The sequence below is a fragment of the Pseudomonas sp. H3_D04 genome (assembly GCF_054669175.1).
This window is the reverse complement of record NZ_CP162801.1, coordinates 2,177,672-2,235,342: the sequence shown is the minus strand read 5'-3', so window position 1 is coordinate 2,235,342 and position 57,671 is coordinate 2,177,672. Positions and strand designations below refer to the sequence as shown.

43 protein-coding genes, 1 pseudogene and 2 riboswitches (1 of these 46 cut by a window edge) are annotated in these 57,671 nt (G+C 60.5%); of the genes and pseudogenes, 21 read left to right on the top strand and 23 right to left on the bottom strand.

All coding sequences use genetic code 11. The features are described from left to right. The 8 genes from AB4N91_RS10505 to AB4N91_RS10470 all read right to left on the bottom strand — a co-directional run. On the bottom strand, positions 1-226 hold the 5' end (the start) of the coding sequence (locus AB4N91_RS10505; protein ID WP_083376588.1) for a sugar kinase. Its footprint begins 710 nt before the window's first position; 226 of the gene's 936 nt are visible here — the first part of the coding sequence; the start codon lies at positions 224-226; the stop codon falls past the left edge of the window. 141 nt (positions 227-367) lie between these two features. Beyond that, positions 368-1,585, bottom strand: coding sequence for an amino acid deaminase (locus AB4N91_RS10500; RefSeq protein WP_102594997.1), 1,218 nt, complete (start codon positions 1,583-1,585; stop codon positions 368-370). A 39-nt stretch (positions 1,586-1,624) separates the two neighbouring features. Next, the gene (locus AB4N91_RS10495; RefSeq protein ID WP_010460880.1) at positions 1,625-2,389 is read right to left on the bottom strand and encodes an IclR family transcriptional regulator; all 765 of its coding nucleotides are present in this window, start codon (positions 2,387-2,389) and stop codon (positions 1,625-1,627) included. Positions 2,390-2,546: 157 nt separating this feature from the next. Then, positions 2,547-2,936 carry a RidA family protein gene (locus tag AB4N91_RS10490; RefSeq protein ID WP_010460883.1) on the bottom strand — a complete coding sequence of 130 codons (390 nt, stop codon included), beginning with the start codon at positions 2,934-2,936 and terminating at the stop codon, positions 2,547-2,549. 32 nt (positions 2,937-2,968) lie between these two features. Then, complete coding sequence (locus AB4N91_RS10485; RefSeq protein WP_010460885.1) at positions 2,969-3,760, bottom strand: amino acid ABC transporter ATP-binding protein; 792 nt, start codon at positions 3,758-3,760, stop codon at positions 2,969-2,971. After that, positions 3,757-4,407, bottom strand: a complete 651-nt coding sequence (locus AB4N91_RS10480; protein WP_460112400.1) for an amino acid ABC transporter permease — start codon at positions 4,405-4,407, stop codon at positions 3,757-3,759. Before AB4N91_RS10480 ends, AB4N91_RS10485 begins: the two co-directional genes overlap by 4 nt. A gap of 9 nt (positions 4,408-4,416) precedes the next feature. Beyond that, positions 4,417-5,079, bottom strand: a complete 663-nt coding sequence (locus AB4N91_RS10475; RefSeq protein ID WP_008015908.1) for an amino acid ABC transporter permease — start codon at positions 5,077-5,079, stop codon at positions 4,417-4,419. A gap of 52 nt (positions 5,080-5,131) precedes the next feature. After that, positions 5,132-5,980: a transporter substrate-binding domain-containing protein gene (locus AB4N91_RS10470; protein WP_010460890.1), complete on the bottom strand. Its 849-nt coding sequence runs from the start codon at positions 5,978-5,980 to the stop codon at positions 5,132-5,134. Between the two features lie 344 nt (positions 5,981-6,324). On the opposite strand from AB4N91_RS10470, the gene AB4N91_RS10465 reads away from it, so the two are divergent. Continuing rightward, the gene (locus tag AB4N91_RS10465) at positions 6,325-6,765 is read left to right on the top strand and encodes a thioredoxin family protein (RefSeq protein ID WP_460112399.1); all 441 of its coding nucleotides are present in this window, start codon (positions 6,325-6,327) and stop codon (positions 6,763-6,765) included. Positions 6,766-6,869: 104 nt separating this feature from the next. Here AB4N91_RS10465 and AB4N91_RS10460 read toward each other — a convergent pair whose 3' ends face one another. Continuing rightward, entirely contained in the window at positions 6,870-7,736 is an 867-nt protein-coding gene (locus AB4N91_RS10460; protein ID WP_460112398.1) for a LysR family transcriptional regulator, read from the bottom strand. Between the two features lie 164 nt (positions 7,737-7,900). On the opposite strand from AB4N91_RS10460, the gene AB4N91_RS10455 reads away from it, so the two are divergent. Together AB4N91_RS10455 and AB4N91_RS10450 are read left to right on the top strand one after the other, a co-directional pair. Beyond that, complete coding sequence (locus tag AB4N91_RS10455; protein WP_460112397.1) at positions 7,901-9,439, top strand: MFS transporter; 1,539 nt, start codon at positions 7,901-7,903, stop codon at positions 9,437-9,439. Positions 9,440-9,502: 63 nt separating this feature from the next. Further along, entirely contained in the window at positions 9,503-9,760 is a 258-nt protein-coding gene (locus AB4N91_RS10450) for a DUF2790 domain-containing protein (RefSeq protein ID WP_145310523.1), read from the top strand. Here the strand turns inward: AB4N91_RS10450 and AB4N91_RS10445 are convergent. Further along, entirely contained in the window at positions 9,757-10,161 is a 405-nt protein-coding gene (locus AB4N91_RS10445; RefSeq protein ID WP_010460898.1) for a MerR family transcriptional regulator, read from the bottom strand. The genes AB4N91_RS10450 and AB4N91_RS10445 overlap by 4 nt on opposite strands. 77 nt (positions 10,162-10,238) lie before the next feature. Between AB4N91_RS10445 and AB4N91_RS10440 the strand changes: the two genes are divergently transcribed. The 3 genes and pseudogenes from AB4N91_RS10440 to poxB all read left to right on the top strand — a co-directional run. After that, positions 10,239-11,462, top strand: a complete 1,224-nt coding sequence (locus AB4N91_RS10440; RefSeq protein WP_083376583.1) for an NADH:flavin oxidoreductase/NADH oxidase family protein — start codon at positions 10,239-10,241, stop codon at positions 11,460-11,462. A gap of 83 nt (positions 11,463-11,545) precedes the next feature. Beyond that, the gene (locus AB4N91_RS10435) at positions 11,546-11,674 is read left to right on the top strand and encodes a hypothetical protein (RefSeq protein ID WP_255311953.1); all 129 of its coding nucleotides are present in this window, start codon (positions 11,546-11,548) and stop codon (positions 11,672-11,674) included. A gap of 71 nt (positions 11,675-11,745) precedes the next feature. After that, positions 11,746-13,389 (top strand): annotated as a pseudogene (poxB, locus tag AB4N91_RS10430) (ubiquinone-dependent pyruvate dehydrogenase); the annotation flags it as partial. A gap of 117 nt (positions 13,390-13,506) precedes the next feature. Here the strand turns inward: poxB and AB4N91_RS10425 are convergent. The 5 genes from AB4N91_RS10425 to cobW form a co-directional block, all read right to left on the bottom strand. Further along, on the bottom strand, positions 13,507-15,153 hold the full coding sequence (locus tag AB4N91_RS10425) for a phospholipase D-like domain-containing protein (protein ID WP_460112396.1): 1,647 nt from the start codon (positions 15,151-15,153) through the stop codon (positions 13,507-13,509). 166 nt (positions 15,154-15,319) lie between these two features. Continuing rightward, a complete protein-coding gene (locus AB4N91_RS10420) occupies positions 15,320-15,931 on the bottom strand; it encodes a vWA domain-containing protein (protein WP_083376582.1) in 612 nt (203 codons plus the stop codon). Between the two features lie 53 nt (positions 15,932-15,984). After that, on the bottom strand, positions 15,985-16,983 hold the full coding sequence (locus tag AB4N91_RS10415; protein WP_460112395.1) for an ATP-binding protein: 999 nt from the start codon (positions 16,981-16,983) through the stop codon (positions 15,985-15,987). Positions 16,984-17,132: 149 nt separating this feature from the next. Continuing rightward, positions 17,133-21,041 carry a cobaltochelatase subunit CobN gene (cobN, locus tag AB4N91_RS10410; protein ID WP_010460905.1) on the bottom strand — a complete coding sequence of 1,303 codons (3,909 nt, stop codon included), beginning with the start codon at positions 21,039-21,041 and terminating at the stop codon, positions 17,133-17,135. 3 nt (positions 21,042-21,044) lie between these two features. Then, the gene (gene cobW, locus AB4N91_RS10405) at positions 21,045-22,106 is read right to left on the bottom strand and encodes a cobalamin biosynthesis protein CobW (RefSeq protein WP_460112394.1); all 1,062 of its coding nucleotides are present in this window, start codon (positions 22,104-22,106) and stop codon (positions 21,045-21,047) included. Between the two features lie 100 nt (positions 22,107-22,206). Beyond that, a riboswitch (cobalamin riboswitch) is annotated at positions 22,207-22,420 on the bottom strand. Positions 22,421-22,596: 176 nt separating this feature from the next. Beyond that, positions 22,597-22,824: riboswitch (cobalamin riboswitch) on the top strand. 119 nt (positions 22,825-22,943) lie between these two features. On the opposite strand from cobW, the gene AB4N91_RS10400 reads away from it, so the two are divergent. The 4 genes from AB4N91_RS10400 (at position 22,944) to cobM (ending at position 25,106) form a co-directional block, all read left to right on the top strand. Continuing rightward, positions 22,944-23,135: a CbtB domain-containing protein gene (locus tag AB4N91_RS10400; protein ID WP_010460909.1), complete on the top strand. Its 192-nt coding sequence runs from the start codon at positions 22,944-22,946 to the stop codon at positions 23,133-23,135. An 11-nt stretch (positions 23,136-23,146) separates the two neighbouring features. Beyond that, entirely contained in the window at positions 23,147-23,851 is a 705-nt protein-coding gene (locus tag AB4N91_RS10395; RefSeq protein ID WP_083376577.1) for a CbtA family protein, read from the top strand. Next, a complete protein-coding gene (locus AB4N91_RS10390; RefSeq protein ID WP_010460913.1) occupies positions 23,848-24,261 on the top strand; it encodes a cobalamin biosynthesis protein in 414 nt (137 codons plus the stop codon). Before AB4N91_RS10395 ends, AB4N91_RS10390 begins: the two co-directional genes overlap by 4 nt. Positions 24,262-24,359: 98 nt before the next feature. After that, positions 24,360-25,106: a precorrin-4 C(11)-methyltransferase gene (cobM, locus tag AB4N91_RS10385; protein ID WP_077747683.1), complete on the top strand. Its 747-nt coding sequence runs from the start codon at positions 24,360-24,362 to the stop codon at positions 25,104-25,106. A 68-nt stretch (positions 25,107-25,174) separates the two neighbouring features. Here cobM and AB4N91_RS10380 read toward each other — a convergent pair whose 3' ends face one another. From AB4N91_RS10380 to AB4N91_RS10365, 4 genes are all read right to left on the bottom strand, one after another. Then, on the bottom strand, positions 25,175-26,137 hold the full coding sequence (locus tag AB4N91_RS10380) for an IS110 family transposase (RefSeq protein ID WP_017341458.1): 963 nt from the start codon (positions 26,135-26,137) through the stop codon (positions 25,175-25,177). A gap of 292 nt (positions 26,138-26,429) precedes the next feature. Continuing rightward, complete coding sequence (gene nfuA / locus AB4N91_RS10375; protein WP_007898222.1) at positions 26,430-27,014, bottom strand: Fe-S biogenesis protein NfuA; 585 nt, start codon at positions 27,012-27,014, stop codon at positions 26,430-26,432. A 57-nt stretch (positions 27,015-27,071) separates the two neighbouring features. Next, positions 27,072-28,106 (bottom strand): acyltransferase family protein, encoded by a 1,035-nt coding sequence (locus tag AB4N91_RS10370; RefSeq protein ID WP_154504931.1) that lies wholly within the window; start codon positions 28,104-28,106, stop codon positions 27,072-27,074. Between the two features lie 186 nt (positions 28,107-28,292). Further along, complete coding sequence (locus tag AB4N91_RS10365; RefSeq protein WP_460112393.1) at positions 28,293-30,578, bottom strand: fatty acid cis/trans isomerase; 2,286 nt, start codon at positions 30,576-30,578, stop codon at positions 28,293-28,295. 155 nt (positions 30,579-30,733) lie between these two features. Here AB4N91_RS10365 and metH point away from each other — a divergent pair, with 155 nt between their 5' ends. Further along, complete coding sequence (gene metH, locus AB4N91_RS10360; RefSeq protein WP_083376574.1) at positions 30,734-34,444, top strand: methionine synthase; 3,711 nt, start codon at positions 30,734-30,736, stop codon at positions 34,442-34,444. A 596-nt stretch (positions 34,445-35,040) separates the two neighbouring features. Continuing rightward, positions 35,041-35,259 (top strand): DUF2970 domain-containing protein, encoded by a 219-nt coding sequence (locus AB4N91_RS10355; RefSeq protein ID WP_010460924.1) that lies wholly within the window; start codon positions 35,041-35,043, stop codon positions 35,257-35,259. Here AB4N91_RS10355 and AB4N91_RS10350 read toward each other — a convergent pair. Further along, positions 35,256-36,329, bottom strand: coding sequence for an ABC transporter substrate-binding protein (locus AB4N91_RS10350; RefSeq protein WP_460112392.1), 1,074 nt, complete (start codon positions 36,327-36,329; stop codon positions 35,256-35,258). The two genes, AB4N91_RS10355 and AB4N91_RS10350, sit on opposite strands and share 4 nt — an antisense overlap. A 524-nt stretch (positions 36,330-36,853) precedes the next feature. Here AB4N91_RS10350 and AB4N91_RS10345 point away from each other — a divergent pair. Together AB4N91_RS10345 and AB4N91_RS10340 are read left to right on the top strand one after the other, a co-directional pair. Then, on the top strand, positions 36,854-38,512 hold the full coding sequence (locus tag AB4N91_RS10345) for a nitrite/sulfite reductase (protein ID WP_145310434.1): 1,659 nt from the start codon (positions 36,854-36,856) through the stop codon (positions 38,510-38,512). Continuing rightward, positions 38,496-38,990, top strand: coding sequence for a DUF934 domain-containing protein (locus AB4N91_RS10340; RefSeq protein ID WP_010460931.1), 495 nt, complete (start codon positions 38,496-38,498; stop codon positions 38,988-38,990). Before AB4N91_RS10345 ends, AB4N91_RS10340 begins: the two co-directional genes overlap by 17 nt. A 50-nt stretch (positions 38,991-39,040) precedes the next feature. Here the strand turns inward: AB4N91_RS10340 and AB4N91_RS10335 are convergent, their stop codons facing one another. The 3 genes from AB4N91_RS10335 to sohB all read right to left on the bottom strand — a co-directional run bounded on the left by AB4N91_RS10335 (position 39,041) and on the right by sohB (position 48,864). Then, complete coding sequence (locus AB4N91_RS10335) at positions 39,041-42,850, bottom strand: dermonecrotic toxin domain-containing protein (protein ID WP_460112391.1); 3,810 nt, start codon at positions 42,848-42,850, stop codon at positions 39,041-39,043. Next, positions 42,847-47,709, bottom strand: a complete 4,863-nt coding sequence (locus AB4N91_RS10330) for an NEL-type E3 ubiquitin ligase domain-containing protein (RefSeq protein WP_460112390.1) — start codon at positions 47,707-47,709, stop codon at positions 42,847-42,849. Before AB4N91_RS10330 ends, AB4N91_RS10335 begins: the two co-directional genes overlap by 4 nt. A gap of 132 nt (positions 47,710-47,841) precedes the next feature. Further along, positions 47,842-48,864, bottom strand: a complete 1,023-nt coding sequence (sohB, locus tag AB4N91_RS10325; RefSeq protein WP_010460936.1) for a protease SohB — start codon at positions 48,862-48,864, stop codon at positions 47,842-47,844. A 204-nt stretch (positions 48,865-49,068) separates the two neighbouring features. On the opposite strand from sohB, the gene AB4N91_RS10320 reads away from it, so the two are divergent. From AB4N91_RS10320 to AB4N91_RS10290, 7 genes are all read left to right on the top strand, one after another. Then, complete coding sequence (locus AB4N91_RS10320; protein ID WP_172791129.1) at positions 49,069-49,779, top strand: histidine phosphatase family protein; 711 nt, start codon at positions 49,069-49,071, stop codon at positions 49,777-49,779. Positions 49,780-49,843: 64 nt separating this feature from the next. Continuing rightward, positions 49,844-50,158 (top strand): SCP2 sterol-binding domain-containing protein, encoded by a 315-nt coding sequence (locus tag AB4N91_RS10315; protein WP_010460940.1) that lies wholly within the window; start codon positions 49,844-49,846, stop codon positions 50,156-50,158. A gap of 294 nt (positions 50,159-50,452) precedes the next feature. Beyond that, positions 50,453-52,300: an amidohydrolase gene (locus AB4N91_RS10310; protein WP_010460943.1), complete on the top strand. Its 1,848-nt coding sequence runs from the start codon at positions 50,453-50,455 to the stop codon at positions 52,298-52,300. Positions 52,301-52,602: 302 nt separating this feature from the next. Then, positions 52,603-54,327: a hydrogenase maturation protein gene (locus AB4N91_RS10305; protein WP_460112389.1), complete on the top strand. Its 1,725-nt coding sequence runs from the start codon at positions 52,603-52,605 to the stop codon at positions 54,325-54,327. Positions 54,328-54,381: 54 nt separating this feature from the next. Next, a complete protein-coding gene (locus AB4N91_RS10300) occupies positions 54,382-55,245 on the top strand; it encodes a LysR family transcriptional regulator (RefSeq protein ID WP_010460947.1) in 864 nt (287 codons plus the stop codon). A gap of 100 nt (positions 55,246-55,345) precedes the next feature. Beyond that, a complete protein-coding gene (locus tag AB4N91_RS10295; RefSeq protein ID WP_169857638.1) occupies positions 55,346-56,485 on the top strand; it encodes an SRPBCC family protein in 1,140 nt (379 codons plus the stop codon). Beyond that, positions 56,482-57,573 carry an SMP-30/gluconolactonase/LRE family protein gene (locus tag AB4N91_RS10290; protein WP_010460951.1) on the top strand — a complete coding sequence of 364 codons (1,092 nt, stop codon included), beginning with the start codon at positions 56,482-56,484 and terminating at the stop codon, positions 57,571-57,573. Before AB4N91_RS10295 ends, AB4N91_RS10290 begins: the two co-directional genes overlap by 4 nt. Positions 57,574-57,671: the final 98 nt, after the last annotated feature.

Sequence of the window (57,671 nt, the reverse complement as noted above, 5' to 3'; positions counted from 1 at the left end):
AGGTCTGGCACATGGCATCGCTGAAACTGTCGTCGCCCAGTGCAGTGACGTAATCGACGATGCCGCGGGTGCCGAGTTCCCGGGACAGGTAGACCGCAGTGTTCAAGGTATCGCCGCCGAAGCTCTGTTGCAGCGTGCCATCGGCGCGTTGTTGCAGCTCGATCATGCATTCGCCGATCAAGGCGATGCGCGGGGTGTTGGGGCCGAGGGTGTTGATGGTGTTCATTGTTGTGGGGTCTCTGGTATTGCGGTGTTGTCTGGGAGGATGCCATCGCGAGCAGGCTCACTCCCACATTGGATCTTCAGTGTTCACAAGATCCCTGTAGGAGCCGGCTTGCTGGCGAAGGCCGCGCCTCGGTCCGAAGCCTTAGAAACAGGTTTCCATGGTTTCGATGACGTTCAGCTGCTCATCCACCAGACACCCCGTGCGCCACTTGTCGAACGTCAGGCACGGGTGCGAAGTGCCGAACGAAATGATGTCGCCCACCCGCAGCTCAACCCCCGGCGCCACGGTCATGAACGCGTGCTGGTCCATCACCGCCGTCACTTTGCAGGCGCTGACATCGTCGCCGGTGGCAGGCACCACGCCGGCCTTGTAACGCAGCAGCGGCACGGGCAACCCCGCGTCGTAGGCGACGTCGCGTTTGCCCAGGGCGATCACCGCAAAACCCGGTTCCGGCAACGACTGCACATGCGCCCAGACTTCCAGCGCCGGGCGCAGGCCCTCGTGCAGATCGCTGCGGCGGTCGAGCACGCAGCATTGCGCTTCCTTGTAGATGCCATGGTCGTGAGCCACGTAGCTGCCGGGGCGCAACACACTGAGGAAACGTCCACCCGCGTTCTGCGTTTCGAAGGATTCGGCGATCAAGTCGTACCAGGCCGAACCCGACGCGGTGATGATCGGCTTGGGAATCGCAAAGGCGCCGCTGTCCTGCAACTGCACGGCCAGGCGCACCAGGGAGGCGGCGAATTCACGAATGCCTGTGACCGCATGATCACCGTGGATCACGCCCTCGTAGCCTTCGATGCCGGTCAGCGCCAGCGCCGGTTGGGCGTTGATGGCTTTGGCCAGCGCGATCACTTCCGTTTCACTGCGGCAACCGCAACGACCACCGACCACGCCGTACTCGATCATCACGTTCAGGCGCACACCGCGCGAGGCGAAGTACGCGCCCAGGTCAGCGACGTTGTCCGGGTGATCGACCATGCAATGGAAGTCGAACGTCGGGTCCGCCAGCAAATCGGCGATCAGCGCCATGTTCGGCGTACCGACCAATTGGTTGGCCATCAGCACCCGACGCACACCGTGGGCATAGGCCGCGCGGGTTTGCGTGGCGCTGGCCAGGGTGATGCCCCAGGCGCCGGCGTCCAGTTGGCGCCGGAACAGCGCGGGCGTCATGCTGGTTTTGCCGTGGGGCGCGAGTTCCGCGCCGCTGTTGCTGACAAACGCCTGCATCCAGCGAATGTTGTGTTCCAGCGCTTCGCGGTGCAGCACCAGCGCAGGCAGGCTGACGTCGCGCACGAGATTGGCGCCAGTCTGGGCAAAGCCCTTTTCCACAGCGGCAGTGTTTTGGGCAGAAGACATGGTCGAACTCCTCACATTCGCGGCTGCAGACAGCCGCTTTTATTCGTTGATACGCCGGGCCAGGCTATTGGCGCTGTCGATCAGCACCCGGCGATAGTCGTTGTAATTGTTCTTGGCGTCGTCCCGTGGGGCGACGATGCACAGGGTCGCAATGGCCACGCCGCTCGGGTCTTTGACCGGGGCGGCGAAGCAATGGGTGAAGGTGTCGGCGACGCTATCGAAAGAGAAGAAGCCATCGATACCGGCCTGACGGATTTCCTTGAGAAACTGCTCCAGCGGCAGGCGTTCGCCGTCGGGCAGGATGAAGTCGTCGTGGTCGATCAGGTCAATGATCTCCTGATCACTCAGGTGCGCCAGCAGCAGGCGCCCGGACGCAGTCCAGGGGATTGGCGCGTTCTCGCCGATGTCCGAGGAAATACGGAAATGGCGCTCGCCCTCTTTCATCAGCGCGACGGTGTATTTGCGCCCGTTAAGCAGGCACATCTGCGCGGTTTCATGGGTCTGGCTGACGATGTCCTGCAAAGCGTGATCGGCTTCGCGGGTCAGGTCGAAATGGCGCAAATGCGCTTGCCCGAGAAAGTACAACTGACGGCCGAGGTAGACGTGACCGTCCTTGCCCACGGGTTCGAGAATGCGTCGTTCCAGCAGGGAAGCGACCAGTTCGTAGATCGTGGATTTCGGGCTATCGATGCCGCTGGCGATTTCATTCGGGCGCAGCGGTTTGCCGACTTCCTTGAGGAAATCGAGGATATCGAACGCCCGGTCCAGACCGCGAGCCCGGCGCTTGATGGTGTCTTCGGTCATGTCAGTGGTTCCCATACAAATTCGCCGGGGAGTTTACCGCTAATGATCGTTCCCACGCTTGGCGTGGGAATGCCTCAATGGACGCTCTGCGTCCGCTTTGGGACGCGGAGCGCCCCGGGCTGCATTCCCCCGCAGAGCGTGGGATCGATCATTAGGCTCAGGCCTTTTTCTTGTACGCGATGCAGTCGATCTCGACCTTGCAATCGACCATCATGTTCGCCTGCACACAGGCCCGGGCTGGTGCGTGCTCGCTTTTGAAGTACTCGGAGAAGACCTTGTTGAAACTGGTGAAATCCCGCGGATCCTCCAGCCACACGCCAGCACGCACCACGTCTTCCAGGCCATAACCGGCCTCTTCGAGAATCGCGATCAGGTTCTTCATGGCCTGGTGGGTCTGCTCGACGATGCCACCGGTAATGATCTCGCCGTCCACCGCCGGCACCTGCCCGGAAACGTGCAGCCAGCCATCGGCTTCAACGGCTCGGGCGAATGGGCGAGGCTGACCGCCAGCGGCGGTGCTGCCGGTGCCGTAACGAGTAATACTCATGAGTGTTTCTCCTGATCGAAAAAATATAAAAGTTAAAACCGCGTGTTCTTGAGAAATTCGGCAAGACGCGGCGATTGCGGGCGTTCGAACAGCTCCTTGGGAGGCCCCTGCTCTTCGATCCGCCCCTGGTTCATGAAGACGATCTTGTCCGAGACCTCGAAGGCAAAACGCATCTCGTGGGTGACCAGCAACATGGTCATGCCTTCGTCGGCCAGGCCCTTGATCACGTTCAGCACTTCGCCGACCAGTTCCGGGTCCAGGGCCGAGGTCACTTCATCGAACAGCATCAGGCTCGGGTTCATCGCAATCGCCCGGGCAATCGCCACGCGCTGTTGCTGACCGCCGGACAACTGGCCGGGATAGTGGTCACGACGCTCCAGCAGGCCAACCCGCTCCAGCCATTTCTCCGCCAGCGCCACCGCTTCTTCCTTGTGCAGTTTCTTGACCTTGAGCAAGCCAAGGGTGACGTTCTGCAGCGCGGTCAGGTGCGGGAACAGGTTGAACTGCTGGAACGCCATGCCGGTCATTGCCCGGTGCCGGGCGATGACTTTTTCCGGGTGACGCACGCGCTTGCCGTTGACCTCGTCATAGCCGATGGACTCGCCATCGAGCACGATCTGCCCGCCCTGGAATTCTTCGAGCATGTTCACGCAACGCAGCAGCGTGGTCTTGCCCGAGCCGCTGGAGCCGATCAGCGTGACCACGTTGCCGCGCTGCATGGTCAGGTCGACGCCCTTGAGCACTTCAAGCTTGCCGTACTGTTTGTGCAGGCCGCGAATGTCCAGCAGGGCCTGGTTCTGTGTCGAAACTTGAGGTTGAGTCATGGCAAGGCCACCCGCTTTTCAATGTGCCGGCCGAGTAATTCGATGGCGTAGTTGATGACGAAAAACAGAAATCCGGCGAACAGGTAAAACTCCAGCGTCATGAAGGTGCGCGCGATGATCTGCTGCGTGCTGAGCAACAATTCCGCCACACCGATGACCGACGCCTTGACGATTTCGGTCGACGAGTTGACCCAGGTCGGCAGGATCTGCCGCAACGCCTGGGGCAACAACACGTAGCCGAGCGCCTGATAAAACGTCAGGCCGATGGCCTTGCTTGCCTCCATCTGGCCACTGGGCAACGCTTGCAACGCGCCGCGCACAATCTCCGCGACGTGGGAGCCGCAGAACAGCGTCAGCCCCAAGGCACCGGCCTGAAACGCGCTGATTTGCCAGCCCAATGCGGGCGCCATGTAGAAGCAGGCCAGCACCAGTACAAACACTGGCGTGCCGCGAATAATGTCCACGTAAAACCGGAACGGTGCGCGCATCCAGAACTTGCCGTAGGTCAGCACCAGACCGGTAACAATACCGACCATCGTACCCAGCAAAATCGCCAGGGCCGAGACCTGCACACTGGTCAAAAAGCCCTGCCACAGAACTTCCCGCGCCACCCATAACTCATGCAACCAACTGGGGGATTCGTACATGGTGGCCTCCTATCGGCGGATCGCCAGACGCTGCTCGAGGTAACGCAGCATCATGGCAATGAGGTAACAGGCCGCAACATAGAGCGCTGTGGTCACCAGCCAGGTTTCGATCACCCGGTAGCTCTCGACATTGATCTTGCGCGCGTAGTAAGTCAGCTCCGGCACCGCAATCGCGGCGGCCAGCGAGGTGTCCTTGAACAGCGAAATGAAGTTGTTCGACAAGGCCGGCAACACATTGCGCAGCATCACCGGCACGGTGACGTAGGCCTTGACCTGCCACTCGCCCAACCCGATCGCCAGGCCCGCTTCACGCTGCCCCTTGGGAATGCTCAACAAGCCACCACGGAACACTTCAGTCAGGTACGCCCCGGCGTACAGCGACAGGGTGATGATGAAGGACGGGATCTTGTCCAGCCGGATCCCCAGGCTCGGCAAAGCGAAGTAGATCAACAGAATCAACACCAGAATCGGCGTATTACGGATCACCGTCACATACACCGACGCCAGCACCCGCAATGCACGGTGCTTTGACAGCAAAGCAAACGCCATCATCAGGCCGATCACGCAACCGATGGCGATCGACACCAGCGCCAGCTCAAGGCCCAGACCGAGCCCCGCCAGCAAGGTGTCGAAATCGCGCCACACGGCGGCAAAGTTCAACTGATAGTTCATGGTCAGCAGTACCTTGAACGGGGCGCGTCATCGGCGCCCCGCTCTCACGGGATCATTTGAATTCGACAGGGAAACCGATGGCCGGGGTCGGCAGATCTACACCGAACCACTGTTTGAAGGACGCCGCGTAAGTCGGGAACTCAACGCCGGTCATGGCTTCATGCAAGGTGGTGTTGACGAAGTTCAGCCAGTCCTGATCGCCGCGCTTGACCGCGCAGGCGTAGGTCTGCGGGCTCCAAGCGTAGGCCGGGCTGCGATAGCGGCCAGGGTTCTGCACCATCAGGTATTTCACCGACGATTGATCGGTGGCGGCGGCGTCGGCACGGCCGGAGTTCACGGCCTGATACATCAGATCAACACTGTCGTACTGATCGACCTTGGCCTTGGGCAAGGCTTGATGCACCAGCTCTTCGGCGTACACGTTCTGCAGCACCGCCACGGTCACGCTGTCGTTGGCGGCCTTGAGGTCTTCGATTTCCTTGTACTTGCTGTTGGCCGGCAGCAGCAGTCCGACACCTTCGCGGTAGTACGGCAGGGTGAACGCCACTTGCTGGGCACGGCTGGCGGTCACGGTGATGAACTGGCAACTGATGTCGACCTTGTCCGTCAGCAGGTTGGGAATCCGCGCATCGGACGACTGCACCACGAATTCAACCTTGGTCGGGTCATTGAACAACCCCTTGGCAATCATTTTCCCGATATCAATATCAAACCCCTGCAACTTGCCATCCGCTCCCTGGAAGTGCCACGGCGCATTGGTACTGCCCGTGCCCACGATCAGTTTCCCGCGGGCCAGCACGCTATCGAGCTTGCTGTCCGCCGCCTGGGCCACGCCCATGGCAGCAGCCGAAGCAGCGACAAGAAAAATACACGCTTTAAATAAGGAAGGTCGGCGTTGCATGGCAAGCACTCCAGGGTGATGTTTATTCCGCTATACCGGACATAGGTGTGTAACAACGGAATAGACAGCAGAAAGTGTGCCACAGGTTGTGAGGGGAATGTCGGGGAGATTGGAAAGTGTTGTGAATCAAATGGATGGGTGAACGTTAAAAATGCACGTTACGAAACGCACAGGGGAACGAGCGCTACCGTTGGCTACACGGTTCGGGTACTTGCACCACATTCGTCTTGAGGCGGTTCAAATTGGGGCAGCGTGTTACCTGTAATTTCTGACAGTAGACCCACCCGTCTCCGCTCCTTTACCGTCGGCAGACACTCAATGCACAGTGAAAAAAGGAGTTCACCATGCGCTCGGCTGCCCACAACACGCTGGCCCCGACTTACCGTAAAGCCCTGAAAACCTGGCGTCCGGTGATCTTGTACTTCGGCAGCCAGCACTGTCCGGCCTGCGAAATGGCCGGGCCGGTCTTTCGTGGGATCGCCGAGACTTATCGGCACCAAGCGCACATCTACATGCTGAACACGGTTGACTCGCCTCGACACCCGAACGTTACCGGTACGCCGACTGTGCTGTTTTATAAGGACGGGAAACTGCTGCAGAAGCTCAAGGGGATCGGCACTGAGGAAGCGTTGAGGGCGGATTTCGCCAGGCACATTGGCAGGGTGAAACCGGCGAGGGAGAAGCGTAAGCCGACGCACGATCTGACATGGTTGCGACGGACCTTGCGCCGGCTGTGCACGGTGCCTCGTGCCACTGAGCGGTTGAATCGTCGGGTTTGCTGTTAGGTTGGGGCATTGGTGGCGTTGGGTAGATTGCTTTCGCGAGCAGGCTCGCTCCTACATTGGATCTTCAGTGTTCACAAGATCCCTGCTCGCGAAAGCTTTTGGCCTTAGCGATTTTTGACCTGCTCGATGTACCTGGACACCGCCGCCGATTTCTCGAACCGTCGATGAATCAACGACAACCACGACGTCGCCTCGCAGCCCTTGATCGTGCGGTACAACACACCGGGCAACCCGACATGCCCGACCACCGACGCCGGCACAACTGTCACGCCCTGCCCCAGCGAAACCAGCGCGATCACCGCCACCAGCCCGCCCGGCTGCGCGCCCAGTTTCGGTGCAAACCTGCCCTCGGCGGCGACTTGCAAAGTGCCGCTGATTTGTTCCGGCAGGATGAACGTCTCGTTTTGCAGATGCTCCGGAGCAATCTCTGGCAGTCGGCACAACCAGGACTCGGAGGACAGCGCCAGCACAAAGCCTTCTGAGTCCAGACGAATAGCCTCCAGTCCGTCGGGCAGGGTCATCGGTGAGCGGACATAGCCCACATCAAATCGCCCCTCGACCACCATGGCTGGCAATGACGCCATAGGGCTTTCCCGAACATTCAAGCTGACGTCCGGGCATTCACGACCAAAAGCCTGCACCTGTTTTTGCAGCACCCCCGAGTACACCGCCGACGCCACGTAACCGAGTTCGATATGGCCAATATCCCCGCGTCCGGCCCGCTGGGCATTGTGCTGGGCGTACTCGAATTGCCGCACCGTCGCCTCGGCTTCGATCATTAACGCCGCGCCGGCCTCGGTCAGGCTGACTTCACGTGTCTGGCGCACGAACAGTCGCGTGCCGAGTTCGTTCTCCATGTCCTGGATCTGCCGGGTCAAGGTCGGCGGCGCGATACCGAGTTGTTCGGCGGCGCGGGTAAAGTTGCCTTGCCGGGCAACGGCCAGAAAGTAGCGGAAATGCCGTATGTCCATGGGTGCATTAGCTCAAAGGTAATGAAGTCCCGGTGCCGGGCTAACAGAGCCGACAATCGACCGCGATAAGCTCAATGGCAATCACAGTAGAGAGCCAACGCCATGTACGTCAAACACCTTTGCGCCGCCACGATCAACGACCTTGCCCAAAAGGCAATCACGTCATGACCCGGGTCAGTCCGCGCCTGACGCTGCTGACGGCCTCCGGCGTGTGCTCGCTGATCGTGCTCGACACCAACATCGTCGCCGTCACTCTGCCGACCATCGCACGGGACCTGGGCGCGAACTTTGCCGACATTGAATGGGTGGTCAGCGCCTACATGCTGGCGTTCGCAGCGTTGTTGCTGCCCGCCGGGAGCATCGCCGACCGCTTTGGCCGGCAGAAAATCCTGCTCTGGGGCCTGGGGATTTTCATCCTTGCCTCCATCGGTTGCGGCGCGGCGCCCACGGCGTTGTTCCTTGACATTGCGCGGGCGGTCAAGGGTGTCGGCGCGGCACTGTTGCTGACCTCGGCCCTGGCCTCCATCGGCCACACCTTTCACGATGAAGTCGAACGGGCCAAGGCCTGGGCGTTCTGGGGCGCGTGCATGGGCGTGGCGATGACCGCCGCGCCGACGGTCGGCGGGCTGATCACCGAATATGTTGGCTGGCGCTGGATCTTCTACCTCAACCTGCCGGTGGGCGCGTTCTTGATGTTCATGGTATGGCGCGCCGTGCCGGAATCCAGGGACCCCCAATCGGCGCGACTCGATCCCTGGGGCAGCCTGGCGTTCAGTGCGAGTTTGCTGTGCCTGATCTGGGGCTTGATCGAAGCCAACCGAATCGGTTGGAGCAACCCGCTCACCTACGCCCGGATCATCGGGGGCGCGCTGCTATTGGGGCTGTTTGTGCTGATTGAGCGGATGCAACAACGGCCGATGGTCGACCTGAAATTGTTCAGGCATCCGCGTTTCATCGGCGCCCTCCTTGGCATGTTTGCCTACGCCGGTTGCGCTCAGGTGATGATGACGTTGCTGCCGTTCTACCTGCAAAACGGCCTGGGCTTCTCGGCCATCGCGTCGGGGCTGGGGATGTTGCCGTTTGCCGTGACCATGTTGATTTGCCCGCGCATCGGCGCTCGGCTGGCCAATCGACTTGCCCCAGCCACGCTGATGGCGGCGGGTTTGACCCTGGTCGGCAGCGGCAACCTGCTCAGCGCCTGGGCCGTCAGCAGCGGCGGCTACCTGCCCTTCGCACTGGCCATCGCCGTGACGGGCGCCGGTGCCGGCCTGCTCAATGGCGACACGCAAAAGAACATCATGGCCTGCGTCCCTCGCGAGCGCACCGGCATGGCCTCAGGCATGAGCACCACCATGCGTTTCAGCGCGATCGTGCTGGCCATCGGTGTCTTTGGCGCGCTGCTGTCCAGCCACACCGAATTGCTGTTGCGCACCAGCCTGTCGACACAGGGTCCGCAATGGCTCGGCCAGACCCAGGGCATTGCCTCACGGGTGGTCGCCGGAGACATGACGGCGGCGATGAACCTGCTGCCGGATACCGCGCGTGCGTTGGTCGAGCCACTGGCGCGTCAGGCCTTCGTCGGCGGCTTCAGCCTGCTGCTTCTGGTCGCTGGTTTGCTGGCCCTGCTGGGGGCACTGGTGGTCGGCACGCTGATGCGCAATCCGCTCCCTGCGCCGAAAAGTTTTTCCCTGAGCCTGGAATAAACCCCAACGGGGCTCGTCGTACTGCCACTGAAATCGTTCAGTAGTCACTACGAGAGCCCCATCATGAAACGCATTCTGTCCGCCCTGTTTCTCATCAGCCTGAGCGGTGTTGCAGCGGCCGCCTCCGTCGACAACTCCAGCACGCCGAAAGTCGAGGACTACAAGTACTCGACGCCGCTCCATATCGCCAAAGTGCTTAACATGACCCGCGACGATGGTTGCGGCCCCCTGCCGCGGGAGATGACTTACATTGATACCGCGGGCACCACCCATGTCCTGCGCTACCAGGCCTTTGGCGATAACTGCCTCGGTCAAAATTAATGCTGGATCAACGCCAGCACTCGCTCGGCATTCTCACCGCACGCCATTCCTTCGGGCCGCGTCTGGATGTTCTCGATCAACCCCAGCAACTGCGCCTTGTTTTGCGCCAGGTGCAGTTGCATCGCTTCGATCTGTTCGACTTTGCGCCCCAGGCTCGCCACCAGTGCATCGTCGTCGAACTCGCCTGTTACGGTGTCCGGCAACAATAACTTGAGCTCGTCGAGGCTGAACCCGGCCTGCTGTGCGCACTGAATAATCTTCAGGGTTTGCAGAACTTGCGGCGGGTAACGCCGATAGCCGTTGGCCATGCGCTCCACTTGCCGGATCAGGCCTTGAGCCTCGTAGAACCGAATGCGCGACGCGTTCAACCCGCTCAATTGCGCCAATTCACCAATCTTCATCTCGGCCTCATTTGCCTGCTTGACATTAAAGTTAACTTTAAGCTTAGCCTCTTCGCATTACTGATGAGGAGTCAAGCATGTCACCCTTTCAAACGCTGAAGTTACCCAACGGCCAGACCCTCGACAATCGCATCGCCAAAGCTGCGATGGATGAGAACCTTGCCGATACCGGACAAGCGCCGTCGACTGCGCTGCTCAAGTTGTATCAGGCTTGGGCCGAAGGTGAAACGGGCCTGTTGCTGACCGGCAACGTGATGATCGATCGCCGCGCCATGACCAGCCCTGCAGGTGTCGTGCTGGAAGACGAGCGCCATCTTGAGCTGTTCCGTCAGTGGGCCACCATTGGCCGCTCCGGTGGCGCGCATGTGTGGATGCAGCTCAACCATCCCGGGCGCCAGATCATGGCCAACCTCGGTCAGCAAGCCTGGGCACCCTCCGCCGTGGCGCTGGACCTGGGTTCTTTTTCCAAGATGTTTGCCGAACCCAAACCGATGTCGGAAAGCGATATCGCCGAGGTTATCCAACGCTTCGCCACCAGTGCCGCCCTTGCAGAGAAAGCCGGTTTCACCGGCGTGCAGATTCACGCGGCACACGGCTACCTGATCAGCCAGTTTCTGTCGCCCTTGACCAACCGTCGGACTGACCAGTGGGGTGGCTCGCTGGAGAATCGCGCCCGGCTGTTGCTGGCCGTGGTCAGCGCCGTTCGCCAAGCGGTGTCGCCTCAGTTTTGCGTCTCGGTAAAGCTCAACTCGGCAGACTTCCAGCGCGGCGGTTTCGACGCTGACGACGCCCGCCAAGTGATCCAGTGGCTCAACGACCAACCACTGGATTTGCTCGAACTCTCCGGGGGCAGCTACGAAGCACCAGCCATGCAAGGCGACGCCCGCGACGGCAGGACCCTGGCCCGGGAGGCGTACTTTCTGGAAATGGCCGGCGAACTGGCCAGCGTTGCGAGCATGCCGGTGATGGTAACGGGTGGGATTCGACGTCTGGCCATCGTCGAACAGGTGCTCGACAGCGGCATCGCCATGGCCGGTATCGGCACGGCGCTCGCCATTGAACCGCAGCTGGTGAAACGCTGGCGCGAAGGCCAGGACAGCCACCCGCAATTGCCGCCGATCCTCTGGAAACGTAAACCGCTGGCCGCCCTGGCGAACATGGCCGTAGTGAAGTTCCAGCTCAATCGCCTGAGCCGCGGACGCAAGACCCGGCCACAGGTTTCAGCACTATGGGCGTTGATCGTTGATCAGCTGTATCTCGCCCGGCGCACGCGTCAGTACCGGCAGGCGATGGGCAAGTAACCTCAAATCGGGGTGAGTCATGGTTGCCGCAGCGTTGTCCTCTTTTAACCCTGAGGACCATTCATTAACCACTGGAGCACCCCATGGCGAAAATCACCCTTGCCCAGCAACTGGCGACCACCCTCGAACAAGCAGGTGTGAAACGCATCTGGGGCCTGACGGGTATGGAGCAACCCACTGTAGGAGCGAGGCTTGCCCGCGAAGAACGATGACGCGGTGTGTCAGGTCTGACGCCTTCGCGAGCAAGCTTCGCTCCTACAAAGATCGACGTACACCCCGATTCGACAGCCTCAATGGCCTGACCGAAGCCCTGCGCACCATGGACAGCATCGAGTGGATGCACGTGCGCCACGAGGAAGTCGCCGCGTTCGCCGCCGGCGCCGATGCGGCGGTTACCGGGGAACTGGCGGTCTGCGCCGGGAGTTGCGGGCCGGGCAATCTGCACTTGATCAACGGGCTCTTCGATTGCCATAAAAACCATGTGCCGGTGTTGGCCATCGCGGCGCAGATTCCCTCTTCGGAAGTAGGCCTGAATTACTTTCAGGAAACCCACCCGCAGGAACTGTTCAAGGAATGCAGCCACTTCGTCGAGCTGGTGAGCAGCCCGGCGCAGATGCCCCAGGTGCTGCATCGGGCGATGCGCAGTGCCATCCTCAATCGCGGTGTCGCAGTGGTGGTGATTCCCGGCGACGTCGCGCTGCAGGAGGTCGAAGACAACCTCAAACCCTGGCCGGCGCTGTCCAAACCTCGCACCCTGCCCGCGCCTCACGACCTGGATCGGCTGGTCGAATTGCTGAGTGAAAGCAACGCCGTGACGCTGATGTGCGGCGCCGGGTGCGCGGGTGCCCACGATCAGGTGGTGGCATTGGCCGACGCCCTCGGCGCGCCGGTAGTGCATGCGTTGCGCGGCAAGGAGCACGTGGAGTGGGACAATCCGTTCGACGTCGGCATGACCGGGTTGATCGGCTTCAGCTCCGGTTATCACGCGATGCTCAACTGCGACACGCTGGTGATGCTCGGGACTGACTTTCCCTATCGCCAGTTCTACCCAACCGACGCCACCATCATTCAGATCGACCACGACCCGCAAGCCCTCGGACGGCGGACCACGCTGGATCTGGGCATCGCCGCCGATGTTGGCGAAACCCTCGCCGCGTTGCTGCCGCGCCTGCCTTATCGTGGCGACCGGAGCTTTCTCGAATCATCCCTCAAGCACTACCAGAAGGCCCGTCAGGGGCTGGATGACCTGGCTCAACCGTCGGCGCCGGGTCGGCCGATTCATCCGCAATACCTCACTCGCCTGCTCAGTGAGCTGGCCGATGACGATGCGATCTTCACTGCCGACGTGGGCACGCCGACCGTCTGGGCCGCACGTTATCTGAAAATGAACGGCAAGCGCCGATTGCTGGGCTCGTTCAACCACGGTTCCATGGCGAACGCGATGCCCCAGGCCATTGGCGCGCAAGCGTCATTTCCCGGGCGGCAGGTAATTTCGCTGTCTGGCGATGGCGGCTTCAGCATGTTGATGGGGGACTTCATTTCGCTGGCGCAACTCAAGCTGCCGGTGAAAATCATCGTCTACGACAATGCCTCGCTCGGGTTCGTGGCCATGGAAATGAAATCCAGCGGGCTGCTGGACACCGGTACGGACCTGCACAATCCGGACTTCGCGGCGATGGCCAATGCCATGGGAATCCTGGGGATTCGTGTCGAGGAATCCGAAGCGCTGGAACCGGCCTTGCGCCGCGCGCTGGCGCATGACGGGCCCGTGCTGGTGGACGTGGTGACGGCGACCCAGGAACTGGCGATGCCCCCGACGATCAAGCTGGAACAGGCCAAAGGGTTCAGTTTGTACATGCTCAAAGCGGTGATGAGCGGGCGTGGCGATGAGGTGATTGAGTTGGCGCGTACTAATCTGTTCCGCTGACGCGCCTGGACCGCATCGCCCCCATCGCGAGCAGGCTCGCTCCCACATTGGATCTCGGTTGTTCACAAATCCTGTGGGAGCGAGCCTGCTCGCGATGGGGCCCCGTGAGGCTAACGATTACTGCCCGGAAAAACGCAATCGCGACAACTGTCGCAAATTCCCCTCGACATAATAATCATCCGTCCAACTGTCATCCGCCGCCAACGGCCGGACCTGCTTTAGCGCCAGTTTTTTCGCGTAATAGCGAAACCGGTAATGCTCATAAAACCGCAGCAACTCCAGACCATAACGGTCCGCCAGGTCGGTATCGCCGCGGATGATCAGGTAGTTCTCGTCATTGCTGTTGCTAGCAGCCGCACTGAGGTTATGACTGCCGCTGATGATCGTTGGCGTATCGCTGGTGAAATCCGTGACGATCGCTTTGGTGTGCACCAGCAGGTTGCCCTTCTGTCCTTCCTTGCTTTCCAGGAGCCAGCCTTCAAGGCCGGTATTGAGCAACGCAACCGTGGTGAATTCGGCGCTGCGGTCGGCGTGAAAACCGGTGATCTTGCTCACGGAGTTCTGCAGGCCGTAGCGCAGAATGTCGTCGTGGGGCTTACCGAGCAACGCGTTGAGGATGGAGTCGGGCAAGGTAAAGGCAGTGACGAACAGCAGGTCTTTCTTCGCCGCATTGATGATGTCGACGAACTCATGCAAGTCGCCCTGACCCGAGCGCGGGGAGAATCCGGCGAACAACGGTTGGCTCGGGTCCATCGGGTTGTGTTCGGTAATCCACTGCCGCGCGGCACCGACATTCGCCGGTGTGCCCCAGACCTGCTCGAACGTTTGCAGATAACGGGCGCCGACCCGAGCATCGTCCAGCACATGCACCACGTTGGCCTGACGGTAAATGCCGTTGGGCGTGAAGTTGGTGCTGCCGCAGAGCACGGCTTCAGGCTGACGCAGACCCGCGGCATCGAACCGGCTCAGGACGATGAACTTGTTATGGAAAATACTGTGGGTGACGCGTCCGCGCTTGTTTGCCGCCGGGATCTTTTCCAGGCTGGCCTCGTTAAAGGCGGTGGTGTCTTCGCCCGGTTGCGCGTGATACAGAACGCGAACGTGCACCCCGCGCTCCAGCGCCGCGTTCACCGCCTCGACAATCACCGGTAACTGGTATTCATAGATGGCGACATCCAGTGCCCACTCGCTGCCGACGGCACGCTCGATAAACCCCAGCAAACGCCCGAGCAGACCGTTTTCCAGCCATCGGCGCGGGGCATCGGGCCAGGATTCCAGGGGCAATCTTTCCTTGCCGCCAAGGAGCGCGTCGAGCTCTGGAAACTTGCGCTGGAACGCCTGGCTGGCGGCCACGGCGCGGTTGAAATTGACACTCTGGTTGCCGGGATGGCCGTCGTCGGAAGTGACCGTCACCTCCAGGGATTCGCCCAGTTGCGGCGCATCGGCGCTGCCGTAAGCCAGATAGACCCGGTATTGGATCGTCAGCCCCGGATTGACCGCGTAATCGGCCCAGCGAAATTTCTGCAAAGGCGCGATATTGCTGGGGGTGGCGTGGTATTGAGGGAAGGTATGGGTCTTGCCCGGGAACGTCAGGCTGTTGAATAGAAACTGCCAGGGTTTGCTGCCCTGCTGCTTTTCGATGGCGAAACCCAGCAGGCCTTTGCGGCGGGGTTCGGCCACATCCATGGCCAACAGCACGCCATTGGTGCCGGCATAGGCTTTGACGCGGAAATCGTTCTGATGGTTAACGGCAAGTGCGCGCATGATTCACTCCTTTGATCGAATGCACTCAGAGCATAGGGGAGCGATGCGGATTCACCATGAATTCCGGAACCGGGGTGATGCCATCGGGTGCAGGCTCGCTCGCACAAGGGATCTGCGGCGTAAACAAATCCTGCTCGCGATGGGGCCTTTGCAGACAACACAGTCCTCAGCCTGAAACCAGCTCATCAATGTGGCGATAATCCGCTTGCAACTCTGCCGCCATCTGTCTGGCCCGACCTAACCGAATCGGCCCGCGCTCGATATCAATCAATAACCCCGGGCAGTCCAGCACCGGCAACCCCGGCCAGTCCTTCAATCGCCCATCGGTCACCAGCAGCAGCCTTTGCTGTTCCGCCGGAAAGCGTTTTTTCCGTGCCGCCAGCCAACGCCCCGCTTCACCCAGCGCCGCCAACAACGGCGTGCCGCCGCCCGCGCCCAGGCCATCGAGCCAGGCACGCAACCCCGCCGACGCTTTCAAGCCTTGCACCTGCCACTTCGGCGCCTGACCGCTGGCAGTCAACAAGGCCAGGCGCGCGCGTTGGCGGTACGCATCGTCGAACACTTGCGCAAGTAAACCCTTGGCATCGCTCAACGCCTGATGACGGCGTGTCGAGGCCGATGCGTCGACGATCACCAGCCACAGTTCATGGGAGGAACGTGTGCGCAGGTGGAACAGCACATCTTTGCGTTGACGCGGCCGACCATTGAGCAAAGTGCCGGGCCAGTTGATCGAGCCACTGCGCGCAGCGTGACGCTTGCCCTGTTTACCGTTATCCAGTCGGCCTGCGCGGGGTCTGGCATTCGCCCCCGCGTCAGATCGAGGGCGAATGCCTAGGGCTTTTTTGGCCAGCTCGGCACTTCACGTCGGGCGCCGACCGGCAGGGCCTGAGCGGGCATTTCGCCCCATTGGCCCTGGCCTTCGCTCGGGCTGGAAGATTGCGCCGAGGGCGACTGATTGTGGGGCGGCGCTGGTGGCGATTGCTCGCGACGACGATGACGCAGAGCAAACTCGGCGACGGCGTCGATGTCTTCCTCGGCGATGGCGCCCGCCCCTCGCCATGCGGCGTGGGCACGGGCCGCGCGCAACCAGACCAGATCGGCGCGCAGGCCATCGACACCGGCGGCAAAACAGCGCTCGGTAATCTGCGCTAGTGCGGCATCATCCAGGGGGATGCTCGCCAATGCGCCGCGCGCCTTCTGGCAACGTTCACGCAGGGACTGCTGCTGGCTTTCCCACTCGACGCAGAAACCCTTGGGATCGGTGTCGAAATCCAGACGCCGGCGAATAATCTGGCCACGCTCGACCGGTGCGGTGTGACCATGGAGGGCGACGTTCAGGCCAAAACGGTCGAGCAGTTGCGGACGCAGCTCGCCCTCTTCCGGGTTCATGGTGCCGATCAGGACGAACTTCGCCGAATGCCGATGGGATATACCGTCGCGCTCGATCAAGTTGGTGCCGCTGGCGGCCACGTCGAGCAACAGGTCAACGAGGTGATCGGGCAGCAGATTGACTTCATCGACGTACAGCACACCGCCGTCGGCCTTGGCCAGTACGCCGGGGGAAAATTGCGCGCGGCCTTCGCTCAGGGCGGCGTCGAGATCGAGGGTGCCGACCAGCCGTTCTTCGGTGGCACCGAGGGGCAAGGTGACGAATTGACCGCTAGCGAGCAAGTCCGCCAGGCCTCGGGCGAGGGTCGACTTGGCCATGCCGCGCGGGCCTTCGATCAGCACGCCGCCGATTTTCGGGTCGATGGCGGTCAGGTAGAGGGCGAGCTTCAGATCGTCGGCGCCGACCACGGCGGAGAGCGGGAAATGCGGGGTGTCGGTCATCTTCAATACTCGGTCATGGTCTGTAGCAGGCACACTTTGTACCTGTAGGAGCGAGGCTTGCCCGCGAAGGCGTCTATTCAGTCGATATCACTATTGAATGTGAAGGCCTCATCGCGGGCAAGCCTCGCTCCTACGGGGTTTGCGGTGTATCAGCCGTCTTCTTCTATGTCCAGCAACAGGTTTTCCAGCGCCTCGCGATACGCGCCCGGTTCCTGCCACATTCCCCGCTGCTGCGCTTCGAGCATGCGCTCGGTCATGTCGCGCAGCGCATGCGGATTATGCTCACGCACAAAATCCCGGGTTGCCGGATCGAGCAAATACGCATCCGCCAGCAACGCATATTGATGATCGTCGATCAACCGGGTCGTGGCGTCGAACGCGAACAGGTTATCGACCGTCGCCGCCAATTCGAATGCGCCTTTATAGCCGTGACGCTTCACGCCGTCGATCCACTTCGGATTCGCCGCCCGGGAGCGGATCACCCGGTTCAACTCTTCCTTTAAGGTGCGGATCTTCGGCAAGTCCGGCTGACTGTGATCACCGTGGTAACTGGCCGCCGCTTCGCCGCTGAGGCTTTCCACGGCAGCGAGCATGCCGCCCTGGAATTGGTAATAGTCGTTGGAATCGAGCAGGTCATGCTCGCGATTGTCCTGGTTTTGCAGCACCGCCTGCACCTGACTCAGACGCTGGGCGAATTGTTCGCGGGCGGCGGTGCCTTCATCGGACCCGCCGTAAGCGTAGCCGCCCCAGTTCAGGTAAACCTCGGCCAGATCTTCGCGGCTTTGCCACAGACGACCGTCGATGGCGCCCTGCACGCCTGCGCCATAAGCACCGGGCTTGGCCCCGAAGATGCGCCAACCGGCCTGACGCTTGGCCGCGTCTTCATCAAGGCCCGATTGCATCAGTGCTTCACGTTCGGCGCGCACTTTGGCGGCCAACGGGTTGAGATCGTCCGGCTCGTCCAGCGCGGCGACCGCTTGCACGGCAGCGTCGAACAGGCGGATCAGATTGGCGAAGGCATCACGAAAGAATCCGGACACGCGCAAGGTCACGTCCACGCGAGGACGGTCGAGCAAGCTCAGTGGCAGGATTTCAAAGTCGTCGACCCGCTGACTGCCGGTGGCCCAGACCGGGCGCACGCCCATCAGCGCCATGGCCTGGGCGATGTCATCGCCGCCGGTGCGCATGGTCGCGGTGCCCCAGACGGACAGGCCGAGCTGACGCAGGTGATCGCCGTGGTCTTGCAGATGCCGTTCGAGAATCAGGTTGGCCGACTGGAAACCGATGCGCCACGCTGTGGTGGTTGGCAGGTTGCGCACGTCCACCGAGTAGAAATTGCGCCCGGTCGGCAGCACGTCCAGACGACCGCGACTCGGCGCGCCACTGGGGCCGGCCGGGACGAAACGACCGCTCAGGGCATCGAGCAGGCCGCGCATTTCAGCCGGCCCGCAGGCGTCCAGGCGCGGGGCGACGACTTCGCGCAGGCTGTCGAGGATGGCGCGGACGTCGGACCAACCCGCTTCCTGTGGTAACAGGCCTTTGTGGCGAGGGAGTTTGTCGGAATGCCGCATCATCGCGCTGGATTGCGCAGCAGTCCCATTTTCTGGGTCCGCTTCGCGAACCAACGGGAGCAAGCTCCCTCGCCACAGAGGCTCGTTCCCATGAGGTTCGGCGTTGGTATTCAGAGTTTGCGCAATGAGTTGAGCAGCGAACAGTTCGAGGCGTTCGCGGGTATCCCCGGCGGTGCGCCAGGCCTCCTCATTAAGCGATTGCAGTTCCACAGGACGCGGCCCGGTCCATGGCTCGGCCAACGCACAATCCAGCGGATCAAACCCCAGTTCAAACGCCTTGGCCAACGCCCGCAGCAGGCTTGATTGCGCCCCACGACCGTCGCCACGGGGGATGCGCAACAGCGCCAACAACGTATCGATGCGCAAGCGCCCGGTCGGCGACTCGCCAAAGATGTGCAGGCCATCGCGGATCTGCGACTCTTTCAAGTCGCACAAGTACGTGTCCAGCCGTGGCAACCAGATCGCCGCATCGGCGTCGCTGTTGAGCTTTTCGTCCAGTTGCAGTTCACGGTCGATGTGCGTGTCGCGCACCAGTTGCAGGATGTCGCGCTGCAACTCTCGGGCGCGGCGCGGATCGAGCAATTGCGCTTCGTAATACTCGTCGGCCAGCAGTTCGAGGTTGCGCAGCGGGCCGTAGGTTTCGGCGCGGGTCAGCGGCGGCATCAGGTGGTCGATGATCACCGCTTGAGTGCGACGCTTGGCCTGGGCGCCCTCGCCCGGGTCGTTGACGATGAATGGATAAATGTTCGGCAGTGGCCCGAGCAGCGCATCCGGCCAGCAGTTTTCCGACAGCCCGACGCCTTTGCCCGGCAGCCATTCGAGGTTGCCGTGCTTGCCGACGTGGATCACGCCGTGGGCGCCATAGGTATGGCGCAGCCAGAAGTAGAACGCCAGGTAGCCGTGGGGCGGTACCAGGTCCGGATCGTGATACACCGCACTCGGATCAACCTGATAACCCCGCGCCGGTTGAATGCCGACGAAGGTCAGGCCAAAGCGCAGCCCGGCGACCATCATGCGGCCGTCACGGCACATCGGATCGCTTTCGGGCGTGCCCCAGCGCTCCAGCACCGCTTGCTGATTGGCTTTGGGCAATTGGTTGAACATCAGCCGATAGTCGTCCATCGCCAAACTTTGCGCGCAGGGACGCTGATCAAGGGTGTCGAGGTCGTTGCTGACGCCGCCAAGCAACTGTTGAATCAACGCAGTGCCGCTGTCCGGCAACCCGGCAGGCAGCGGATAGCCTTCGGTGTGCAGCGCCCGCAGGATGTTGAGCGCGGCGGCCGGGGTGTCGAGGCCGACACCGTTGCCGATGCGCCCGTCACGGGTCGGGTAGTTGGCGAGGATCAGCGCGATGCGTTTTTCGCTGTTCGGTACCCGGGCCAGATCGATCCAGCGCCGCGCCAGTTCGGCGACGAAATCCATGCGCTCCGGTTGCGCCCGATAGCACACCACGTCCGACTGACTGCGCTCGCTGCGCCACGCCAGGTCCTTGAAGCTGATCGGCCGGCTGATGATCCGCCCGTCCAGTTCCGGCAACGCGATGTGCATCGCCAGATCACGGGGGCCGAGGCCCTGTTCACTGGCGAGCCAACCCGGCTCGTTGTCCTGGGCGCAGATCGCCTGGATCACCGGAATGTTGCGTCGAAACGGCCGCAGATGCGGCGCTTCGGGGCTGGATTGAGCGAAACCGGTGGTGTTCAAGATCACCCCCGCCTCGACGTCGTCCAGCAGGTCCTCGACCACCGTCAGGCAGCCGGGTTCTTTCAGACTGGCCACAGCAATCGGCAACGGATTCAAACCCGCCGCCTGCAAACGCTGGCAGAAAACATCGATGAACGCGGTGTTCGCCGCCTGTAAATGCGAGCGATAGAACAGCACCGCCGCCACCGGTTGACCGGCCTGCCAATCGGCTTGCCAATCGTGAAGGTCGGCGGGGCTCTTTTGCGGGTGGTATATCGCCGTGCGCGGCAGGGTTTGCGGCTCGGCCCAGGCGTAATCGCGATCCAGCCAGCGATTGGCCAGGCAGCGGAAAAAATCCAGGGCATTGGCCATGCCGCCCTGACGCAAAAACTGCCAGAGCCGGTCGCGGTCGGCGGCGGCTACGGTGCTCAGGTCGCTGAGTTCCGGGTCCGGGCGGTCATCGCCGGGCACCAGAATCAGCTGAACACCGCGCTGGGACAGCTCCACCAGACGCTCGACCCCGTAACGCCAATAGGCGATGCCGCCGTGCAACGAAATCAGAATGACCTTGGCGTGGCGCAACACTTCGTCGACATACAGGTCGACCGACGCGTGATTCTGCACCTGCATCGGGTTGGCCAGGCGCACGCTCGGGTAATCGTCAGGCAGTTGCTGCGCCGCTTCGGCGAGCAGCGCAAGGCTGGAATCGCCGCTGCACAGGATCACCAGCTCGGCGGGGGTTTGTCCAAGGTCGGCAATATTGTCATCCGACACGAAACCGCCGGGCTGGGTCCTGAGCAGGTGCATGGCTTAAACGCTGAGCGCGGCGCGCAATTGCGCTTCAAGCAGCGTGGCGTCCAGCTCCTGACCGATCAACACCAGACGCGTGTTGCGCGCTTCATCGATGCCCCACTGACGGTCGAAGTGCTTGTCGAAACGTGTGCCCACGCCCTGAATCAGCAAGCGCATCGGTTTGTTCGGAATCGCCGCGAAACCTTTGACCCGCAGGATGCCGTGCTGGACCACCAGTTGGGTCAACGCGTCCAGCAGCAGGCTTTCGTCGGCTTGGGGCAATTCGATGGAAATGGAGTCGAAGGCGTCGTGGTCGTGATCGTCTTCACCTTCGTGGTGGTGATCGTGATGGCTGTGACGGCTGTCGATGTGTTCTTCGGAACCGGCACCGAGACCGATCAGCACGTCCAGTGGCACGCGGCCGCTGCTGGCTTCGATGACTTTGACGGCCGGTGGCAGTTCTTCGGCGACTTCCAGGCGCACCCGGGCCAGATCTTCAGGGCTGATCAGGTCGGCCTTGTTGAGGATCACCAGGTCGGCGCTGGCCAGTTGGTCGGCGAACAGCTCGTGCAGCGGCGATTCGTGGTCCAGGTTCGGGTCGAGTTTGCGCTGGGCATCGACCCGATCCGGGAACGCGGCGAACGTGCCAGCGGCGACGGCCGGGCTGTCCACCACGGTGATGACCGCGTCAACGGTGCAAGCGCTGCGAATTTCCGGCCACTGGAAGGCTTGCACCAGCGGTTTTGGCAGGGCCAGGCCCGAGGTTTCGATGAGGATGTGGTCGAGATCGCCGCGACGGGCGACCAATTCGCGCATCACCGGGAAGAATTCTTCTTGAACGGTGCAGCACAGGCAACCGTTGGCCAATTCGTAGACGCGGCCGTTGGCCTCTTGTTCGGTGCAGCCGATGGTGCACTGCTTGAGGATTTCGCCATCGATGCCCAGCTCGCCGAACTCGTTGACGATCACCGCAATGCGGCGGCCCTGAGCGTTGTCGAGCATGTGCCGCAGCAAGGTGGTTTTGCCCGAGCCGAGGAAGCCGGTAACGATGGTGACGGGGAGTTTGGCCAGTGTTTTCATCGGATGCCCTTTGGCAAGGTGGCGGGCATACGGGACGACAATCGCTGCGACGGATGCGCGCGCGGAAGAGTTCGCCACCGGATCACCCCGCCCGGTTGTAGTGAGAATCTGTGTCGAGGCAGGTCTCCTGGCTGACGGTGTGCCGGTCGATGGACCTGGCATTCGCTGCGCCTTCCCGCGAACCCGTTGCACAGGGTTTGCAGTGGCGTGGCAGCGAACATCACCGTTCACAGTTGCGGGGGCAGCCGCGGCATCGACCGCGTTCCCTTCTTAGCTTCGGCAAATGCCGAAGAACCTCGAAAGCGCAAGGCTACGCATGGTGTGGGGGCGGGTCAATGTCTTGTGGCGCTCTCACCGGCGCCTTCGCGGGCACGCCTCGCTCCTGCGGGACAGCGGTGCGTTTACAGGAGCGAGGCGTGCCCGCGAAGAATTCACCTAGCTATCGAATGAGAACCCATGCCAATTGACGTCAAACCCCCGCCCATGCTCTCCTACACGCCTTGTTACGGGTGCCCTTCACAGGGTGAAACGGGAAACCGGTGAATCATGTGCTTTACTCCAAGCCATGTCAGTCCGGTGCTGCCCCCGCAACGGTAAGCGAGCGAAGCGTCAGATCCACTGTGCCAGCAGTTCGGCATGGGAAGGTGATGCTTGCAGGTTCAGGCGCAAGCCTTGACCCCTCGTGAGCCCGGAGACCGGCCCGCAACACAAAGTGACCTTTACGTCACTGAATAACAAACCCGCGGTGGGCGGGCGCTGTTTGAACCTCTGCGCGCCCGACTCGCAGGGGTCTTCCATGCGCTCTATTCACCCGCTGACAGACCAGAGGGATGCGCCATGTCGATCATCAGCAGCACCGACCACAGCACCGCCAGTACCACCACAACCCTGAGCCAACGCCTGACCGCCGCCGTGTGTGCGTCGATCCTTGGCGCGTGCCTTGTGTATTTCGCTGGGTTCTCGCACATCGAAGCGGTGCACAATGCCGCGCACGACACCCGTCACAGCTCTGCCTTCCCGTGCCATTGAGACCTGTCGACATGATCAAGCGTATTGCGCAAACCGCAGGTTTCACAGGGCTGCTGGCCGCTCTGCTGCTGACCCTGCTGCAAAGTTTCTGGGTCTCGCCGCTGATTCTGCAGGCCGAGACTTACGAAAAATCCGAGCCGGCCGCTGTTGAAGTTCACGAACACGCCGCCGGTGCCGCCGCTCACACTCACGACGCCGAAGCCTGGGAACCGGAAGACGGCTGGCAGCGCCTGCTGTCGACCACGGGCGGTAACCTGGTGGTCGCCGTCGGTTTCGCCCTGATGCTCGCGGGCCTCTACACCTTGCGTGCACCGACCAAAACCTCCCAGGGCTTGCTTTGGGGCCTGGCCGGTTACGCGACCTTCGTGCTGGCCCCGACCCTCGGCCTGCCGCCTGAACTTCCGGGCACTGCCGCAGCTGATCTGGCGCAACGACAACTCTGGTGGATCAGTACAGCCGCCTCCACGGCGGTCGGCATCGCGTTGATCGTGTTCAGCCGTCACTGGCTGATGAAAATCCTTGGCGTGGCGATTCTCGCCGTTCCGCACGTGATCGGCGCGCCGCAACCGGAAGTGCACTCGATGCTCGCTCCGCAAGCGCTGGAAGCGCAGTTCAAAATCGCATCGCAGCTGACCAACGTCGCGTTCTGGCTGGCCCTGGGCCTGATCAGCGCCTGGTTGTTCCGCCGCAAAAGCGATGGCCAATACCACGCATGATTGATCCCCGCACAGCGCCGACTTTAGTCGTCGGCCTGGGCTGCCAGCGCGGCTGCCCCGCCAGCACGCTGCGGGCGTTGATCGATCAGGCATTGCAGGCTCATCAAATCGGACTTCACCAGATCAAGGCCCTGGCCAGTATCGACCTGAAGCGTGATGAGCCTGGCCTGGTCGAACTCGCCGAACAACTGGCGTTACCGCTGATGTATTTCAGCAGTGAGCAACTGGAAGGTTACAAACCGCAACTCAGCCATCATTCGGACATCGCGTTCGAACGCACCGGCTGCTACGGCGTGGCGGAAAGTGCCGCCCTGGCCCTCGCCGAACACTTGGCCCAGGCCCCGGCAAAACTGCTGATTTCGCGACAAAAATATGCCCAGGCCACCCTGGCATTGGCCTGCGTTGCGTAAGATCCCCGATAATCCCCGCCTTCGATCATGAGCAATCTTCATCTGAAGCCTTGCCCAAGCCCCTTTTCTGACAGACTCTTTATTCAAAGGAACGGACGATGACCGTCTACTTCATTGGCGCAGGTCCAGGTGACCCGGAACTGATCACCGTCAAAGGCCAGCGACTGATTCGCAGTTGCCCGGTGATCATCTATGCAGGCTCTTTGGTGCCCGCCGCCGTGCTCGAAGGCCATGGTGCCGAACAGGTGGTCAACAGCGCCGAATTGCACCTGGAGCAAATCATCGAACTGATCAAGACCGCCCATGCCAACGGCCAGGACGTGGCGCGGGTGCATTCCGGTGATCCGAGTCTTTACGGAGCGATTGGCGAGCAGATTCGCTGTTTACGTGAACTCGGGATTGCATTTGAAATCATCCCGGGGGTCACGGCGACTGCCGCGTGTGCGGCGCTTTTGGGGGCTGAACTGACCCTGCCCGACATTTCACAGAGTGTGATTCTGACCCGCTACGCCGACAAAACCGTGATGCCGGCCGGTGAAGAACTGGGGAGCCTGGCCCAGCACGGGGCGACCATGGCGATTCATTTGGGGGTCAATCATCTGGAGAAGATCCTGGCGGAGTTGCTACCACATTACGGCGCCGACTGCCCGATTGCGGTGATTCACCGGGCGACCTGGCCGGATCAGGATTGGGTGGTGGGGACGATTGCGGACATTGCCGCGAAGGTTGAAGCCAAGGGATTTCGCCGCACGGCGTTGATTCTGGTGGGTCGGGTGTTGGGCAGTGATCAGTTCAGCGAGTCGTCGCTGTATCGCGCCGGACATGCACATCTCTACAGGCCATAGGGTCCTCCCACATTGGATCTGCGGCGGAAACAGATTGGGTATCCAATGATAGTCCCCTGTGGGAGATTCTATGTTTGGGGGGAACACCCAAACATAGAATTTGGCTTGTATTCGGTTTGGTTTTTCATCAGGGCAAACATCACTCTGGCCAGCTTGCGTGCCAGGATAACCAAGGCCTGAGTGCCTTTTAGACCTCTGGCCAGATAGCGTTCGTAGTACGGCTTCCAGGTCGGCGAACGGCTGGCAGCCATAGCGCTATTGTGAAACAAGCGCCGGAACTCCGAGTCCCCTCGTTTAGAGAGTCGGCGCTTTTGATCCTTTTGTCCTGACTGCCTCACACGCGGATCCATGCCGAGGAAGGCGACGTACTCGTCGCTGTTGGCAAATTCCCCACGCATAAAAGCAGTGGCCGCTGCGGTGGCCGTCAGGAGCCCTACGCCCTCGATGGCCTGGCAACGCTTCACCTGATCATCAATCCCACCTTCCTCAGCAATTTCCTTGAGCGTTTTCTGAATCATCTTTTCGAACTGGGCAATGGCGGCCAGAAGCTGGTTGAAGTGCTCTTTCAGCAAGGATTCGTTTTTCCAGCTCTGCTTGAGTGCAACACAGGCCCGGACCAACTGAGCCCGACGGCGAAGCAGGCTTTTCATTTGTGTGTAAGCCTTCGGTGGCGGATTCCAGATCCTCAATCTGTCGGATTCGCGGCTCAAGTAACGGGCCAGCAGTTCGGCATCCAACGTATCTGTTTTCGCCCTCATGCCTATTCCATCGCGGTATTTGTTGAGGCGACTGCCATCGATGACGTAAACGTCATGGCCCATTTCATGGGCCATTTCCGTTGTATCAAGGTGATAGATATTGGTCGCTTCTAGCGCGATAGCGCTGTGCGCTGGCAGCGTCTTGAGCCATTGCTTCAAGGTTGATCGCTTGTTCGCGATATTTAGGGTCTTTTCCAGGTCGGATCGATAGATAACGATCTCGTCCTTCGCCACATCCACACCGACGACCACCTGCGAATCCAGGATTGTCATGGCACACCCTCCGAGCTAGGGTTTAGATACTTGACGGGGTTCACCGTTGCGCTGGCTTGTTTCTATCGTCGGTCCGAGCCGATGCATTCCTTATCGGCGCATTAGGTGAAGGGGTGGGACGAAGTCTCCCACGGTCTGTACTGGTCAGAGTCAGATGACGAGCTTTAGTCCCACCCACCCCTTCAAGTCTAAACATACAAGCGAGCCTGCTCGCGATGGGGCCAGTGAATTTCACCCATAAAAAAACGGCACTCACGGGTGCCGTTTTTTCATTTCGCAGCGAACACCTTACTTAGTAGTAGGCGTTTTCTTTCTGCGTGTGGTCAGTCACATCGCGTACACCCTTGAGCTCGGGAATGCGCTCGAGCAAGGTGCGCTCGATGCCTTCGCGAAGGGTGACGTCTGCCTGGCCGCAGCCCTGGCAACCGCCGCCGAATTTCAATACGGCGATGCCGTCTTCGACCACATCAATCAAGCTGACCTGACCGCCGTGGCTGGCCAGCCCCGGATTGATCTCGGTTTGCAGGTAGTAGTTGATACGCTCGTTGACCGGGCTGTCAGCGTTGACCATCGGCACTTTGGCGTTGGGCGCCTTGATCGTCAGTTGGCCGCCCATGCGGTCGGTAGCGTAGTCGACGACCGCGTCGTCCAGGAAAGCTTCGCTGAACGAATCGATGTAAGCGGTGAAGCTTTTGAGCCCCAGCGCGGTGTCTTCAGGTTTCTCTTCGCCCGGCTTGCAGTACGCAATGCAGGTTTCGGCGTACTGGGTGCCAGGCTGGGTGATAAAGACGCGGATGCCGATACCCGGGGTGTTCTGCTTGGAGAGCAGATCAGCCAGATAATCGTGTGCGGCGTCGGTGATGGTAATAGCGGTCATGGAAACTCCTCGCAGGCTTGGGCGCAGTTTACGCCAATCATCGCGCCGTACAAAGTCCTAGTATTTTTGTCGGGAAAGAGCCGGAACAGCGTTGCTTGCCGATTCGCCGTCGATCCACTCTTTAAGCCACCGATAGCTGCATTTTTCTACATATTCGTAACTTGCCCAGGAAGCCACGCCGATGGTCACCACACAAACCGCGAACATCACGTAGGGATTTACCCCATAACGCTGGGCGACAAATCCGCCGACAGACAGCACCAGCACATGCATCAGGTAAACCGAATAGGAACAATCGCCAAGCACCTTGAACAGACGGGTGTTTTCGAAAAAGCGTTCCAGCGCCATGCACGCCATCACCAACACCGCACCGGGCACGCCCCAGGCCAGGAAGCGTGGCTGCGGTGCCAGGTTATAAATCGCCAGCAACGCACCGCCAATCCCCAGCAAGGGCAGCCAGACACCGGGCTTGATCCAGCCGCGCCGGTAGATCATGCCGATGGCGATCCCCAGCAGAAACTCATAAACAATGTCCGAGCGGTAGAACTCGCTGATCCAGCCATAACCGGTCCACGCCTGGCACACCGCAAACAGCAACGCCGCGACGATCAGCAGCCGAACCTGCAAACGGAACAGCAATGCCCAGGCAAACAGCACGTAGAACAGCATTTCGTAATTCAGCGTCCAGCCGACATTGAGAGTCGGATAGATGCCGTAGCCACCGGGGTTTTGCGTGGGAATGAATAACAGCGACAGCAGGACATGTGACCAGTCGACCGTCTGATCCGGCAACACAGGCTGTGCGAACACGACCACCAGCGCCATCAGCACCGTGTACAGCCAGTACGCCGGAACGATGCGAAACAGTCGATACAGGAGAAACCGTGCAGGTGGCAGCGATTTCCCTTCGGTGGACAGGAAGATCACCAGGCCACTGATGACGAAAAAGATATCAACGCCCACCGCGCCCTTGTCGATGAACATCTGACCCACGGGACCACGGGCCTTGAAGTCGAAGAATATCTGCATGAAGTGGTGGCAGACCACCGTCCATGCCGCGACGGCGCGCAGTGCCTGTACTGAAATCAACATCGGCGCCCCTCCGATCGCACTCCACACATCACCGCAGATCCCTGTAGGAGCGAAGCTTGCTCGCGAAGGCGATCGACCGGCCAACAATGATGTTGAATGTACCGGCCTCTTCGCGAGCAAGCTTCGCTCCTACAGGGGAATGGCGGTGCCTATTGAGTCCGACACCGACCAGCAGTCAAAGGTCGATCAAAGATTCTCGTACCGGTTCATATCCAGCACGCCCTCTTCCACCGGCTCGGTTTCGTGGATGTAGCGACTCAGGTCATGGAAGTAGAACCAGAACTGCGGATGGCTGCGGCGAATGCCCCAGCGTTCGACGATTTTCTCGAAGCGGTGCGCATCCTTGGCGTTTTCCATCGCATCGACGAACGCCGGCACCTGGTCGGCGGGTATGTTGAACACGAAATTGGGGTAGCTGCTGAGCACGCCCGGGAAAATGGTCAAGGTGTCGAGCCCAGGCTGATAGCGCAGCGATTCGCCGAGCAGGAAGGCCACATTGCTGTGGGCCCGATTGCGCAGCAGGCTGTAGACCTCGCGCTTGCCGCTCGCCGTCTCGATGCGCAGCACCGTCGCTTCCGGCAATTGATTGATGACATTCAAACCGGCCGCCGGGCGTGACGTCAGGCGACTCAAGGCTTGCTCGGCACTCTGCAACGCCGGGTCGATGTTCGGTCGCGAACAGTAAGCGCCGTCGCAACGGTTGATCGGATCAGGCTTGGCATCGAGCTCGCCATAACGGGCCAGCAGTTGCATCGCGAAGTCGCGCTTGGGGTCCTTTTCATCCAGCTTCAGGGCCGTCGGCGTGTCATTGTCGATGGACTCGTAATCCAGCCACATTTTGAATTTGCCACCGCGTTGATACCAATCATCGAGGTAATCGTCCCGCGAATCGGCCGGCATCAGGCGCAGGAAATTCTGCTCGGCGCCGTTGCGGATCAGGTCGAAGTACAAGCGTGTCTGGGCCTGGTGAGACACGTTGCCGAACACGTCGAAGTTGACCACCAACTGATAATACGTGCGTTCCAGCAGCGGATAGTCAAACAGCCAGATGGTTTGCGGCACGTCGCCGATCAGGCCCTTGTTCACCGATGCGCTGTCGAAATGCCGAAAGATGCTCAGCAACGCGTTGTCGTTGCCTGCCCACAGGGTCGACCAGCTCGGCGCCGGCAGATCGGCGTAGTTGTCCCGGCGTAGCGCTTCGTACTCGTTGCGCTTGTCGCGGTAGTCATGCCACAGGCTCAGGACGCTGCCGACATCGTCGTTTTGTCCCGGCATCGCCAACAACGGCGTGGCCTGGCCGCGGTAGTTCGGGTCGGTGATGTAGAGGTCATGTTCCGGCGCCTGGAACAATGCCCAGAAGTTGTCACGAATCACGTCCGTGGCGATCTGGCCACGGCAGACCGGACCGCGAATGAAGGTACGGACGAAGTACTCGGCGTTATCGAGCATGAACTGATAACGCGCCTGAGCCGGGATCGCTTCAAACGTACTGAACGGATTGGCCCGGCGCTCCGGCCCGTATCCCGGCAAGGCATCGACCTGCCAGTTGCCGCTGTAAAAGAGTGTTTTGATCCGCGCCATCTTCGACGCGCTCAGCGGATAAGTGATGTGGGTCTTGTGCACGATCACACCCTGCACCGGCCACAAACGGTAATAAATCCGAGTGCCCGGATCATCATTCGGCCGGCGCGTATCGATCAGGTCGATCGGCTGCCCCGTCGGGGTGCGTGAACGGACCCATTGGAAGAAATGCCCCGGCTCACCGTCCTTGAAGTAAATATGGGCGATATACCAATGCTCGAATAACCAGCGACCGACCAGACTTTCCCGGGCACCCGGGGCGTTGAGCAGGTTTTCCCACTGCACCACCTGCATGGCCTCTTTCGCGCTCGGGACCAGGCCTTGCTCATCGATAGGCGCACCCGAAGCCAGCCAGCGCTGGAGCGTCTGGTATTGCTGGTCGGTCAGGCCGGTGACGGCCAGCGGCATGCCTTCTTTCGGGTGGGTACTGGCGTAGCCGTCGAACTCCGCCGGCATGGCGCACATGTTTTCCCGGTTGAGGCCCAGGACGATGTCTTCCGGCAACCTGGCGTTGGGTTGCAGCGGGGTTGTGTGGCCCAGCTCCAGCATTCGCGTCATCAACGCCGCCTGGCTGCCTTGGGCGTCGAGTACCGAATAGAAGCCTTTCTGCTGCCAGGCACGCTTGCCGAAAGCGTCATAAAACAACCGGGTCGGCGCCGCGGCCTGACTGCGTTCGCCGTCGTAAACCGGGGATTTGGTCCCGCCACGCGCCGCCCCTTCGCCGCTGCCCAGATTGAGCTGACAGGCGGAGTCGTAGCAGGCATGGCAGGCCACGCACTTTTCGGTGAAGATCGGTTGAATGTCACGTGTGTAGGAAATCGCCGGATCCTGCGCAGCGGCATCCCAGCTTATAAGCAGCATAAAGATGCTGGTGATGACGCGATACGACATGTCCCTGGTCCTGATCCTGAAAAAACGCCGCGATTCTACCGGTCTCGCCCCCTCACCAACATGAGCGATATTCATGCAAAACCGGAGCATGCTCTAAAAGCGCACAGGTTTGCTATTATCCCGGCCCTTCGTCATGGTCTTTTCGAGTAGTCCCAATGTCCGATCGCAGCGTTCGCCTTCAAGCTCTCAAGCACGCCCTCAAAGAGCGCATCCTGATTCTCGATGGCGGCATGGGCACGATGATCCAGAGCTACAAGCTCGAAGAGCAGGATTACCGGGGCAAACGCTTTGCTGACTGGCCAAGCGACGTCAAAGGTAACAACGACCTCTTGGTGTTGACGCGCCCGGACGTGATCGGGTCGATCGAGAAAGCCTACCTGGATGCCGGCGCCGATATTCTGGAGACCAACACGTTCAACGCCACCCAGGTTTCCCTGGCCGACTACGGCATGCAAGGTCTGGCATATGAGTTAAACGTAGAAGGCGCGCGCCTGGCACGCAAGGTGGCCGACGCAAAGACCCTGGAAACGCCGGACAAGCCGCGCTTCGTCGCTGGCGTGATCGGGCCGACCAGCCGCACCTGCTCGCTGTCACCGGACGTGAACAACCCCGGCTACCGCAACGTGACCTTCGATGAATTGGTGGAAAACTACACCGAGGCCACCAAAGGCCTGATTGAAGGCGGCGCCGACCTGATCCTGATCGAAACCATTTTCGACACGCTGAACGCCAAAGCCGCGATCTTCGCCGTGCAGGGTGTGTTTGAAGAGTTGGGTATCGAACTGCCGATCATGATTTCCGGCACCATTACCGACGCCTCCGGCCGAACCCTGTCCGGCCAGACCACCGAAGCGTTCTGGAACTCGGTCGCCCACGCCAAGCCGATCTCGGTCGGCCTGAACTGCGCCCTCGGCGCCAGCGAATTGCGCCCGTACCTGGAAGAACTGTCAAACAAGGCTGGCACCCACGTTTCGGCACACCCGAACGCCGGCCTGCCGAACGAATTCGGCGAGTACGATGAGCTGCCAGCGGAAACCGCCAAGGTCATCGAAGAATTCGCCCAGAGCGGTTTCCTCAACATCGTCGGCGGCTGCTGCGGCACCACGCCGGGCCACATCGAAGCCATCGCCAAAGCCGTGGCCGGTTATGCACCACGTGTCATTCCGGAAATCCCGAAGGCTTGCCGCCTCTCGGGCCTGGAGCCGTTCACCATCGATCGCAGTTCGCTGTTCGTCAACGTCGGCGAGCGCACCAACATCACCGGCTCGGCGAAATTCGCCCGCCTGATCCGTGAAGACAACTACACCGAAGCGCTGGAAGTGGCCCTGCAACAGGTTGAAGCCGGTGCCCAGATCATCGACATCAACATGGATGAAGGGATGCTCGATTCGAAGAAGGCCATGGTGACCTTCCTCAATCTGATTGCCGGTGAACCGGACATCTCCCGCGTCCCGATCATGATCGACTCCTCGAAGTGGGAAGTGATCGAAGCCGGCCTCAAGTGCATTCAGGGCAAGGGCATCGTCAACTCGATCAGCATGAAAGAAGGCGTCGAGCAGTTCATTCACCACGCCAAACTGTGCAAGCGCTATGGCGCCGCCGTGGTCGTGATGGCGTTCGACGAAGCCGGCCAGGCCGACACCGAAGCGCGCAAGAAAGAGATCTGCAAACGCTCCTACGACATTCTGGTCAACGAAGTCGGCTTCCCGCCGGAAGACATCATTTTCGACCCGAACATCTTCGCCGTGGCCACCGGCATCGAAGAACACAACAACTACGCTGTGGACTTCATCAACGCCTGCGCCTACATCCGCGACGAACTGCCCTACGCGCTGACCTCGGGCGGCGTGTCCAACGTGTCGTTCTCGTTCCGCGGCAACAACCCGGTGCGCGAGGCGATTCACTCGGTGTTCCTGCTGTATGCGATCCGCAACGGCCTGACCATGGGTATCGTCAACGCCGGTCAGCTGGAGATCTACGACCAGATCCCGGCCGAGCTGCGCGACGCGGTCGAAGACGTGGTGCTCAACCGCACGCCGAACGGCACTGACGCCCTCCTCGCCATCGCCGACAAATACAAGGGCGACGGCAGCGTCAAGGAAGCCGAGACCGAAGAGTGGCGCAACTGGGACGTCAACAAGCGTCTGGAGCATGCGCTGGTCAAGGGCATCACCACGCACATCGTGGAAGACACCGAAGAATCGCGCCAGTCGTTCGCCCGCCCGATCGAAGTGATCGAAGGCCCGCTGATGTCCGGCATGAACATCGTGGGCGACCTGTTCGGCGCCGGCAAAATGTTCCTGCCGCAGGTGGTGAAATCCGCCCGTGTGATGAAACAGGCCGTGGCCCACTTGATCCCGTTCATCGAACTGGAAAAAGGCGACAAGCCGGAAGCCAAGGGCAAGATCCTGATGGCCACGGTGAAAGGCGACGTGCACGACATCGGCAAGAACATCGTCGGTGTGGTGCTCGGCTGTAACGGCTACGACATCGTCGACCTCGGCGTGATGGTCCCGGCGGAGAAGATCCTTCAAGTGGCCAAGGAGCAGAAGTGCGACATCATCGGCCTGTCCGGTCTGATCACGCCTTCACTGGATGAAATGGTCCACGTGGCCCGCGAGATGCAGCGTCAGGATTTCCATCTGCCGCTGATGATCGGTGGCGCGACCACCTCCAAGGCGCACACGGCGGTCAAGATCGAACCGAAGTACAGCAACGATGCGGTGATCTACGTCACCGACGCCTCCCGCGCCGTGGGCGTGGCGACGCAGTTGCTGTCCAAGGAGTTGAAACCGGCGTTCGTCGAAAAGACTCGCCTGGAATACATCGACGTTCGCGAGCGCACCGCCAATCGCAGCGCCCGCACCGAACGCCTGAGCTACCCGGCCGCCATCGCCAAGAAGCCGCAGTTCGACTGGAGCACTTATGTGCCGGTCAAACCGACCTTTACCGGTTCCAGGGTGCTGGACAACATCGACCTCAAGGTTCTGGCCGAATACATCGACTGGACGCCGTTCTTTATCTCCTGGGACCTGGCCGGCAAGTTCCCGCGCATCCTCCAGGACGAAGTGGTCGGTGAAGCCGCTACCGCGTTGTATGCCGATGCTCAGGAAATGCTCGCCAAGCTGATCGACGAGAAACTCATCAGCGCCCGTGCGGTGTTCGGCTTCTGGCCGGCCAACCAGGTGCGTGAGGATGACATCGAAGTCTACGGCGATGACGGCAAGCCGATTGCCAAGCTGCATCACTTGCGCCAGCAGATCATCAAGACCGATGGCAAGCCGAACTTCTCCCTCGCCGACTTCGTCGCGCCGAAGGACAGCGAAATCACCGACTACGTGGGTGGATTCATCACCACGGCCGGGATCGGCGCCGAAGAAGTGGCCAAGGCTTATCAAGACGCCGGCGATGATTACAACTCGATCATGGTCAAGGCACTGGCCGACCGACTGGCCGAGGCGTGTGCCGAGTGGCTGCACCAGCAGGTGCGAAAAGAACACTGGGGTTACGCCAAGGACGAGACGCTCGACAACGAGGCGCTGATCAAAGAGCAATACACCGGCATCCGCCCTGCCCCGGGCTACCCGGCCTGCCCGGATCACACCGAGAAAAGCACCTTGTTTGCCTTGCTCGACCCCGAGGCCAGCGAAATGCAGGCTGGCCGCAGCGGCGTTTTCCTCACCGAGCACTACGCAATGTTCCCGGCGGCAGCGGTCAGCGGCTGGTACTTCGCTCATCCGCAGGCGCAATATTTTGCGGTGGGCAAAATCGACAAAGACCAGGTGCAGAGCTACACATCGCGCAAAGGGCAGGAACTGAGCGTGACCGAACGCTGGCTGGCGCCGAACCTCGGTTACGACAACTAACCCAGGCATCTGGCCACAATATTGTGGCCAGATGAGGCCCCTGTGGGAGCGAGCCTGCTCGCGAAGGCGTTATAACGTTCAACGAAGATGTTGAATGCTATGGCCAATTCGCTAGCAGGCTAGCTCCCACAGTTGTTTTGGGTCGTTCACAAACGTGTGGATCAACCCGATCAAGTGTGGGAGTGAGCCTGCTCGCGATTGCGATGTGACAGTCAACGAAGATGTTGAATGTTACGACCCCTTCGCTAGCAAGCTCTCTCCCACAGTTGTTTTGGGTCGTTCACAAACGTGTGGATCAACCCGATCAAGTGTGGGAGCGAGCCTGCTCGCGATTGCGATGTGACAGTCAACGAAGATGTTGAATGTTATGGCCAATTCGCTAGCAGGCTAGCTCCCACAGTTGTTTTGGGTCGTTCACAAACGTGTGGATCAACCCGATCAAGTGTGGGAGCGAGCCTGCTCGCGAAGGCGATGTGACAGTCAACGAAGATGTTGAATGTTATGGCCACTTCGCTAGCAGGCTCGCTCCCACATTTGCTTTGTGCATGCCGCGGATTGTCTATGCTTACTCTTCACACATTGATGACGAGGGATTTATGGACGATCCAGTCGACAACAAGCCACCGACCTTCTGGCAGATGCTGCAAAGCGTCATGGCGGCGGCGTTCGGTGTGCAGAGCGGGAAGAATCGGGCGCGGGACTTCACCCACGGCAAGCCGAGTCATTTCGTGATTCTGGGGATTCTGTTCACGGCCGTGTTCGCTTTGACGCTGTTCGGCATCGTGCAACTGGTGGTGCATCTGGCGGGGCGTTAGCGCATCAGGGTTTGCAGGCTGAACGGATAGCGATAGGAGGTCGGCCGGCCCTTGGCCGACAGACGACGGAAATTCACCCCGTAATCCGGTGATGCGCCCATGGCCAGCAACCGCTTGGCGTGGGCCTTGTCGATCAGTTGCAATACCGGAATCAACCGGTCGCGCCCGCCGTACTGGTCCAGATCCACGCCCATTTCCACGTCATGCAACTCCACCAGCGCCCAACCGCCCAATGTGAAGTGCCCGCCCACCAACACGCTCAGGCGACCGTCGATCATCGCCTGCAATGCAGCGGGCGACGTGTTCACCCCGCTGAACAAGGCATCTTTGCCGGGCACGCCACCCGTCTCCGAATAGGCCTGCATGGCGCCAAACGCCATTTCGTCATTGGCAGACCACACCAACGAGACATTCGGGTAACGCCGGAACAACAATTTGGCCTGCTCATAGGCCCTTCCCCGGCTCCAGCCACCGTAAACCACTTGGCGCAAGCGCACTTCCGGGTGCTCGGCCAAGGCGCGCAGCATGCCTTGTTCGCGCAGTTGCGACGACGGCGTGATCTTCAGGCCGGAAAACGCCAGTAATTCGATGACCTGGCCAGGCGCCACGGGTGGATGCTGGCGAATCAGCTCCTTGAGCATCAGGTAGCCGCCCTCCTCATCGTTCGGCACCAGGCTGCCCAATCGATCGGAACGCTCGCCCAGCAGGCTCAGCTGATTGGCTGTCAGCGAAGCGTTGACCGTAAACAGCTTCACCCCGCTGCCTTGAGCCAGGCGCAGAATCGGTGGAGCGACATACTGCTCGTTGACGAACACCAGATAGTCCGGACGATCGGGACCTTGCAGGGCCAGGCGGGCTTGCGCCACGGTGAGCTCGGGCATGCGTTGGGAATACAGAATTCGCAGATCAATGCGCAGATCCTTGGCGGCCGCCTGCATAAATTGCGAATAGCTGATCCAGAAGGCCTCATCCGTCTTGCCCGGATTGAGGAACAACACCGACTCTGCATGCGCGACAGGGCCCCAAGCCGCGCCAAGCATCAGCAGGAAGGTGTAGACAAACTTCAACATTAACGCCCGAGCCCCCGGAAATTTTCGCCGCGTATTATAGCCAGCGAAGTCCCGGCAAACGGCGTTTATTCCGGTTTTTGTCCGACAATCGTCGGAACCGGGCCCGGACGGGGTCGGTTATTGATGGCTGACCCAAAATACAGCGGTGCCCACGACCAGAATGATCAGGAACAGAATCGCCCAAGCATCGACCGTGCTATCAGGTTTTGTCGCTTTGGTAGGGTTGCTCATTGCATCGCCTCTTGTCGGTTTTATCGGTGATTGCATAAAGACTCGACCACAGTAAAGACGACGATTGCCCTCACGACAAATACGGGTTTATCCATAACGGATCTCGTTAGTCGTTTTGGTTCTTTACATATACTCAAACATCACTTTTGCGCATAACTGCAAACTGGTATCTTGCCCCGGCTCCGTAGGGAGTGCGCGGCCGTGCGCGCAGAATTGCCGAGGCAGCATCGGAGACCTCCAGGCGAAAAAACGCAACGGGATCCGACCGGCCCAAGCCTGAGAACAGGACTTATATGTACGTATATGACGAGTACGATCAGCGGATCATCGAGGACCGCGTCAAGCAGTTCCGTGATCAGACCCGACGCTATCTGGCAGGTGAGCTGAGCGAAGAAGAATTCCGCCCCCTGCGCCTGCAAAACGGGCTTTATATCCAACGCTTCGCGCCGATGTTGCGGGTGGCGGTGCCTTACGGCCAACTGACTTCGCGCCAAACGCGGATGATGGCCAAGATTGCCCGCGACTATGACAAGGGCTATGCCCACATCAGTACCCGGCAGAACGTCCAGTTCAACTGGCCGGCGCTGGAAGACATCCCGGACATTCTCGCTGAGCTGGCCACCGTGCAGATGCACGCGATCCAGACCAGCGGCAACTGCCTGCGCAACGTCACCACCGACCAGTTCGCCGGTGTCGCTGCCGATGAGCTGATTGACCCGCGCCCTTGGTGCGAGATCGTTCGCCAGTGGACCACGTTCCACCCGGAATTCGCCTACCTGCCGCGCAAGTTCAAGATCGCTATCAACGGTTCGACGTCTGACCGTGCGGCCATCGAAGTCCATGACATCGGCCTCGAGCCGGTGCACAACGCGGCCGGCGAACTCGGTTTCCGCGTGCTGGTGGGCGGTGGTCTCGGCCGTACACCGGTAGTGGGCGCGTTCATCAATGAATTCCTGCCGTGGCAAGACCTGTTGAGCTACCTCGACGCCATCCTGCGGGTCTACAACCGCTATGGCCGTCGTGACAACAAGTACAAGGCGCGGATCAAGATTCTGGTCAAGGCCCTGACGCCTGAAGTCTTCGCCCAGAAAGTCGACGCGGAAATGGAACACCTGCGCGGTGGCCAGACCACGTTGACCGAGGCCGAAGTGCATCGCGTCGCCAAACACTTCGTCGACCCGGACTACAAGGCCCTGGACAACCAGGCGGCCCAACTGGCCGAGCTCGACAAAGAACACCCGGGCTTCGCCCGCTGGCGCACCCGCAATACCCTGGCCCACAAAAAGCCGGGTTATGTGGCGGTGACCCTGTCCCTGAAGCCGACCGGTGTTGCGCCGGGCGACATCACCGACAAGCAGCTCGACGCGGTGGCCGACCTGGCCGATCGCTACAGCTTCGGTCAACTGCGCACGTCCCACGAGCAGAACATCATCCTGGCCGACGTTGAACAGTCCCAACTGTTCGCGATGTGGGGCGAGTTGCGCGAGCAAGGTTTTGCCACGCCGAACATCGGCTTGCTGACCGACATCATCTGCTGCCCTGGCGGTGATTTCTGCTCGCTGGCCAACGCCAAGTCGATCCCGATCGCCGAGTCGATCCAGCGTCGTTTCGAAGACCTGGACTACCTGTTCGACATCGGCGAGCTGGACCTGAACATCTCCGGCTGCATGAACGCCTGTGGTCACCACCACGTCGGCCACATCGGCATCCTCGGGGTGGACAAGAAAGGCGAAGAGTTCTACCAGGTCTCCCTCGGTGGCAGCGCGAGCCGCGACGCCAGCCTGGGCAAGATCCTCGGCCCGTCCTTCGCCCAGGAAGCCATGCCTGACGTGATCGAGAAACTGATCGACGTGTACATCGAACAACGTACCGAAGACGAGCGCTTCATCGACACCTATCAGCGTATTGGCATCGACCTCTTCAAGGAACGCGTCTATGCAGCGAATCATTAAGAACAACGAGGTCGTCGACGAAACCTGGCACTTGCTGCCCAAGGATTTCAACATCGACGAGATCAGCAACTGCGATGACCTGATCGTCCCGCTGCAGCTGTGGCGCGAACACAGTCGTATGCTCAAGGCCCGCGATGGCGGTCTTGGCGTGTGGCTGGATGCCGATGAAGAAGCCGAGGAAATCGGTGAAGACGTCGATCAGTTCCAAGTGATTGCCCTGAATTTCCCGGCCTTCACCGACGGGCGCAACTACTCCAACGCACGTCTGCTGCGTGACCGCTATGGCTTCAAAGGCGAATTGCGGGCAATCGGCGATGTGCTGCGCGACCAGCTCTTTTACATGCACCGCTGCGGGTTCGACGCCTTTGCCATTCGCGCCGATAAAGACCCGTATGAAGCCCTTGAAGGTCTCAAGGACTTCTCGGTGACCTATCAGGCCGCCACCGACGAACCGCTGCCGTTGTTCCGTCGCCGCTGATACCGGCAAAACCTTGAACCCCGCCCGGGGTTCAAGGCGCCCTCCTTCGCTTAGAAACCCGCACGCGCCTCCAGCGCCCGGAATGCTGCCATCGGGTGATCGAAGCGCCCGCTCCCGCGAATTATCCGCCCCCACATGTCCTCTGAAGCATCGGCCTCTTGCAACAATCGCCAGACTCGCGCCTGAAGTGACAGGTAACTGACCCGAAAGTCGGCCGTCAGGCTCAGCCGGTCTATGACGGCTAAAAACCGCGTACCGGAGGGTTTACCTGCCAATCGCTGCCAAAGGGCTTGCCGGGACTGTTGCAACGCTTCGTCGCAGTCGCGCAACCACACCGTCGGCGTACCATAATCCGCGCCCGGAGCGCTCAGCCACAGATTGATGCCAGTCTGTTCACGATGACTGATCAACCGGTGCAGCGTGTCCTCGTCTGTCAACGGATTGCCCCATAGCAATACGCGGTCGTCCGCCACCGCCTGATTGATGATCGCGGGCGGAACCCGGGTAATACGGTTGTCGCGCAGGTCCAGCATCGTCAGATAAGGCTCATCCTTGACCCCGACAGGGCAGCGATTGATCGCCGTATTCCTCAGGTTGAGCTGGCGTAAATTGTTCATGCCCAGCACCACCGGCGGAACGCCCAACGGGTTGTCGCTCAGGTCCAGGGTTTGCAAGTGGGTCAGATCACTCAATTGTGAAGCGGCGCGCTCAGTGAATGCCAACTGTGTGGCTCGCAGATTGAGTGAGACCAGTTTCGGCAACTGCCCGATAACGGGCGGCAAGGCGCGCCCTGCGTCACCGCCCACGAAGAAAGGACGCAAATCGAAGCCTTCCAGATTCAACACTTCAAGGTTCGGAAAGCCCTCCAGGAACCCGTTCAGACTCTCGTGCTCGGTCAGGTGAAAACCATGCATCGACAATTCGATCACATCGTTGAGCCTGGCATTCAGCGTGGGTAATCGGTGAAAGTCCTCGAAGGTCAGGTCCAGCCTGACACCACGCAGTTGCCCGTCGACATAGACACGATCTTGCAGCGGCCCGCGTTTTTGCCAAATGGCGACAAGCTCCACGGCAAGCTCAGTCCTGACCCCGCGCTCCTGTTGCAGGGCGGTGTGCAGGACGTAGGCATTGTGCACGGCGATTTGCGCAGGGTTCATCCCCTCCGCCTCCTCATCGCCCATGGCCACGAAGGGAACGTCCATATCGGCAATGTCTTGTACCGCTTGATCGACCCATTCGGTCAAATCGACATTGAGCTGTTGCAGTTGCAGAGCCAGCAGGTCGATATACGCCTGCACCCTGCCCTCTGCCAGCAGCAACACCTGATCAATGCTCGCGTCGCTGATGTCCGGATAAATATCCTTGAACTGCAACTTGATCGCTTGCAACTTCAGGGCGTCACCCTGAGGGGTTGTCGGGTAACCGCCGCCGCGCAGTCCCTGCCGTTCAAAGGTCAGCCCCGTGTCCAGCCTTTGCAGGCCGAGCAGGGTATCGGCACGGGACAATGCCCGATCGCCGAGGTTGAGCCGCAACGCCTTGGCCGGGTCTGGTGACGTGAGGTGCAACGCCGAGCGTTCCTCGTCCGTCAGCACGCCGAGGACCGCGTCATAGACATCCGTTTGCCGGCCTTGGCGCAGGTAACGGTTTCCCACCTTGATGATGTTTCGGCAGTGAGGGCTGTCAAGGGGGCCGCAACGATCAAGCACCCGGCCAGAGGACGCACCGTCGAGGACCTCGATGCGCAGGTCTTTCGGCCAGCCGGGCAGATTGTTCAGCGAGTGCAATGCCAGCTTGTCCGTCTCGGCATTCGCGACCGAGCGCAGGTAAAAGCCTTCATAGACCCGGTCGAGACGGACATGCTGTTGGTATTGCCGGGCTTTGCCGTCCAGTCGCGCGAATACCTGCCTGGCCTCGTTCGCATCTGGCAGCGACGTGATGTCGATGCCATAGCGGTCGAGCATCTGCTCGATGGCGATTGTCGGCAGGTCGGGGTACTCGCGCTGAAATAGCCGGACCCATTCATGCTCCGACTTTTGCAGCGCTTCGTAGCGTTGGTTGAAAAGCACAGTGTCTGCTTCCAGACCGAGATCCTGATCGATCTTGAAGCGGCTGATGGTATCCGCCAATAAAGGGGTCGGTGGACGGCCCGTCTGCATCAACCGCAGCATGTCATCGTCGACCGCGCTGACCTTGGCGATCTGCGCCAGGACCTCATCGCTGAAGGAGGCCACCGAGGGGCCGATTCCACGGATCAATTCGATGCGAGGGTTCAAGGGCGTCGGCGCAACGGCCGGTTCCGACGCAGGACGGGCGCCCGGCTCTGCCGGATCGACGCTGGGCTCGCGGACGCGCTCCGCCATGCTATCGGCCTGCGCAGCGCTCCCATTGAGCGCTGACTCGGCACCCAGCATCGGCAACGCATTCAGCAAGCCAAACACCGTGCGTGTCCGGCCCTCCGAGCGTTGGCCCGGCGTTTTTCCATTGACCGCCTGATTCAGGCCATACCCGGCGTCAATGAGCCCGGCCAATGCCAGCACCCCCTCGCCTCCTGGGACAAACAAGGCGAGCGGACCAAACCGGTTGACCCATTGCACAACGGGTTCGACGACGGCGCTCAACTGATCCCGGTTGACCTGCGCATCGTCACGGATGGCCTGAAGCTCTGCCCGTGCGGCCTGTTTCATTGTCATTAGCAGGCGGGCAAAAGGGTCGGTCGCCGCCGCCGGATCATCGAAGCCGATGTAATCGTTCGGGTCCCAATAGCCATCGTTGTTGAAGAAACCGGCGTTGTTGCCCAGCCAATGTTTAGCCGGATAAATCGCCATGCCATCCAGCGCTGTCAGAACGCCGGCGTGAAACGTTCCATCTTCGCGATCGTCCTCGGCAAAGTGACGGGCCAAGGCCTGCCTGGTCGCGTCGAGCTTGCCCTGCGTGGCAACCCACTGGCGCAACTGCGCGGTATTGGCGAATTCATGCAGCGGGGAAGAATTGCCAGGGATGTACACCAGCACACGGGCACTGACGGTGTCACGGAAGGCCCAGATATCGGTCGCGGTGTAGCGGTACAGTTTCAGAAGGCCGAACTTGACGGTTGAAGGCACGCGAGTCGGTGCTTGCAGCTGCTCAAGGGTCAGCGTTTGCCAGGACTGATCGGCGGACAGACCTGCCGCCCGCATCGCCAGCGCCAGACCTTCTTGCGTCAGGCGTTGTTCATGTCTCTGCAACCAGGCCGCCATGACGAACGCCGCCTTGACCGACGTTCTCAATGCGGACGGTCTGGCCGCCACCTGCACAGCGTCGGCTGGCCATGCCTGATCGAGATACGCTTGGTACAGGTCCTTGAGCTCCAGCTCCCAGACCCATTTCTTGAAATCGGCGGGCCTGAGATTGAGCTGAGTCAGCGGCCCATATACCTGCGGGGTGGTCTGCCGGTAGATGCCTTCATAGGTCTGGTGATTGCCGCTGCCGTGATCGGCGAATTCGTCGACGTGCTCGACAATCCGAATCGTCGGTCCCACGTCCGGCGGCGTGTACAGGCCGAACGCCGTCTCGGCAAAACGCCCGTCACCCACCGTCTGGTCGTTGGACAGCAGCGCGTGCAGCAGCGACCGGGAACTTGCCACTCGTCCCTGCTCGAAACCGTTCTCGGCAGGATGACCCTTGTAATGGTAATCGAGCGTGACCAGCAAGGCCGTCTGCGGGTCGATGCCCGCGCCCCACTTTTGCTTGATCAGGCATTCGCCGAACTGGCCTGGGGATTGTGGCAAGGCGAGATCGATAACGGCTTTCAGTTCATCACGCCATTTCGGCGCCGCCGACGGTGTCGGGCTATCAGCAGACTCGTGAGCGATGTCGTTCATTGAGCGGCCCCCGAATGGCTGGGCCCCGGGACTGGCGGCGCAGGATGGCGCATCAGCGCCGCACCGGTGAGCTGCCTGATCAATGCCCGACGTTCATTTTTGAAGTTATCGAAAATGGCGTTCAGGCGTTCGGTGGCCACTGGACGGGTGAGTTCAGCCTGCCTCTCCACCTGGGCAAAATCTCGTGCCGAGCGGTCGGCGATTGCCAGGAAACGATCTGGATTTGACACCTCCAGATACTCCACCCAAAACCGTTGGATGATCATCCATTCCAGCAACGCGCTGGTGCGTTCGGTGGTCAGGACTTTCTGATAAGCCCGTTCCAGCGCCGCCGGCGCCACCTGGACATCCAACGCCGATGTCACCATTCTGGGCTGAGCCGGCAAGCTCAGGCGTTCGGCCAGCCCCACGCGATACGCCAGACTGATTTCCAGAGCTTGTTCGTAGCTTCCGGACTGTGGACCGGTGCGCGCATTGATATCCGCCAGCGCAAACCCCTCGACCTCATGCAGCCTGAACAACCCCCTGAGCAGGGTGATCAGTTGCTGCTCCACCGAAGCAGGCCCGGTGAGGGCTGCGGCCATGGCCCGATAAAACAACACCTGCACTTCCATCTCACTGAAGAGTGCGGAGTAGCCATCAGCGCTGAACCTTCCGACCCGGGCCAGACGAAACAGCCTGCGTCGCAAGCCATCATCTTCCGTCGCAGCCTCCACGACACTCCACACCCGCTGGCTGAAGTGGCTGAACAGTCGTTTGTAATCGGCCGTCTCGGACAGTTGCGCAAGCATAGTGAAAAAGCTCCTGGATTCCGGATAGGCACGCAATGAATCCCACAACCCGCGCCTGCGCCGGGTTTCGGTAGAGCCAAGCCCGGTCAGCCACGCGGAACTGTGAGCCTCGGTCGGCGAGTAAGCGCCTGAGCGACGGTAGTCCGAAGCAATGATCCCCAGGCTTACACCGGTCTTCTGCTGATGCACCACGACCTTTTTCAACGTGTCGGCGGACAGAGGATTGCCATACAGGTTGGTGCCTTTGTTCGGGACCGCATGCCCCTTGAAGACATCCTCAGGCAGGATTTCGATCTGATTGTCTCGTAAATCCAGCTCACTCAGCCTGGGCAAACCGGAGGCGCCCAAAGGCCAGTTTTTTATCCCGGTGCCTTGCAGGTTCAGGTGTTCCAGGTGCTGCAACTTGCTGACATCGGGAGCCCTCACAAGGTTTGGGTTAAACGCCAGGTTCACTGATTGCAGGCTGGTCATATCAGCCAATTGAGTCACCGACTCAGAGGTCAGTTGAATGAGGTTGTCGCTCAGATCCAGATGAACCAACCCGGACATTGAGCTCAACGCCAGCGGCAGCCTCGTCAGTTGATTGCCTCTCAATGACAAGCTTCGAAGAGTGCGGAAGTTTCTCAGGAAGGCGTTCAGCCCGGCGCTGGCGCCCACGCCGTCCAGCACCAACCTCTCGACGTGGCTGAAGTCCCCGACGATAACCGGCAATTCGCCCAGAGGCTGGGCGTCAAAGCTGAGTGTGGAGCGTAGGTTAGCGCCCGCTTCACTCGCCTCGGGCTCGTTGCGCCAGCAGCGAATGATCGCCTGAGCGATGCGATATTTGCTGAGACGACTGACCTCCTGCCTTGAGCCATCGGGCCGCAGATACCAGGTTTGCCGACTGACCCAGTGACTCAGTACCTGCCTGATGGTCTGAAATTGCAGCCTCAACGCTTCCAGCTTCTTCAAGACGACCGTCACGTTCTGCCCCAGATCATTTACCAACGCGTGAATGCGAACCGGGGAATGCATCGGATACAGTTCCAGCGCCCTGCGGACCAGGACGTCTTGGGTGGTTTTGATGAGCACGGGCCTCGGCATAACGGGAGAAGACGACGTGGCGGGCCTGTCTGCCAGCCGCATGGGGGAGGTGTAGCCTGCTCGCGGGGGGCGTGCATCGATCAGTTGCGCGATGGCGGTTCGCCGTGTCAGGGCGAGCTGCGTTATTTTCTCTCGCAACGCTGCCCCGCCGTCGCTCAGGTTAACGCCCAGTGCTGTTTTGAGCGGCGTCGAGAGTCCATGCCAGAGGGCCTTGAAATACTGTTCGCGCGTGCGACCCGCGAATGCGGTGGCGGGAGCAATGTCGTCGATCGACACGCTGTATCGATCAGGATGGACGTCGATCTGCAGCTTCTGCGCAGCGTCCGCCGATCCAATGCTGGTCGACTCGCTTTGCACACCTGACGAAGCCTGTAACTGAACCCTGGTATTACCCGTCCATCCCGGCAGTTGCTCAAGGGTGTCGAGCACCAGGCGGTCGGTGGCCAGCCCACCCACGGCATTAAGGTACAACCCTTCGTAAGCGCGACTGACCTGCACCCGCTGCAAATAACGACGGGCTTCCTCCGCCAGACGCAAGGGTAAGTTGCCCTCCTCCAGGCTGCTCAACTCCGCAGCATCGGCATGCCGCACCAGTTCTTCGGCAATCGCCGAGGGCAACTGGGCGATCTTGTCGATCAACACCGTGACCCGGGCATCACCCGGCACTTCAGTACGTTTGTAAATTCGCTCGAACAGCGCGAGTTTGCTGCTTTCGGCTTGATCGGCAATGAGCTTTGTCAGGGCCTTTGCGCGCGCGCTTGCGTCCTGGGTAGTGGAGCCCAGAAGGCTTTGGCGTTGGGCGCTGTCCATGGCTGTCAGCAGCGAGGTGTGTAATTGGCCCTTATGCAAAGCATCCTGATTGAGGCTGACGGTGTTCCCCGGTAACGCCGTGGCCGCGCCATAGAAACCCGTTTGCCTGCCTGCGGCAGTGACGACTTTGATGGCCGAGTTGTCTGGCCAATGACGGGACGTCGTCAGCAGGTGCAATTGCAGATCCGGGTCTGCCAAGACTGCCGACGGCGGGGTTTTCAACTGCTCGATAAAGTCGGTGACCGCAGCATCCGCCCGAAACCGCTGCACTGTATCGACCAGCAGTGCCGGTGGCCGGCTGCGGTCGACGTGTGCCTGGCGCAAGACCGTGTCCTCGATCCCGCAGACGGCAAGGATGTGCGTCGCCGCGGTATCAGGCACCTTGTCGCGGGTGTAACCGAAACGGCGAAACAATTTAAGCCGATCCCATTCTTGCGGCAGCTCAGAGTCATGGCGCCACGCCCCGACATCGTTGGTTTCGAGCTCGGGTGAATAGGTGCCGCCGCTCCCCACCGGGGCAATCACCTCCCACAGGTCCGTCGCCGTTTTTGGCCGCACGGCATACAGATGTGTATCGATTGGAAGGTACGCCTGACCGTCCATCCAGTGCAGTCCTCTCGCATCCGCTGCGAGTGCCGGGGGTAACCGTCGGCTCTGTTGATACACCGTGAGATCGGGATTCCACAGACGGCCCCGAGCGTCCACACCCGGGACCTTTCTCAGGCGCTCGATGAAGACGGATGTCCTGATGTTTTTAAACGCGGTACCAACAGCCGCCGAACCAGCGGCAAAAGCGGCCATCAGGATCAGGTTTTCGATGGTATCGAACAGATAATCCGTGGCTTGCTCCTGCTCGCCCCTGGACCAACTGGCCACGCCTTCATACACCTCCGACAGCAACTGCATCACCGTCACAGCCAAGAGGATGTGGCCAACAAACGGCACAAACGATGCACCGAACAACAGGACATTAAGGCTGATGGCCTTGTAGGTCTCCAGCCGGTCCAGTCGGGATTTTTCGTCTTCATCGTCCGTGGGCACCACCAGAAGCCGGGCATCGGCGATGACCTGGTTCGCATACTGACGAAAAATTTCCTCGAACATGTCGCCTTGTATATCCACACCCGACAGCGACACGTAGACACTGGTCGCGGGAAGCGGCGAGGAAACGGGGACGGACAAGCGTTTTTCAAGGGCTTGCAGAAACGCGGACCGTTCACCCAGCTTGATGTAGCGCATGAAGAATTTTTGGAACGCGGAGGTTCTCAGACGCTTACTCAGTTCCACCTCGAAATCCGTGAAGGACGCGTATTCCTTCAATGGGTGCAGCGGGTCATCCGGCAGGTAGACCACGCAGCGGTAATCGTCATCGTCATGCTCCTCGACCGGCCCGATAAACATCGCGCCATTGACCGTGACATCAAACATTTCCAACGCCTGGTAACCCAGCGTGTGGTTGCCAAGTTTGACGGGGCGCTGTTCCTTGACTGACTTCAATGCCTGGTGCATTTCGACACTGATGGCTTTTTTCATCAGCGCGACATGCCGCTGTACTTCAAAGCTGTTCTTGGCGTGTGCAACATACTTGTTAGATAAGTGGTTGATACCGGACGCTGGCTCAAACAGTGATTTGACATGCGCCTGGTATTGTTTTCCAAGATCAAGTTTGCGGCACAACGCGGCGAACTCATGCGGCTCTATCGATAAGACTTTATTGACTGTGCCGGTGATGGTTTGCGGGATATAAATTAACGATGTATCGCTATAGTTTCCGGCCAGTGTTTCGCTGAGTTCAAAATTTTCACAGGCGGCCGACAGCAGATCCCGATCAATCGGCAGCACCAGTTTCTTGCGAAGTCCCAGCAGGCTGGACGTTGACCGCACGTGCTGGAAAATGACGCCCTGCGTATCCAGTGGCGTACCCAGCTTGTCCGACATGGCTTGAGCCAGTAAGGGACGACAGACGCTTTCAGGCGATTTGAAGCCCTTCAGGAGGTCGGCAAGTTCACCTCTTGAACGATGGCTGGCGGTCAGGCTTTCATAAAGTTCACTTCGCCGTTGACTTGAGGCAGTCAACAACCAGGCAGGAGCATTACTTTTAATCAGATCAAAAAAGACACCCTGTTGATCTGGCGTCAACACAGGCGTGTTTGAGTTTGTGGGCGGAGAAGACATTGTGATCACTCGAAACTGACTAGGATCGCTAGCCTATCGAGCCACTTTTTTAAAAAGCGCTATCTATATACCGCCACAAAAAAACGGTCGCTTTCACTGCAAGGCAGTGCAAGCGACCGTTAATTTAAAGTGTTACCAAAAGCGTTGCTGGGTCAACCGGCTCCACCAGCTCAGTAATACGCGATCCACCGACCCACTGGCCGCCATCCCGATACGCTCTTGCAGGCTTTTGCGTTCGGCGTAATGCAAATGGTACAGCTCCGACTTCTTCGCTCGTTCAGCGAGGTATTCGTCGCTGGTCTTGAGTTCGTCCACCAGTTGCTTGTCCAGCGCGGCAATGCCAAGCCAGATTTCACCGGTGGCCACTTCGTCAATGGCCAGTTGCGGGCGATAACGCGAGACGAAGTTCTTGAACAACTGATGGGTGATGTCCAGGTCTTCCTGAAACTTTTCGCGGCCTTTCTCAGTGTTTTCGCCAAACACAGTCAAGGTGCGCTTGTATTCGCCAGCGGTCAGGACTTCGAAGTCGATATCGTGCTTTTTCAGCAAGCGATTGACGTTAGGCAACTGCGCCACGACGCCGATCGAACCCAGAATCGCAAACGGGGCGCTGATGATCTTCTCGCCGATACACGCCATCATGTAGCCGCCACTGGCCGCGACCTTGTCGATGCAGATGGTCAACGGCACGCCGGCATCGCGGATGCGCGCCAGCTGCGAGGACGCCAGGCCGTAGCTGTGAACCATGCCGCCGCCGCTTTCCAGACGCAGTACCACTTCGTCTTTGGGCGTCGCCAACGTCAACAGTGCCGTGATCTCATGGCGCAGACTTTCAGTGGCCGACGCCTTGATGTCGCCGTCGAAATCCAGCACGAATACCCGCGGCTTGGCCTCGGGTTTCTTCTTTTGTTTTTTATCGGTTTTAGCCTGGGACTTGCGCAAGGCCTTGAGCTGGTCCTTGTCGAGCAAGGTTTGCTCCAGGCGTTCGCGCAGCTCTTTGTAGAAATCATTCAGCTTGCTGACTTGCAACTGGCCGGCCGATTTGCGCCGACCTTTGCTGCGCAGCGCCGCGAAACTGGCCAGGACCACCAGAATGGCGATCACCAGTGTCACGGTCTTGGCCAGGAAACTGGCGTACTCGGACAAAAACTCCACAGTGACTCCTTCAAAACGATGCGCGGCTTAAAACACGCGCGGGACAACGCCAGCATACCCATGCTCCGCCTCGGCGGCCAGCCGTGAAACCTCTGGCAACAGGCCTGTAACGGGCATTTCAAACAAGCGTATGTTTTTTCATTGACAGCTCACTGTCATCCTCATAACCTCGCCAAACCTTCAACGTACCGGGATGACGCGGACGTGGGCAGCATCTATCTGATTCGACATGGCCAGGCCTCCTTTGGTGCAGACGACTATGACGTCCTGTCGCCGACCGGTGTTCGCCAGGCAGAAATCCTCGGCCAGCACCTCGCCGAGCTGGGTGTCAGCTTTGACCGCTGCCTCTCGGGCGACTTGCGCCGTCAGCAGCACACCGCCACCAGCGCGCTGGAACAGTTCGCTGCCGTGGGCCTGCCGGTGCCGCCCCTGGAAATCGATTCCGCCTTCAACGAATTCGACGCCGACGCGGTGATCCGCGCGCTGCTGCCAGCCATGCTGGAGGATGAACCCGAAGCCCTGGACATCCTGCGCAATGCCGCGCAAAACCGTGCCGAGTTCCAGCGCATCTTCGCCCTGATCATCGAGCGCTGGCTTGCCGGCACCTATGACACGCCGGGGCTTGAAAGCTGGCTTGGGTTTGTCGAACGCGTACAGGCCGGTCTGCACCGCCTCCTCGAAAGCGCCGACAACACCCAGAAAATCGCCGTGTTCACCTCCGGTGGCACCATCACTGCCCTGCTCCACCTCATTACTCAGATGCCCGCAAGGCAGGCATTTGAACTGAACTGGCAAATCGTCAACACCTCGCTCAACCTGCTGAAGTTTCGCGGTCGCGAGGTGGCACTGTCTTCTTTCAACAGTCATGCGCACTTGCAGCTGTTGAAGGCACCGGAACTCATCACGTTTCGCTGAGTCCGGACTATTGTGACCCTGGCTGTAATCACCCAGCTCTAATTACCCAAGAAAGGATCGAACCATGACCTCCGTAGCTGATGCCGTACAAGCAATGAAAGCCAAGTTCAACCCAGCCGCTGCTGCCGGTCTGGACCTGGTATTCGGTTTCCGCATCGACGATACCCAGAATTTCTCGCTGGTCGTCAAAGATGGCGCCTGCGAGCTGCAGGAAGGCGAAAATCCTGACGCCCAGGTCACTCTGGTGATGGACGGCGAAACCCTGCAAGGCATCGTCGACGGTTCGACCGACGGCATGCAAGCGTTCATGGGCGGCAAACTGCGCGCTGAAGGCGACATGATGCTGGCCATGAAACTGTCCGAGCTGTTCCCAAGCTAAGACGGCGGTTCCCGTCTTCGGGAACCTCTCTGGCTGCACACGAATCCCGCCCCTTGTGGCGGGATTCGTCGTTTTCCGCCCCCGCGAATCGGCTACCGGTGAATTTGCCGTCTATATTCCTTGTGGCCGCATGCGTCAGACATCGGCTGTTTGCCCCTCGATGAATTGACGGAGCGCACTGCCATGAGTCCACCTGACAACCACGAAGGTCTGAACCGCCGACGTGTACTGCAAGGCCTTTCGGCAGGCGCCGTCGGTGCCTGGATCAGCCCGCTCATCGCAGGGAGTAAAACCATGCCCGACACCCCGGCCGACCTCATTCTGTACAACGGACGCCTGCACACCGTCGACCGCAAGAAACCCCAGGCCAGCGCCGTCGCGATCAAGGACGGACGCTTCGTGGTAGTCGGCAGCGACGCCCAGGCCATGGCCCTGCAAGGCCCCGGCACACAGATCGTCGACTTGCACGGACGCACGGTGATTCCCGGCCTCAACGACTCGCACCTGCACCTGATCCGCGGTGGCTTGAACTACAACCTCGAACTGCGCTGGGAAGGCGTGCCATCGCTGGTCGATGCCCTGCGCCTGCTCAAGGACCAGGCCGACCGAACGCCCACACCGCAATGGGTGCGGGTGGTCGGTGGCTGGAACGAATTCCAGTTTGCCGAGAAGCGCCTGCCGACGATTGATGAACTGAACAAAGCCGCACCGGACACCCCGGTGTTCGTGCTGCACCTTTACGACCGCGCCCTGCTCAACCGCGCGGCGCTGAAAGTGGTCGGTTATACCCGCGACACGCCGAACCCGCCGGGCGGCGAAATCCAGCGGGACGCTAATGGTGATCCCACCGGCATGCTGATCGCCCGCCCGAACGCGATGATTCTCTACTCGACCCTGGCCAAGGGGCCGAAGTTGCCGCTGGACTATCAGGTCAACTCGACCCGCCAGTTCATGCGCGAACTCAATCGCCTCGGCGTGACCAGCGCCATCGATGCCGGCGGCGGTTATCAGAATTACCCGGACGACTATCAAGTCATTCAGCAGCTGGCCAAAGACCAGCAACTCACCGTGCGCATCGCCTATAACCTGTTCACACAGAAACCCAAGGAAGAGCTGACCGACTTCAAAAACTGGACCAGCACCTCCCATTACGGCCAGGGCGACGATTTCCTGCGGCACAACGGTGCCGGGGAAATGCTGGTGTTTTCGGCGGCCGACTTCGAAGACTTCCTCGAACCACGCCCGGACTTGCCGCAAACCATGGAACAGGAGTTGGAACCAGTAGTGCGGCATCTGGTGGAACAGCGCTGGCCATTCCGCCTGCATGCCACCTACAACGAATCCATCAGCCGCATGCTCGACGTGTTCGAGAAGGTCAATCGCGACATTCCGTTCGACGGTTTACCGTGGTTTTTCGATCATGCGGAAACCATCACCCCGCGGAACATCGAGCGGGTCAAAGCCTTGGGCGGGGGCATCGCCATTCAGGATCGCATGGCTTTCCAGGGCGAATACTTCGTCGACCGCTATGGCGCCAAAGCCGCCGAACACACGCCGCCGATTGCGCGCATGCTCGCCGAAGGCATTCCGGTGGGGGCCGGCACCGATGCTACGCGGGTGTCCAGCTACAACCCCTGGACATCGATGTATTGGCTGGTCAGCGGCCGCACCGTTGGCGGACTGGAACTGTACCCGCAAGGCTTGAGCCGCGATACGGCGCTGGAACTCTTCACCCACGGCAGCGCCTGGTTTTCGTCCGAACAAGGCAAGAAAGGCCAGATCAAGGTCGGGCAACTGGCGGATCTGATTGCACTGTCGGCGGACTATTTCCACATCGACGATGAAGCGATCAAATGGATCGAGTCGGTGCTGACCATTGTCGACGGCAAGATCGTCTACGGCAGCGTCGAGTTTGAAAAACTCGGGCCGCCGCCGATTCCTGTGGTGCCCGAGTGGTCGCCCGTCGCCAAGGTGCCGGGCCACTGGAAACCCGTGGCGCCACTGACGGCGCAGGTGCATCAATGCATCGGCGCGTGCGCGGTGCATGCGCACAGCCACGAGCGGGCGCGATTGTCGTCAGCGCCGGTCAGCGACTTTCAGGGGTTCTGGGGCGCGTTTGGCTGTTCGTGTTTTGCGTTTTGAACAATGATTCCCCCACACCCACTGGGGGTCTGCCTCAGGCATGACTCCCAGGCTGTAGCCGCACTCGCGAATCCCCCCTTCTTTAGCGACCGCCGACATCGCAAACTCGTCTAAAAAACTGTTAGTTCTTACAGGTGCCAGCACAAGGACGTCGGCCCTATTCTTTCAACTGACAGCAAGTCGGAATGGTTTGACCCACATCAAGGTCCAGCGCCTGTCATTCCCGCACCCTAACTTGCATCGAAAGCCAATGAAGGCTTATTCGAGGCTGATGGCCGGCCATTCTCAAGGAAGAGTCAAACATGCGTTCACTCAACATTATTCTGTTGTCATCGGCATTCAATGGTCTGAGCCAAAGGGCCTGGCTCGAATTGCGCGAGTTGGGACATAGCCCCAGCGTAGTGCTGTTCACCGACGAAGAAGCTATCTGCGAGCAGATTGAGCAGTCGGGGGCCGACCTGGTGATTTGCCCCTTCCTCAAGGACCGGGTGCCGCAACTCCTGTGGAGCAACCGTGATCGCCCGGTGGTGATTATCCATCCGGGCATTGTCGGTGACCGGGGCGCCAGCGCACTGGATTGGGCCATTACCCGTGAGCTGACCCGCTGGGGTGTCACCGCGCTTCAAGCCGTGGAAGACATGGATGCCGGGCCGGTCTGGTCTACGTGCGAATTCAACCTCCCCCAAGGCCTGCGCAAATCCGAGCTGTATAACGGCCCGGTCAGCGATGCGGCGATCCGCTGCATTCGTGATGTCGTGGACAAATTCATCGACGGTTATGAGCCCGTACCGGTCGAACATCATCCCCGGGTGATGGGCCACTTGCAGCCGAACATGAACCAGGCTGATCGGACCTTCGGTTGGCATGACTGCTCGCGATTCATCAAACGCTGCATCGACGCAGCGGACGGGCAACCTGGCGTATTGGCGAGCCTGGCAGGTGGTCAGTACTACGTGTACGACGCCCATCTGGACTCACGCAGCGGCACACCTGGAGACATTCTGGCGGTGCGCGACGACGCGGTACTGGTCGCCACCGGCGATCACAGTGTGTGGATCGGTTCGATGCGACGCAAACCCCGGCCGGGCGAAGAAACCTTCAAACGTCCAGCCCGGCATGTACTCGCTGCCCAACTGAATAACGTGCCCATCCTCCACGGATCGATCGCCTCGTCCCCTGACACCGAAACCTATCAACCGATCCGCTACCGTGAATCGGGGACTGTCGGCGAGCTCACTTTCGAGTTTTATAACGGCGCCATGAGCACCGAGCAATGCCAGCGACTGGTCACCGCTCTGCGCTGGGCCAAGACCCGAGATACCCAGGTGCTGCTGATCAAGGGTGGGCGCGGCAGTTTCTCCAATGGCGTGCACCTCAACGTGATCCAGGCTGCCGAGGCGCCGGGGCTGGAGGCCTGGGCCAATATCCAGGCGATCGACGACGTCTGCGAAGAAATGCTCAGCGCCCGGCAACTGGTGGTCAGCGGCCTGACGGGCAGTGCCGGGGCCGGCGGCGTGATGCTGGCGCTGGCCGCAGATATTGTCTTCGCCCGCGCGGATATCGTCCTCAACCCGCACTACAAAACCATGGGGCTGTACGGCTCTGAATACTGGACCTACAGCCTGCCCCGCGCCGTCGGTCCGCGGATGGCGGAAAAACTTTGCGAGGAGTGCCTGCCGGTCAGCGCGACGCATGCCATGCAACTGGGCATGGTTCAGGAAATCGGCCCACGCTGCCCGGACGCGTTCGGCCGGTGGTTGTTGCAACGGGCAGGCAATGCGCTGACCGATCCGGCGTATGCCGCTGTGCGCGAGCGCAAGAGCCGGCTAGATACGCAACTCATGCAGCACTGCAGAAACGCCGAGCTGGCGGCGATGGAACTGGACATGGTGCACGACCGCAAACAGTTCGCCGAGAAGTGCCGACATTTTGTGTTCAAGCGCAAGGCGTGCGGCACACCGGTGCGGCTGGTGGCGCAGTGGGCACGCCAGCGCAGCCGGACGCAGCCGTTGGCCGCTGCTACATAAGCCGGCCCCCGCAGATACGTTTACAATGCCGGCACCTCCCGCACCGGCCGCCCCATGGACATTGATCTCGCTCGCACCTTTCTGGAAATTGTTCGCCACGGCAGCCTGGCTGCCGCGGCGGAAAAACTTCACGTCACCCAGACCGCAATCACGGCGCGCGTGCAAAAACTCGAGAGCCAGCTGGGCAGCACGTTATTCGTGCGCAACCGTGCCGGCGCGCGGCTGACACCCAATGGCGAGGCCTTTGTGGTGTACGCCAATCAACTGGTCGAGACCTGGGAAGCCGCGCGGCGGGACTTGCCGTTGCCCGACGGTTACCGCGATGTGCTGCACATTGGCGGCGAGGTCAGTCTGTGCAATCCGCTGATGCTCAGTTGGGCCGGCGAACTGCGCGAGAAGATTCCCAGTCACGCCTTGCGCATGGAAATCCGCGACGGCGAGACCCTGCTGCGCCAACTGGAACTGGGGGTGCTGGACGCGGCGCTGGTTTATCAGCCCGAATATTGGCCGCGCCTGCAAGTCGAGCAGATCCTCGAAGAAAAACTCATCCTGGTACGCCTCGCCGGGCAGCCCGATCCTTATGTGTATATCGACTGGGGTCCGGACTTCCGCCGCCAGCACGATGCCGCCCTGCCGGAAAAAGCCAAGGCCGCCCTGAGCTTTAACCTCGGCCCCCTGGCCTTGCAATACATTCTGGAAAACGGCGGCAGCGGCTACTTCCGTACACGCGTGGTGCAGAGCTACCTCGAAAGCGGCGTGCTGGAGCCCGTGCCCAAAGCCCCGGAATTCAGTTACCCGACCTACCTGGTTTACTCGCGGGATCGCGACTCGGCGACCCTGCAACGGGCCTTCGATTTGCTGCGTGAAGTGATCAAGATCGACGACGACTGGTCCCAACGCTGGAATCCGCTGACCTGAATAAACCGGATCATGGCGCTTGTGTCATCCAGGTTTGCCCAAGCTTGCGCGGGCAGATCAGCTAATCTGCTGGTGATAACAATAAGCAGAGGTGAACGCAGTGAGGCAAACCACCCAGGCATTCCGCGACCGCTATCGCGCTGACATCCATCCGCGCTACAACCCTTGGCTGCACGGGGCCTTTGTGCTGCTGTTCGGCGTGCTGGCCATCGGAGGGTTCTGGAGCACTGTGCATCAGGTCCGGCCGCTGGAATGGCTGACAGTGCCGTTGACGCTGTTGTTCTTCAACTTCGGCGTGTACCTGGTGCATCGGCACTTGGGGCATCACAAAAAGAGCTTCGCGCGGATGTTCTACGCCCGCCATGCCGGCGACCATCACAGTTTTTTCGCCCCCGGCCACATGACCTACGATACTGCCCGGGACTGGCGGGTGATTCTGTTTCCAGCCTGGCTGATCGTGATCCACACCGTGGTCTTCACCCTGCCCGCCTGGTGGCTGTTCAAACAGGTCAATGCCAACGTCGCCGGATTGTTTGGTGGCTGTCTGGTCCTCGGGTACCTGATGTACGAGGTGTTCCATGCCTGCGAGCATTTACCGCCGGACAACCCGGTCACGCGCCTACCGTGGATCCGCCAGATGCGCCGCCTGCATGAACTGCATCACCGCCGCGAGCTGATGCAGGAACGCAATTTCAATATCGTTTTCCCGCTGATGGACTACCTGTTCGGCACCCTGTACTGGGAGCCGGTGCCTGCCCCCCTGACGAGTACGACCATGACCCGCATGCAGCACCAGATCGCTATCGCTGGAACTCCGATTGACGTGCTCGCCTATGCCAGCACCGTCACCCGTTGGCCGGAGTGGCATCCGTCGTCCCTGAAGGTCGAGGGCCAGGGTGGGCCGCTGCATGCCGGCCTGCGGTTCGAGGAGGACATCAGTGCCGGCGGGCGCGCGGGGCACTTGAGTTGGGAAGTCAACGAATACCTGCCAGGACGCCGCTGGAGTGCCTGGGCGCGCGGTGATCACGGGTTGTCGCTGGTCGTGACCTACGAATGCGAGGCGCAGGGCGAAGGCACACGTTTTGTACGGACCCTGGAGTATCAATTCTCGGGCCTGGCGATGCGCATCACCAATCGATTGCTGCTCAAGCGACGTATCGAGCGTGAGTCCGCAGCATCGATGCTGGCGTTGCGTGACATGGCGCAGAAAAACCTGAATCCGGCAGGAGTCAGCGTGTGAGAAGCGCCTTCAGGTTTCGCCATCTGTTGTCGCTGCTGATCATTGTCCTGGGGGCTTTTCTATTGTTGTTCCCGACCAAGGTTCGGCCGGTAGCCTGGACACCGCCGCCGGCGCCTTCCCTGACCAGCGGGGTGTATGCCGACAATCAGCGGCTCAAAGGGGTGGAGCGTGTCGGCCCGGCGGACATCGAAGGGCCCGAGGCGCTCCTGCTCGAAGATAACGTGCTCATCACCGGGCTGCACGACGGCCGGCTGATCCGCACCAGCCTCGACGGCAAGGACACCAAAGTGCTGGCCGATACCGGCGGCCGGCCTCTGGGCCTGGCGCGGCACCCGAACGGGTTGCTGGTCATCGCTGACGGCGTGAAGGGTTTGCTGTCCCTGGATGCCCAGGGCCGGTTGATCCCGCTGACCACCTCGGCCGGCGGCGTGCCTTTCGGGTTTACCGATGACGTGGCCATCGATAAATCCGGGCACTACGCCTATTTCAGCGACGCTTCCAGCCGCTGGGGCTACGGCAAGGATGGCGAGGCAATCATCGAGCACGGGGGCGACGGCCGTTTGTTGCGTTACGACTTCCAGACCGGCAAGACCACGGTGTTGCTGGACACGCTGGAGTTTGCCAACGGCGTGACGCTGGGCCCGGACGACAGCTTTGTGCTGGTCAACGAAACCGGCGCTTACCGCATCATCCGCTTCTGGTTGAGCGGGCCGAATGCCGGAACCCACGATGTATTTATCGACAATCTACCGGGGTTGCCGGACAACCTCGCGTTCAATGGCCGCGACCGTTTCTGGGTGGCGCTCTACGCACCCCGTAATGCGCTGCTCGACGCCACGGCGCAGCACCCGTTCGTGCGCAAAATGATTGTTCGGGCATTGACGGTACTGCCCAAACCCGTGGAAAAGCGCGCCTTTGCGCTGGGTCTGGACCTGGACGGCAAGGTGATTGCCAACCTGCAGGATGCGAGCACCGGTAATTACTCGCCGATCACGACAGTGCGCGAGTATGGGGACTGGTTGTACCTGGGTTCGTTGAAGGCAAAAAACATGGCGCGCCTGCCCCTGAACACCGCGCTCCAGAAATAACGCACACCAAAAATGTGGGAGCGGGCCTGCTCGCGCGGGCAGTCTGCCATTCAATAGTGATATTGACTGGCAGGCTCGCTCCTACAGGGGGTATGTGG

Bases quoted from the DNA above. Each gene is read 5' to 3' on its own strand.
- AB4N91_RS10365 (WP_460112393.1), bottom strand. From the start codon at position 30,578: ATGTCGTATCGCGTCATCACCAGCATCTTTATGCTGCTTATAAGCTGG.
- AB4N91_RS10330 (WP_460112390.1), bottom strand. From the start codon at position 47,709: ATGTCTTCTCCGCCCACAAACTCAAACACGCCTGTGTTGACGCCAGAT.
- AB4N91_RS10395 (WP_083376577.1), top strand. From the start codon at position 23,147: ATGATCAAGCGTATTGCGCAAACCGCAGGTTTCACAGGGCTGCTGGCC.
- AB4N91_RS10455 (WP_460112397.1), top strand. From the start codon at position 7,901: ATGACCCGGGTCAGTCCGCGCCTGACGCTGCTGACGGCCTCCGGCGTG.
- AB4N91_RS10485 (WP_010460885.1), bottom strand. From the start codon at position 3,760: ATGACTCAACCTCAAGTTTCGACACAGAACCAGGCCCTGCTGGACATT.
- AB4N91_RS10335 (WP_460112391.1), bottom strand. From the start codon at position 42,850: ATGAACGACATCGCTCACGAGTCTGCTGATAGCCCGACACCGTCGGCG.
- AB4N91_RS10300 (WP_010460947.1), top strand. From the start codon at position 54,382: ATGGACATTGATCTCGCTCGCACCTTTCTGGAAATTGTTCGCCACGGC.
- AB4N91_RS10350 (WP_460112392.1), bottom strand. From the start codon at position 36,329: ATGTTGAAGTTTGTCTACACCTTCCTGCTGATGCTTGGCGCGGCTTGG.
- AB4N91_RS10500 (WP_102594997.1), bottom strand. From the start codon at position 1,585: ATGTCTTCTGCCCAAAACACTGCCGCTGTGGAAAAGGGCTTTGCCCAG.
- AB4N91_RS10490 (WP_010460883.1), bottom strand. From the start codon at position 2,936: ATGAGTATTACTCGTTACGGCACCGGCAGCACCGCCGCTGGCGGTCAG.
- AB4N91_RS10480 (WP_460112400.1), bottom strand. From the start codon at position 4,407: ATGTACGAATCCCCCAGTTGGTTGCATGAGTTATGGGTGGCGCGGGAA.
- metH (WP_083376574.1), top strand. From the start codon at position 30,734: ATGTCCGATCGCAGCGTTCGCCTTCAAGCTCTCAAGCACGCCCTCAAA.
- AB4N91_RS10380 (WP_017341458.1), bottom strand. From the start codon at position 26,137: ATGACAATCCTGGATTCGCAGGTGGTCGTCGGTGTGGATGTGGCGAAG.
- AB4N91_RS10355 (WP_010460924.1), top strand. From the start codon at position 35,041: ATGGACGATCCAGTCGACAACAAGCCACCGACCTTCTGGCAGATGCTG.
- AB4N91_RS10400 (WP_010460909.1), top strand. From the start codon at position 22,944: ATGTCGATCATCAGCAGCACCGACCACAGCACCGCCAGTACCACCACA.
- cobN (WP_010460905.1), bottom strand. From the start codon at position 21,041: ATGCACCTGCTCAGGACCCAGCCCGGCGGTTTCGTGTCGGATGACAAT.
- AB4N91_RS10390 (WP_010460913.1), top strand. From the start codon at position 23,848: ATGATTGATCCCCGCACAGCGCCGACTTTAGTCGTCGGCCTGGGCTGC.
- AB4N91_RS10340 (WP_010460931.1), top strand. From the start codon at position 38,496: ATGCAGCGAATCATTAAGAACAACGAGGTCGTCGACGAAACCTGGCAC.
- AB4N91_RS10440 (WP_083376583.1), top strand. From the start codon at position 10,239: ATGTCACCCTTTCAAACGCTGAAGTTACCCAACGGCCAGACCCTCGAC.
- AB4N91_RS10310 (WP_010460943.1), top strand. From the start codon at position 50,453: ATGCCCGACACCCCGGCCGACCTCATTCTGTACAACGGACGCCTGCAC.
- AB4N91_RS10435 (WP_255311953.1), top strand. From the start codon at position 11,546: ATGGCGAAAATCACCCTTGCCCAGCAACTGGCGACCACCCTCGAACAA.
- AB4N91_RS10445 (WP_010460898.1), bottom strand. From the start codon at position 10,161: ATGAAGATTGGTGAATTGGCGCAATTGAGCGGGTTGAACGCGTCGCGC.
- AB4N91_RS10415 (WP_460112395.1), bottom strand. From the start codon at position 16,983: ATGACCGACACCCCGCATTTCCCGCTCTCCGCCGTGGTCGGCGCCGAC.
- nfuA (WP_007898222.1), bottom strand. From the start codon at position 27,014: ATGACCGCTATTACCATCACCGACGCCGCACACGATTATCTGGCTGAT.
- AB4N91_RS10370 (WP_154504931.1), bottom strand. From the start codon at position 28,106: ATGTTGATTTCAGTACAGGCACTGCGCGCCGTCGCGGCATGGACGGTG.
- AB4N91_RS10460 (WP_460112398.1), bottom strand. From the start codon at position 7,736: ATGGACATACGGCATTTCCGCTACTTTCTGGCCGTTGCCCGGCAAGGC.
- cobM (WP_077747683.1), top strand. From the start codon at position 24,360: ATGACCGTCTACTTCATTGGCGCAGGTCCAGGTGACCCGGAACTGATC.
- AB4N91_RS10495 (WP_010460880.1), bottom strand. From the start codon at position 2,389: ATGACCGAAGACACCATCAAGCGCCGGGCTCGCGGTCTGGACCGGGCG.
- AB4N91_RS10450 (WP_145310523.1), top strand. From the start codon at position 9,503: ATGAAACGCATTCTGTCCGCCCTGTTTCTCATCAGCCTGAGCGGTGTT.
- AB4N91_RS10475 (WP_008015908.1), bottom strand. From the start codon at position 5,079: ATGAACTATCAGTTGAACTTTGCCGCCGTGTGGCGCGATTTCGACACC.
- AB4N91_RS10315 (WP_010460940.1), top strand. From the start codon at position 49,844: ATGACCTCCGTAGCTGATGCCGTACAAGCAATGAAAGCCAAGTTCAAC.
- cobW (WP_460112394.1), bottom strand. From the start codon at position 22,106: ATGAAAACACTGGCCAAACTCCCCGTCACCATCGTTACCGGCTTCCTC.
- AB4N91_RS10345 (WP_145310434.1), top strand. From the start codon at position 36,854: ATGTACGTATATGACGAGTACGATCAGCGGATCATCGAGGACCGCGTC.
- AB4N91_RS10470 (WP_010460890.1), bottom strand. From the start codon at position 5,980: ATGCAACGCCGACCTTCCTTATTTAAAGCGTGTATTTTTCTTGTCGCT.
- AB4N91_RS10465 (WP_460112399.1), top strand. From the start codon at position 6,325: ATGCGCTCGGCTGCCCACAACACGCTGGCCCCGACTTACCGTAAAGCC.
- AB4N91_RS10425 (WP_460112396.1), bottom strand. From the start codon at position 15,153: ATGCGCGCACTTGCCGTTAACCATCAGAACGATTTCCGCGTCAAAGCC.
- AB4N91_RS10305 (WP_460112389.1), top strand. From the start codon at position 52,603: ATGCGTTCACTCAACATTATTCTGTTGTCATCGGCATTCAATGGTCTG.